This window comes from Paracoccus sp. P2 (assembly GCF_046335115.1).
GTDB classification, from domain to species: domain Bacteria; phylum Pseudomonadota; class Alphaproteobacteria; order Rhodobacterales; family Rhodobacteraceae; genus Paracoccus; species Paracoccus pantotrophus.
This window is the reverse complement of sequence record NZ_JBGOSN010000020.1, coordinates 1-54,313: the sequence shown is the minus strand read 5'-3', so window position 1 is coordinate 54,313 and position 54,313 is coordinate 1. Positions and strand designations below refer to the sequence as shown.

Below are 54,313 nucleotides of genomic sequence, written 5' to 3'. Positions count from 1 at the left end.
CCTGCACCCCGCGCAACAGCCCCAGCCCAATCACCTGCATCGCATCCGTCAGCTGAAACAGCCCGGCATAGAACAGCAGTCCGGCCGCGATCCCGACGATGGCCGGGGTCTCGGGATCCGAGGCATCCAGGTAGAGCCCGACCAGCTGGCGCGGGAACAGCTCGAAAGCCGCCATGGCCAGCGCGGCGATCACCACCGAAACCGCGGTCACCGTCACGCCGGCGTCGCGCATCCAGCGGCCGTCGCCCCGGCCCTTGGCCTGGCCGATGCGCACGGTGGCGGCATTCGACATGCCCAGATGCAGCATGAAGGTCAGCGAGGCGAGCTGCAGCGCGATTCCGTGCGCGGCCAGCTCGCGCGTGCCGATCCAGCCCATCATCACGTTCGAGCCGACGAAAAGCCCGCCCTCGGCCACCATGGTCAGCCCGATGGGCAGGCCCAGCACGAAGACCGCCCGCATCCCCGCCCAGTCGGGGCGCCAGAAGCGCCGGAACAGCTGGTATTTGCGCGCCGCCGGCAGCCAGGCCGCATAGGCGGCGATCGCCAGAAGCTGCGAAAACTGCACGGCGATGGCGGCGATGGCGGCGCCCCGCACCCCCAGTTCCGGCGCGCCCAGATTGCCGAAGATCAGCAGCCAGTTCAGCACGATCACCAGCGGCAGACCCGCCAGCGTGATCCACAGCACCACCTGCGGCCGCTCCATCGCCGCCAGGTAGCTGTTGAGCGTCAGCTGGCACAGCATCGCGATCAGGCCGAAGCCGGCGATGCGCAGGTAGTCCTGCGCCAGCCGCGCCACCACCGGCTCCTGGCCGATGGCCAGCAGGATCGGCTCGGAATGCCACATGGCCGGGATCACCGCCACGGCGAAACCCAGCGACAGCCACAGCGCCATCCGGGCCGAGCGGCGCACCTCGACCTCGTCGCCCCGCGCGATGGCGGTGGCGATCAGCCCCATGACGCCGATACCGAAGCCCATGCCCAGGAAGAACAGGATGTTGAAGAAGGACACGGCGATAACCAGCGCCGCCAGCTCCTCGACCCCGTACCAGCCGACCATGACGGTATCGGCGACATGGATGGCCATGCGCGCCAGGTGGCTGCCGACCAGCGGCAGCCCGAGCGCGAGCGTCGCGCGCAGATGCGGGGCGTAGCGGTGAAACGTCATGCCCCTGCCTTATCCTTGGGCAAGGGCTGCGGCAAGGCGTCGCGCCGCGTCACGGCTCAGGGCCGGATCTCGACCTCGGTGCCGATGCGGGCATGGGCGAAGATCTCCTCGATCTCGGCATTGTCGACGGCGATGCAGCCGGCGGTCCAGTCGCCCTTGACGCGAAAGCCGTCGGGCAGCTGGTTCGGCTGACCGTGGATCATGATGTCGCCGCCGGGGCTGACGCCTAGCCGGCGCGCCGCCTCGCGGTGGCGGGGCTGCGGATAGTCGATGCCCAGCGACAGGTGATAGGCGCTTTGCCGGTTCAGCCGGTCGATGCGGAAAATGCCCTCGGGCGTGCGGCCATCGCCCTCGCGGCTCTTGTCGCCCTCGGGCGCGAAGCCCAGGGCGATGCGGAAGGTCCGGGGCGGGCCGCTTTCCTGATACACCGTCATGCGGCGGGCGGATTTCTCGACCAGGATGCGCTGGACCGGCGAGGCGATGGGCGCCTCCGGCCTTGCCGGCGGGCGCTGGAAGACCGGCGGCAGGGTGATGCGCGGCAGCCGGAACTCGGGCAGGCGCAGATCGGGCAGGCGCGGCCAGTGCCAGCCGGCCGCCGGCGGCTGCGGCACCGGGACGGGCGCGGGCTGCGGCGCCCAGATCAGCCACAGCCCCCAGAGCACCGCCGCCAGGCACAGCACCGAGAAGAGCCCGCCCAGCCGTCTCATTGCAGGTCGCGGAACGCCTCTTGCAGCCGCGCCACGGCCTCGGCCACCCGGGCGCGGGGCGTGGCGATGTTGAAGCGCAGGAAGTCCTCGCCGCCGGTGCCGAAACTGCCGCCGTGGTTGACGGCGATGCGGGCGCCATGCTCGACCCGGCGGGTGAACTCGGCGCGCTCCATGCCGGTGCCCGAGAAGTCGAGCCAGGCGAGGTAGGTCGCCTGCAAGGGCATCGAGCGCAGGCCGGGAATGATGTTCACGCCCTCGTCGAACAACCGCCGGTTGCCGTCCAGATAGGCCACCAGCGCATCGACCCAGGCCGCGCCCTCGGGCGAATAGGCAGCGGCGACCATGCCCGGCCCGAACAGGCCGGGCGAGATGCCCAGGGCCATCAACCGGGTTTGCAGGCGCTTGCGCAGCCCCTCGTCGGCCACGATCAGGTTGCCGATATGGGCGCCGGCGATGTTGAAGGTCTTGGTGGCGGCGGTCAGCGTCACCAGCCGCGGCGCGGCCTCGGGCGCGACGGTCGCCAGCACCGAATGGCGCGGGCTGCCGGGCAGGACCAGGTCGTGGTGGATCTCGTCCGAGACCAGGATCAGGTCATGGGCGGCGCAGAAATCGGCGACCTCGCGCAGTTCCTCGGCGCTCCAGACCCTGCCGCCGGGATTGTGGGGCGAGCACAGGATCAGCATCCGCTCGCGCCCGGTCAGCAGCTTCCGCCAGCCCTCCCAGTCCATGCGATACTGCCCATCCCGGATGGCCAGCGGGAACTCGGCCACCTCGCGGCCTGACGCGCGGATGACGCGGGCGAAGGCGTGATAGACCGGGGTCATGACGATCACCCGGTCGCCCGGCCGGGTGAAGGCATCGACGCAGACCGCCGTGCCGTTGACCAGCCCATGCGCCGAGAGGATCCAGTCCGGCTCGATCTGCCAGCCGTGGCGTGTCTCCATCCACCAGCGGATCGCCTCGAGATAGGCCGGGTTGGCGCCGGGATAGCCATAGACGCCATGCGCCGCCATCGCCTCGACCGCGCGCTGCACCGAGGCCGGCGGGCGGAAATCCATGTCCGCGACCCACATCGCGATCCCGTCCTGGGGCGAAACGCCGTAGATCGCCTGCATGTCGTCCCATTTCGAGCAATGGGTGCCGGTGCGGTCGATGATCTCGTCGAAATCGGGCTGGACCATGGTTTCCCCTCGTTTTCCGTTCGGGCGCTTTCTGTTCGGGGGCAGCATAGCGGCTTGTTGCGCAAGGCCAAGGCTTGCCCTAGATCACGGTCATGACATTGCGCAGCATCATCCTCCACCCCGATCCGCGGCTGAAGAAGCCCTGCGAGCCCGTGGCCCGCATCACCCCCGAGATCGAGACCCTGGCCGCCGACATGCTGGCCACCATGTATGACGCGCCGGGCGTGGGTCTGGCCGCGCCGCAAGTGGGCGTGCTGTCGCGGCTTTACGTCATGGATTGCGAAAAGGATCCCGAGGCGCCGCGCAACCCCATCGTCATGGTCAACCCCGAGATCACCTGGCGCTCGGAGGCGCTGAACACCTACGAGGAAGGCTGCCTGTCGATCCCCGAGCAATATGCCGACGTGACGCGGCCGGCCGAGGTCAAGGTGCGCTGGCTCGGCCTGGACGGCAAGACGCATGAGCGGGATTTCGAGGGGCTCTGGGCCACCTGCGCCCAGCACGAGATCGACCATCTCGACGGCAAGCTGTTCATCGACTACCTCAGCCCGATCAAGCGCCAGATGATCACCCGCAAGATGGTCAAGCTTAAGCGCGAGCGCGGCCGTGCCTGAGCCCCTGTCGGGCCAGGATGCCGCGCAGGCGTCCAGGGGGCCCGACCCCGCCGCGCTGGCCGCCCGCGGGCGCATCCGCCCGATCCTGGTCCATCCCCACCCGGCGCTGCGCCAGGTCTGCGCGCCGGTGGGGCGGCTGGGCTGGGACGCGCTTTCGCAGCTTGCGGCCGACCTGCTGGCGACCATGTATGACGCCGGCGGCCGCGGCCTGGCCGCGCCGCAGATCGGCGAGTGCTGGCGCATCTTCGTCATGGATCACGGCTGGAAGGCCGGCGCGCCCCTGCCCCGCGTGGTTCTCGACCCCGAAATCCTGCCCCTGGGCGGCATGGTCGAGACCCTGGAGGAAGCCTGCCTCTCGATCCCCGGCCGGCCGGCTGCGGTAAGCCGGCCGGTGACGGTCTCGATGCGCTGCTTCGACCTGATGGGGACGCTGCAATTGCTGACCCTGGCCGGCATCGAGGCCCGCATCGCCCAGCACGAGGCCGACCATCTGGACGGCCGGCTGATCCTCGATGCGCTGGACGGCCGGGATTCCACCGTGCGTTAAGCCGGCCTTAACCGTTTCGCGATAGACCGGGGGAGCAGATGCCGCCGCCGGAGTCGCCGCTTGTTCCCGCTGTCCCAGATTCTCTGCTTTCTCGCCGGCCTCTGGCTCGGCCGGCGGCTGGCCCGCCGCCGCGAAGGATGCCAGCCGTCCCACGACGAATGGCGTGCCTATGGGCAGGGCGCCTTCCATGTCCGGCGCGATTCGCGGCGGGTGGACAGTCCGGGCCGGATTTACCTTCATTCCCCGCCGTGGTAGCCGGGCGGCCATCCCTGACAAGGCCGCCCCGATGACCGTCCGCCCCTTCCTGCCCTATGCCGACCGCCGCCTGCACATGCCGGCCGAGCCGGTTCCCGCGATCACCGAGACCGTGCGGATGATCTGGGACGACATGATCGACACGATGGAGGCGATGCCCGGCGTCGGCCTTGCCGCGCCGCAGATCGGCATCATGCAGCGTCTGGCGGTGGTGGACGCATCCGACAAGCGCGGCCAGGCCCTGCGCATGGCCAATCCCGAGATCCTGCACGCCAGCGTGCAGCTGCGCGCCCATGAGGAGGCCAGTCCGAACCTGCCCGGCGTCTCGGCCCGGATCGAGCGGCCGCGCGCCGTCACCGTGCGTTTCCTCAATGCCGATGGCGAGATCGAGGAGCGGGATTTCGTCGGCCTCTGGGCGACCTCGGTGCAGCACCAGATCGACCACCTGAACGGGCGGCTTTATGTCGATCACCTTTCGCCCCTGCGCCGCAAGATGCTGGTGGCGAAATCGGCCAAGCTGGCCCGCCGCTGACCGGATCGCGCGCCACGCACAGCGCGGGTCTAGCTGGAACCGCTGTCGCCCCATTTGGGCGCGCTGGGGAGAGTGCAAGGCCGCAGGGGTATTTGGAAAACGGTGAAAGGGCTTTCTGCGCAAGCGGCCGGGGCAGTTGCCCGCCGGCGCGGCGCTGGAGGACGAGGGTTTTCTGCGCGCGGTGAGCGGGGGTGGGAACCTGTCACGATCTGCCTGGCGCAGCAGGACCGCATGGGCATCCCCGACGCCAATGGTATCCAGGCGCGGCGGGAAATCGCGCTGGAAACGAAAATGACGGCCGGGGTGATCCGACCGTCGCGCGGAGGGCTATCTGGACACATCACCTGTCTGGCTCGCCCACGCCACGAATATCGCGCTGAAACGGGGGATTTTCAATGACGGGCATCAGCGTCAGGACCGAGCGCGACACGACCGAAGCCCAGACCCGCCTTCACCAGCGGGTGAAGCTCGGGCTTTCTGCACGCAAGGAGCCGGGTGCGGCGCGGGGCGCGGGAAGGGGACCGCGACGGCAAGCGCTTTTCTTTGCCGCCCCGCCCCCTTAACCTCGGGGGCGAACGGGCGGAGGGAACGCGCCCTCCGACAGGCCCCGCCCCCTGTGCATCCTGGGGCCGGAGCCCTTTCCCGCTGCCACCTGCCCGCCGCCCGTGCGGGCATAGCCCGAGGGACGCCAGGCCAGAGATGTTTTCCGTGCTGCCCCTTCTTGCCGGTCTGCTGTTCTTCGCCGCCTCGCTCACGCCTTCGCTGATCCCGAGGGACTGGCTGATGCAGGGCGTGCTGGCCGGTGTCTCGATGGCGGCGGGCTATGTGATGACCCAGTTCCTGCTGGCGCTGTGGCGGGCGCTGGAACTGCCGGTGCTGCGGGGCCGGCCGGCGCGCATCGCCCATGCGGTCCTGGCGGTGCCGGTGCTGGTCCTGCTGGGCCGCGGGGTGATCCTGTCGGGCGAATGGCAGAACAGCATCCGCGCCCGCATGGGCATGCCGGACCTGGAGGTGAACAATACCGCCAAGATGCTGGCCCTGGCGCTGGCGGTGTTCCTGGCGCTGTTCGTGATCGGCAAGGCGATCCAGGCGCTGTTCGACCTGCTGCGGCTGCGGCTGGCGCGCTATATCCCGGTGCGCAGCGCCAATGTGCTGGGCCTGCTGCTGGCGGCGCTGATCGTGGTGACGCTGACCCGCGACGGGGTGGTGAACGGGGCGATGCGCATCGCCGACAGTTCCTATGCCGCGGCCCAGCACCTGACCGATCCCAGCGTGCCAGCACCCGCCGAATCCTGGCAGCCCGGCTCGGCCGCGTCCGGCATCGACTGGGAGCTGATGGGCAAGCCGGGGCGCGACTTCGTGCTGGGCGGGCCGCGCGCCCGCGCCATCTCGGGCTTCACCGGCCACCCGGCCAAGGAGCCGCTGCGCATCTATGTCGGCCTGGCCCAGGACAAGAGCCCCGAGGCCCGCGCCCGGCTGGCGCTGGACGAGATGCTGCGGGTGGGCGCCTTCGAGCGCAAGGTGCTGGTGCTGGCCAGCCCCACCGGCACCGGCTGGATGGACCCGGCCAGCTATGACGCGCTGGAATACATGCATGGCGGCGACGTGGCGACGGTAGCGGTGCAATATTCCTATCTGCAAAGCCCGCTGGCGCTGATCTTCGAGACCGAATCCGGCCTCGAGCAGACCACGGCGCTGATGCGCGCGGTCTACGAGCATTGGCGCCACCAGCCCCCGGACCGGCGGCCGCGCCTGTATCTGCACGGCATCTCGCTGGGCGCCTGGTCGTCCATGTATGCCTTCAACCCGTTCCAGATGATGAACGAGCCGGTCGCCGGCGCCTTCTGGGTAGGCCCGCCCTTTACCTCGACCCTGTGGCGGCAGGCCAACGGCGCGCGCCAGCCCGGCAGCCGCTTCGTCCTGCCCGAGCTGGATGAGGGCGAGGTGATCCGCTATGCCAGCCAATACGCGCCGCCCGACCGCATCGGCCGGCCCTGGGGGCGGCTGCGCATCCTGTTCCTGCAATATGCCAGCGATCCGATCGTGTTCTACGATCCGGCCTCGCTGTGGCGGGCGCCGGAATGGATGCGCGAGGCGCCGGCGCCCGATGTCTCGCCCCGGCTGCGCTTTACCCCGGTGGTGACGCAGCTGCAGCTGGCGGTGGACATGCTGGTCTCGACCTCGGCGCCGCCGGGCTTCGGCCATAGCTATCACGCCCGCGACTATATCGACGGCTGGGTGGCGGTCACCGCGCCCGCGGGCTGGACGGCGGCCGATACCGAACGGCTCAAGGCGATCTGCGGCCAGGAAGGGCGACTCGGATGCGCAAACGGCTGATCCTTGCGGCGGCGCTGCTGGGGCTGGTGGCCCTGGCGCTGGCGCTGAACACGGCGCGCAACTATGCCGGCTGGCAGCCCGCGACCGAGACCCCGGCCGAGCGGCTGGCCCGGCTGGAACCGCATTGGCGCATCCTGCGGCCGGACAGTCCCGGCCCGCATCCCGCCGCGGTGCTGCTGTCGGGCTGCGACGGCGTGCATGACAACATGGACTATTGGGCGCAGCAATTCGTGGCCATGGGCCGGGCGGCGCTGATCCTGGACAGCCATGCGCCGCGGCTGCTGGACAAGGCGCAGGCCTGGCGGGCGCTCTGCGCCGGGCAGGTGCTGCCGGGGGCCGAGCGCGCCGGAGACCTGGCCGTGGCGCTGGCGGCGCTGCGGCGGATGCCGGGCATCGACGCCTCGGATGTGGCGCTGCTCGGCGCCTCGCATGGCGGCTGGACGGTGATGGAACTGCTGCGCGCGCTCGGCGAGGACGAGCCGCCGCCCGGCCTGACCGCCTGGCCCGCGCCGCGCGGCAGCCTGGCCGCGCCGCTTGGCCCGGTGGTGCTGCTTTATCCCTATTGCGGCCTCTTGAACGGCGCGGCCAAGGGACCGTGGCCCGGCCATGTGCAGGGGCTGATGCTGCTGGCCGAGCTGGATTCGATCACCGATTCCGCCGATTGCCAGAGGATGGGCGAGGATCTGGTCGCGCAGGGCGCGCATCTGGCCGTCATCACCTATCCCGGCATCAATCACGGCTTCGACCAGCGCGAACGCTCGTCGCTCTCGCCGCTGGAGTTCGACCCGGCAGCACGGGCGCAGGCCACCCGCGACATCCGCGCCTTCATGCAGGGTTTTGCCGCGCCCGCGACCGGGATATGAGGCGGCAAGGACAACGGAGGGCAGCGATGCGCGTCATCTTCATGGGCACACCCGATTTCTCGGTCCCGGCGCTGCGGGCCATCGCCGCGCGGCACCAGGTCGTCGCGGTCTATTCCCAGCCGCCGCGCGCGGCCGGGCGCGGACAGAAGCCCCGCCCCTCGCCCGTGCATCGCGCCGCCGAGGAACTGGGCCTGCCGGTCCGCACGCCCGAGCGGCTGAAAGCGCCGCAGGACCAGGCGGATTTCGCCGCGCTCGCCGCCGATGTGGCGGTGGTGGTGGCCTACGGGCTGATCCTGCCGCCGGCGGTGCTAGAGGCGCCGCGGCTGGGCTGCCTGAACATCCACGCCTCGCTTCTGCCGCGCTGGCGGGGGGCGGCGCCGATCCATCGGGCGATCATGGCCGGCGATGCCGAGACCGGCGTCGCCATCATGCAGATGGAGGCGGGGCTGGATACCGGCCCGGTGCTGGCCGAGGCGCGCACCGCCATCGGCCCCGAGGACACCACCGCCGACCTGCACGACCGGCTGGCCGAGATGGGTGCGGCGCTGATCGTCGAGACCCTGCACCGCCTGCCCCTGCCCGCCCGGCCGCAGCCGGCCGAGGGCGTGACCTATGCGCAAAAGATCGACAAGGCCGAGGCGCGGATCGACTGGACGCGGCCGGCCGCGCAGGTCGACCGGCAGATCCGCGGCCTCTCGCCCTTTCCCGGCGCCTGGTGCCTGATCGGGGGCGAGCGGGTGAAGCTCTTGCGTTCGCGCCTCGCCGCCGGTCCGGGCGCGCCGGGCCGGGTGCTGTCGGGCTTCACCATCGCCTGCAGCGAGGGCGCCATCGAGGTGCTGGAGGCGCAGCGCGAAGGGAAGCGCCCGATGCCCGCGGCCGAGATCCTGCGCGGCATGACCCTGCCCGAGCGGTTGGGCTAGCCCTGCCGGGCAACCTTGCGGGCAGCCCGTTCGGCGACCTTTTCCGCCGCCTTGCAGCCCTGGCGGATGCCCAGGCCCAGTCCGATGCGGGCGACCGGCACCAAGAACAGCGCCGCCCCCGCCAGCACGACCCAAAGCATCTCGCGCCCGGATTGCGATAGCCGGCCAAAGGCCGGAAATTGCGGGATACGGGCCGGGATCGCCACGATCACCGCGGCGTGAAAGATCGCCAAGAACAGCATGCAGAGCAGCGCGGCCCGCAACATCCGCCCCGGCGCGGGAACGGCGTTTTCGCGGCGATACCAGAGATGACCCGAGGTCAGGCTCGCGATGAAGACCAGGATCAGGCCCGCCGCGTCGTTCCGCAACTCGATGCCATGACCCGCCGCCATGAAGGCCAGCAGCCCGAACAGGACCATCCCCCCAAACCAGACCCCGAAGAAATGGATCACCAGCCGCATCGCGGAAACCGGCCTCGCGGTATTGCCTGCGCCCATTGCTACCCTCTTTCCCCGGACCATGGCTCCCGGTGCGGGAACAGGGCAAGGACAAAACGGACAAATTTGTGCCGCATGCCCCCGCCTCGCCAGGCATTTGTACCCTGCACGGGTATGCGGTCTAATCGCGCGCATGGTATGATCCAAGAGGTGCGGCGATGGAAAACCTGATCCGGGTGATGGCCGATCACTGGTGGATGCCGCTCTTGCGCGGCATCGCGGCGATCCTGTTCGGCCTGATGGCGCTGATCTGGCCGGGGCTGACCGTCTATGCCCTGCTGCTGGTCTTTGGCGCCTATGCGATCTTCGACGGGGTGATGGCGATCGTCACGGCCTTCCGGCGCAAGGCGGAGGACGACCGCTGGTGGGCCTGGGGGCTGGACGGCGTCCTGTCGATCATCATCGGCCTAATGGCGCTGTTCTGGCCGGCGGCGACGGCGCTGGCCTTCATCATCTGGATGGCCGCCTGGGGCGTGGTCGCCGGCGTCTTGCGCATCATCGCCGCCCTCCGGCTGCGGGACGAGATCGAGGGCGAATGGGCGCTGGGGCTCAGCGGCTTGCTGCTGGTCGTCTGGGGCGTGCTGATGGCGCTGGTGCCGGCCGCGGGGCTCTTGGGCATCGCCTGGCTGATCGGCCTGTTCGCGCTGCTGATCGGCGTGGCGATGATCGTGCTGGCCTTCCGGTTGAAGGGGCTGAAGCCGGTCTAGGTTGCGCGGTTGCCGGAGTATTTGGGAAACGGTGAAATGATCAGGTTCCGCGCGGCTTGGCGCGAGTGGTCGGGTCGGCTTCCAGCGGGTTTTCCGGCCAGGGATGGCGCGGATAGCGGCCGCGCATGTCCTTACGGACATCGCCGTAACCCCCGGCCCAGAAACCCGGCAGGTCCGTGGTCACCGCGACGGGCTTGCCGCCGGGCGACAGCAGGGTGATGCGCAAGGGCCGGTTGCCGACCACCGGATGGCGCGACAGGCCGAACAGTTCCTGCAGCTTCAGCTCGACCGAGGGTGTCTCGTGGTCGTAGTCGATGGGCACCCTGCGGCCCAGCGGCGTGACGAAATGCGCCGGCGCCGCCTGATCCAGCCGGCGCTGGCCGTCCCAGCCGATGCGCGCCTTCAGCGCCTCGCTCAGGTCCAGCCCGCGCAGGTCGGCCAGGGTCCGCACCTTGCCCAGCCAGGGCAGCAGCCAGTCGGGATCGGCAAGCAGGCTTTCGTCATCGACCGGGCCGAGTTCCGGGATCAGCGCGACCCGTGCCCGCAGCCGCGCGGCGCCGGGGCTCCAGGTCAGCCCGGTCGCGCGCAGCCCCTCGAAGGCGGCGCGGGCCAGCGCCTGCGGGTCGGGATCGTCCAGCGCCCGGTCGGCCAGCACCAGCGCGCCAAGGCGTTCCTGCCGGCGGGCAAGGACGCGGCTGTCGCGGCGGGACCATTCCACCAGCTCGACGGTCTCGATGCGGTCGGGGAACAGGGCGCGGATCTCGTCCTCATCCACCGCCACCGCCATGCGGATGCGGGCCTCGCGCGCATCGCCGTCAAGGTCGGTCGCGACAATCAGGCGCTGTGCGGCCAGCGCGTCGCCCTCGGGCAGCACCGCGCCCTTGCCGCCCGACAGCACATAGCGCGGCTGCTCGCCCTTGCGGCGCAGCCCGATGCGGTCGGGATAGGCCAGCGCGGCCATGGCGCCCGGCGACAGGCCGGCGCCCTCGCCCGCCATGCGGCGCAGGCGTTTCGCCTCGTCGCGGATGCGGTGCAGCGTGCCGGGGTTGGCCGGCCAGGGGTGGCGGTCCTGATAGGCGCGCAGGTCGCGGATCGCCGCCAGCCGCAGGGTCAGGTCGGCGGGTGCGCCGGTCAGCGGGTCGCGCTCGGCCATCAGCGCGGCGAGGTCGGCGGCCTCGCGCCCGGCCGTGACCAGCATATGCGCCAGTCGCGGATGCAGCGGCAGCGGCGCCAGACGCCGGCCGTGCGGGGTGATGCGGTTGTCCCCGTCCAGCGCGCCGAGGTCGCGCAAGAGCGCCCGCGCCTCGGAGAGCGCCGCCTCGGGCGGCGGCGTCAGGAAGGCGAGGTCGCGCCCGTCCGAGCCCCAGATCGCCAGTTCCAGCGCCAGCCCGGCCAGGTCGGCCACGGCGATCTCGGGCGGGGCGAAGGCGGGCAGCGCGCCTTCTTCGGCCCGCGCNCAGGAAGGCGAGGTCGCGCCCGTCCGAGCCCCAGATCGCCAGTTCCAGCGCCAGCCCGGCCAGGTCGGCCACGGCGATCTCGGGCGGGGCGAAGGCGGGCAGCGCGCCTTCTTCGGCCCGCGCCCACATCCGATAGCAGATGCCCGGCGCGACGCGGCCGGCACGGCCGCGGCGCTGCTCGGCCTCGGCGCGGCTGACGCGCTCGGTCACCAGCCGCGACATGCCCGAGCCGGGATCGAAGCGCGCCCGCCGCGCCCGGCCGGCATCGACCACCACCTTCACGTCGGGAATGGTCAGCGAGGTTTCCGCGATCGCGGTCGCCAGCACGATCCGCCGCCGCCCGCCCGGGGGTTGCAGGGCGGCGCGCTGCGCCTTGAAATCCATGGCGCCGTAAAGCGGCAGCACTTCGGCATCGACGTCCAGCATGGCCTGGACGCGGCGGATCTCGCCCTCGCCCGGCAGGAAGGCCAGGATGGTGCCGCCGGTGTCGCGCGTCGCCGCCTCGGCCTGGGTAATCAGCCGCGCCGCCTCGGAGACCAGCCGGGCGCCCGCGGGCAGGGGGCGGTCCAGCCAGCGCGTCTCGACCGGAAAGGCGCGACCTTCCGAGCGGATGACCGGCGCGCCCTCCATCAGCGCCGCGACCGGCTCTGCATCCAGCGTCGCCGACATCACCAGCAGCGCCAGGTCGGGCCGCAGCGCCCCCCGCGCCTCCCAGGCCAGGGCCAGGCCAAGGTCGGCGTTCAGGCTGCGCTCGTGGAATTCGTCAAAGATCACGCAGCCGATGCCGGAAAGCTCGGGGTCGGACTGGATCATCCGGGTCAGGATGCCCTCGGTCACCACCTCGATGCGGGTGCCCGCCACCGCCTCGCCGCGGATGCGATAGCCGACGGTGCGGCCCAAGGGCTCGCCCAGCGTCTCGGCCATGCGCTCGGCCGCGGCGCGGGCGGCAAGGCGGCGCGGCTCCAGCATCAGGATGCGGCCGGAAATCGCGGGCAGCAGCGCCAGGGGGACGCGGGTGGTCTTGCCGGCGCCGGGCGGCGCCATCAGCACGGCACGGCCATGCGCGGCCAGCGCGGCGGTCAGGTCGGGCAATACGGCGTCGATGGGCAGCTGCATCCCCGCCTTATGGCAAAGCGCCGTCGGGGCGAAAAGAGGTGCCCCTACACATCCGCCGCCGGCCTGCCTATCTTGACCCGGCCAAAGCGAGGGACGGAATGGGTATCGCCGACGATCTGATGCAGGGCCTGGGCATCTCGGACCCGGTGATCCGGCTGGGGGTGACGGGGCTGTCGCGGGCCGGCAAGACCGTGTTCATCACCTCGCTGGTGGCGAATCTGCTGGATCGCGGGCGCATGGCGGCGCTGCGGGCCGCGGCCGACGGTTCGCTGAAGGCGGCGTGGTTGCAGCCGCAGCCCGACGACACCGTGCCGCGCTTCGATTACGAGCGGCATCTGGCGGCGATGACCGGCCCCGACCCGCATTGGCCCGAGGGCACCCGCCATGTCAGCCAGCTGCGTCTGTCGCTGCGCATCCAGCCGCGCGGGCTGATCGCCGGCTGGCGCGGCCAGCAGGTGCTGCATCTTGACATCGTGGACTATCCGGGCGAGTGGCTCTTGGACCTGCGGCTGATAGAGAAGGATTTCGACCAATGGTCGCAAGAGGTTCTGGAGCGCATGGCCGCTCGTCCCGGTGCCGGGGATTTCCGCGCCGCGCTGGCGGCGACCGAGCCGGGCCGCTTTGACGAGACCGCCGCGCAGGCGCTGGCCGCGGCCTATACGAGGCACCTGCACCTGGCGCGCGAGGCGGGCTGGTCGGACTGCACCCCCGGCCGTTTCCTGATGCCGGGGGAGCTGGACGGCTCGCCGGCGCTGACCTTCACCCCCCTGCCGCACGAGATGCAGGCGACGTCCCTGGGGCGCGAGTTCGCGCGCCGTTTCGGCGCCTACAAGGCGCGGGTGGTGAAGCCGTTCTTCCGCGACCATTTCGCCCGCATCGACCGGCAGGTGGTGCTGATGGACGTGCTGGGCGCCATCCATGCCGGGCCGCAGGCGGTCGAGGACATGCGCCGCGCCATGGCCGACATCCTGACCGCCTTCCGCCCCGGCCGCGCCGGCTGGCTGGCGCAGCTTCTGGGCTCGCGCCGGGTGGGGCGGATCCTGTTCGCCGCGACCAAGGCCGACCACCTGCACCACATCCAGCATCCGCGCCTGACCGCGATCACCGCCGCCATGCTGCGCGAGGCCCGCGACCGCGCCGATTTCTCGGGCGCGCGGACCGAGGCCATGTCCATTGCCTCGCTGCGCACCACCACCGAAGAGATGATCCGAGAGGCAGGCGAGGAGCTGCCCGCGGTGCGCGGCACGCTGATGGACGGGCGGCAGGCGGCCTTCTATCCGGGCGAGCTGCCGGCCAATCCGGCCGAGCTCTTGGTGCCGGCAAGCCAGGGCGCGACCCGCTGGCTGGAGGGCGATTACGCGATCATGGATTTCGCCCCGGCGCCCGGCACGCTGCGGCCGGGCGACGGGCCGCCGCATATCCGGCTGGACCGCGCGGCCGAGTTCCTGATCGGCGACAGGCTATAGGAGAGCGCCATGGCTGAACCTCCGAAACGGCGCGGGCCGGTGCTGAAGGAGATGGGCGAGGCGCAGGGCGAACAGGCCGCGGCCGCCAGCCCCGCGCAGGCGACGGGCGCCGCCCCGAGTCCTGGTGCCGGACCGGAGCGGCCCGGTCCCCTGGCCGTGGCTCCGACCCGCCCCGACCAGCGCGACCGCAAGGCGCCGCGGGCCGAGTGGCGCGAGGGCGAACCCGCGCCCTCGCCCGCCGATGCGCCGATGATCGACGACGGGCTGGCCCCGCCCCTGCCGCAGCCGCGCACCATGCAGCTTGTCGCCCGGCTGGTCGGGCGCGGGCCGTCGCGGCTGACGCGCTTCTTCATCAATACCGGGGTGGCGCTGTTCACCTTCCTTTTGTCCGTGGCGGCGCTGCGCTACCTGACCGACCTGCTGAACAGCTATCCGCTGCTGGGCTGGATCGGCATCGCGCTGATGGTGCTGTTCTGCCTCGCGGCGCTGGGGATGGCGTTTCGCGAATACCGCGCCTGGTCGCGCTTTGCCGCCATCGACGGCATCAACCGCGAGGCGGGGGCGGCGCTGGCCTCGGGCGACCTGAAGGCCGCGCAGCATGTGGTGGCGCGGATGGAGGGCCTGTATCGCGCCCGGCCGGAGCTGGAATGGGGGCTGACCCGGCTCAAGGAGCGCAAGCCCGACGCCTATGATGCCGAGACGCTGATCGCGCTGGCCGAAACCGAGTTGCTGGCCGCCCTGGACCTTGAGGCCCGGCGCGAGATCGAGGCCGCCGCCCGCACCGTCGCCGCCGCCACCGCGCTGATCCCGCTGGCGCTGGCCGACGTGATCGCGGCGCTGGCGGCGAACCTGCGCATGATCCGCCGCATGGCCGAGATCTATGGCGGCCGCGCCGGCGCTGTCGGCGGCTGGCGGCTGGCGCGCACGGTGATGACGCATCTGATCGCCACCGGCGCCGTCGCCGCCGGCGACGACCTGATCCATACCGTGGCCGGCGGCGGCTTGCTCGCCAAGGTCTCGAAACGCTTCGGCGAGGGGGTGGTGAACGGCGCCCTGACCGCCCGCGTCGGCATCGCCGCGATGGAGGTCTGCCGGCCGCTGCCCTTCATCCACCAGCCGAGGCCGCGGGTCGGCAACCTGATCGCGCGCGGGCTGAAGGGGCTGTTCGGCGAGGATGAGCCGCGCTAGGCGCCCCGTTGCTGGGGTATTTGAGAAACGGTGAAACGCGCAGGGCCTGCTCGTCTTCTTTGCTCCCCCAATACCCATCCGGCCGCGCGCATCTGCACCGCCGGCCGGGTATTTTCAGAGCAAAGAAGCAACCGTTTCCTGTCGGGGCGTGCTGGCGTATAAATCCGGCATGAGAGCGCGCCGTGCCGCCCTGTTGCTGATGTCTTTCGTGCTGCTGCTTGGGCTGGGCGCCGGGCTTCGCGACCGGCTGGATGTCTGGGTCGATGCGACCGCGCTGCCCCGGCTCGATGTGCCCGTCGGCGTCGAGGTGGTGGCGCGGGACGGCAGCTTGCTGCGGCCCTTCCAGGTGGCCGACGGGCGCTGGCGGCTGGATGCAGGGCCGGTCGATCCATTGTTCTTGGACATGCTTTTGCTGTGGGAGGATCAGCGGTTCCAGCGCCATGCCGGGGTCGACGGACGGGCGCTGTTGCGCGCGGGCTGGCAGGCGCTGCGGCAGGGGCGGGTGGTTTCGGGCGGATCCACGCTGACCATGCAGGTGGCGCGATTGATCGAGGAGGGGCCGACCGGGCAATGGGCCGGCAAGGCGCGGCAGATGCGGCTGGCCCTGGCCCTGGAGCGGCGGCTGGAGAAGCGCGGGATCCTGGAGCTTTACCTGCGCCTTGCCCCCTATGGCGCCAATGTCGAGGGCATCCGGGCGGCATCCCTGCAATGGTTCGGCAAGGAGCCGCGGCGGCTCTCGCCCGCCCAGGCGGCGCTGCTGGTGGCGCTGCCGCAATCGCCCGAGACGCGACGGCCGGACCGTTTCCCCGCAGCCGCCAAGGCGGCGCGGGACCGGGTTCTGGCGCGGGCGGCGCGGGCCGGGCTGATCTCCGATGCCGATGCGCGGGCGGCGATGGCCGAGCCGGTGCCGCGGATGCGCCGCGCCTTTCCGGCGCTGGCGCCCCTGCTGGCCGCGCGGCTGGTGCGGGAAAACCCCGGCGCGGCACGGATCGAGACCACCATCGACGTGCGCCTGCAGCGCCGGGCCGAGGAGCTGGCCTCGCGCGCCGTGCGCGGCGCCGGGCGGCGGCTCTCGGCGGCCGTGGTGCTGGCCGATCACCGGACGGGCGAGATCCTGGCCGAGGTCGGCGCGGCGGACTGGACGGATGGCGCCTCGGCCGGTTTCGTGGACATGGCGCGGGCCTGGCGCTCTCCGGGCTCGACGCTGAAACCCTTCGTCTACGGGCTGGCCTTCGACGACGGGCTGGCGCATCCCGAGACGCTGATCGAGGACCGGCCCACCGCCTTCGGCCGCTGGCAGCCGCAGAATTTCGACCATCATTTCCGCGGCACCGTCAGCCTGAAGAACGCGCTGGTCTGGTCGCTGAACATCCCGGTGGTGAAGCTGGCCGAGGCGGTGGGGCCGAACCGCATCACCCAGGCGCTGCGCCGCGGCGGGGTCGAGCTGCGCCTGCCGGGCGAGGCGCCGGGGCTGGCCATCGTGCTGGGCGGTGCGGGCGTGACGCTGGAGGGGCTGGCCGAGGGCTATACGGCGCTGGCGCGCGGCGGCCGGGGCATCACGCTGTCGCCGCTGCCGGGCGGCAGCCGGGAACTGGCCGCGCCGATGTTCGGCCCGGTCGCGGCCTGGCAGGTCGGCCATATCCTGAGCCAGAACCCCGCCCCGCGGGGTGCGCGGCAGCGCGCGCTGGCCTACAAGACCGGCACCTCCTATGGGCATCGCGACGCGCTGGCAATCGGCTTCGATGGGGCGCGGGTCGGCGCGGTCTGGCTGGGGCGGCCGGACGGCACACCGGTGCCCGGCGCCTTTGGCGGCGAGCTGGCGGCGCCGGTGCTGTTCGACCTGTTCGACGCCCTGCCCGCGGTGGCGCTGCCGCCGCCTCCGCCGCAGGCGCTGACCCTGCCGAACAGCGCCCTGCCACTGCCCCTGCGCCGCTTTGCCCCGCCGGGCGAGGCCAGCGCCATGGCGGCGGGCCCCGCCGCCCCTGATGCGCTGCGCCTGACCTATCCACCCGACGGGGCCGAGATCGACGCAGCAGGACCGCTGACTGCCAAGGCGCGGGGCGGGCGCGGGCCCTGGACCTTCCTGCTGAACGGCGCGCCCGCCGCCATCGCCCGGCCGCAGCCCACGGCCAGCCTGCCCAATCCCGGCCCCGGCTTTGCCGAATTGACGGTGGTGGATGCCGATGGCGCCTCGGCCAGTGCGGCAATCCGGCTGCACTGACATAATTTGCGCGCTTCGCGATTCGCTTGGCCTTTTCTTAACCGGGATTTGCGACATATTCGCACCATGCTTCGCATCACCGACCAGATCGCCATCGAGGAATGGGAACTGTCCGAACAGTTCACCCGGTCCCAGGGACCGGGCGGGCAGAACGTGAACAAGGTCGAGACCGCGGTGGAACTGCGCTTCGAGGCCGAGCGGTCGCCGCATCTGGCCCCACCGGTCAAGGCGCGGCTGAAGCGGCTGGCCGGGCGGCGCTGGACCCAGGACGGCGCCCTGCTGATCCGGGCCGAGGAGACCCGCAGCCAGGCCCGCAACCGCGAGCTTGCGCGCGAGCGGCTGGCCGAGCTGATCCGCCAGGCGCTGGTCGCGCCGCGCAAGCGCATCGCCACCCGGCCGACGCTGGGCAGCCAGCGCCGCCGGCTGGCCGCCAAGACCCAGCGCGGCGCGGTCAAGGCGATGCGCGGCCGCATCCGCGACGCGGAGGATCCGGCATGATCGTCGAGTTCCGCGAAAGGCTGGCGCGGCTGATCGGCCGCCGCCCGCCCGACATGCAGGTCGCGGCGCTGTGCCTGAACGAGGCGAGCGGCGACGTGCTGCTGGTCACCAGCCGCGGCACCGGGCGCTGGATCGTGCCCAAGGGCTGGCCCATGGCCGGCCGCAGCCTGGCCGATGCCGCCCGGCAGGAGGCCTGGGAGGAAGCCGGCGTCAAGGGCCGCGTCGGCGAGGTCGAGATCGGCCGCTATCACTATGACAAGGACCAGGACCGCGGCTTTGCCATCCCGGTCGAGGTGCGGGTCTTTCCGCTGTATGTCGAGGCGCTGGAAACGCAGTTCCCCGAGGCGCAGGAGCGTCAGCGCCGCTGGTTCGCGCCCCAGGACGCCGCCCGCATGGTGGCCGAGACCGGGCTGCAGCAGATCCTGCGCCGCCTGCCCGCCGAGCGGCGGCATCCTCCGGAATGAGGCGCGAACCCCGCGAATACCGCACGCTCGACAAGGATCTGAGCCGCGTCACCAATACCGAGCGGGCGGTGCTGCATTCGGCGCGGCCCTTGCTGCGGCTGGGGCTGGCGCTGATCTTCATCGCCGCCGCCAGCTATGTCGGCACCGGCCTTTTCACCGGCCAGCCGGCCATCGGCATCCTGGCGGCCAGCCTGGCGGTCGCCGCCTATCTGGCTCTGTCGATCGGCGGCAACGACGTGGCCAACGCCCTGGGGCCGGCGGTGGGCGCGGGCGCCATCGGCATGACCGCCGGCCTCATCCTGGTCGCGGCGATGGAGGTCATGGGCGCGGTCATCGCCGGCAGCGCCGTCACCGCCACGCTGACCGAGGGGCTGGTCGGCAATACGCTGGGCGAAGGCGAGGCGACGGCGCGGATGATGCTGGCGGCGCTGCTGGCGGCGGGCAGCTGGATCAGCCTTGCCACCTGGCTCGGCGCACCGGTCAGCACCACGCATTCGGTGGTCGGCGCCATCGCCGGGGCGGGGATGGCGACCTTTGGCCTGGAGGCGGTAAACTGGCCGGCCATGGGCATGATCGCCTTTGGCTGGATCGTCTCGCCGCTGGTCTCGGGCCTGGCGGCGGCGGGGCTGATGGCGCTGCTGCGTGTGCTGGTGCTGGACCGCGAGGATCGCGTCGCCGCCGCCCGCACCTGGATGCCGGTGGTGGTCGGGCTGGCCTCGGCCATGCTGGCGGGGGTGGCGGAGCTGGCCTGGCATGGCACGGGGCTGGCGGCGAATGCGGTCTTGGCGCTGGCTTGCGGCGCGCTCGGCTGGGCCTATACCCGGCGACGCATCGACCGGCAGTCGCGCGGCGAGGCCGGCGGCCGGCTGGCGATGAAGCAGTTGCTGGCGGTGCCGCTGATCGCCGCGGCGCTGGTCATGGGCTTTGCCCATGGCGCCAACGACACATCGAACGTGGCCGCGCCGCTGACCATCATCCTCGACAGCCTGTCGGCCGGGGGGGACGATGCCCTGCGCGGCCGGCTGGTACTGCTGCTGGGCGGCCTGGGCATTGCGCTGGGGATCCTGCTGTTCGGGCGCCGGCTGGTGCATATGGTCGGCAGCCGCATCACCCGGCTGAACGCATCGCGCGCGCTTTGCGTGTCGCTGGCGACGGCGGCGACGGTGCTGGGCGCCTCGCTTCTGGGCCTGCCGCTCTCGACCACGCATGTCGCGGTGGGGGGCGTGTTCGGGGTCGGCTTCTACCGCGAATGGCGTGACCGGCGGCTGGCCGCCAGCCAGCCACCCCTGCCCGCCGAAGAGCGCCGTCGCCGCCACCTGGTGCGCCGCTCCTACATGCGGATGATCCTCGGTGCCTGGCTGATCACGGTGCCGGCGGCAGCGGTTTTGGCCGCGGCGCTGGTCTGGATCGGCGGGTTCTAGGGCCGAGCTTTCCGGGGAAACCTCATGTCCGGGGGCTCTGGCCGGGCCGGCATGCGCCCGGCTGCCCGGCTTCGGCCTGCACGCGGCAGCCGGCGCCCGATCCGGACCGCGAGGCTTGATGCCGCCGCCTGCGGCCCCTCGGCCGCGCTTGCCGCCCGTCAGGCGCGGCGCAACGCCGCCTCGCCCGCGGCACGGGTTTCCGAGAGCGTGGCCCCGGTGCTCAGCGCCTCGGGGTCCAGCGCCAGATCCAGAACCGCCAGGGTACCGGCGGCCTGGGCGCGGGCGAAGGCCTCGGCGAAATCCTCCTGCCTCTCGACCCGTTCGCCATGGCCGCCATAGGCGCGGGCCAGCGCCGCGAAATCGGGATTGGCCAGCGCCGTGCCCGAGACGCGGCCGGGATAGCTGCGCTCCTGATGCATGCGGATGGTGCCGTAATGGCCGTTGTTCGCCACGATGACGATGACGGCGGCACCGTGCTGGGCGGCGGTAGAAAGCTCGTTCACCGTCATCTGCAGACAGCCGTCGCCGGCCATGCAGACCACGATGCGATCAGGATGCTGCAGCTTGGCGGCGATGGCGGCGGGCAGGCCATAGCCCATTGAGCCCGAGGTCGGCGCCAGTTGCGTGCCCCAGCGGCGAAAGCGGTAATAGCGATGGATGAAGGCGGCGTAGTTCCCGGCGCCGTTGGCGATGATCGCATCGGGCGGCAGATGGTCGGACAGCCAGCGCATCACCGCCTCCATCCGCACCGCGCCGGGGGTGGGCCGAGGCTGCTGCCAAGCCTCGTAACCCGCGCGCAGCCCGGCGGTCCAGCCGTCCCAGCGCCGCGGCGCCGGCAAGGCGGCCAGCGCCGCCACCACCGCGCGCGGATCGGCCACCAGCCCCGGATCGGGCCGCCAGAGATGTCCCAGCTCATCGGGCGAGGGGTGGACATGGATCACCCGCGCATGCGGGCGCACCGGGTCCATCAGCTCGTAGCCGCGGGTCAGCGTGTCGCCCAGCCGCGAGCCCAGGGACAACAGGCAATCCGCCTGCGACAGCGCCTGCCCCAGCACCGGATTCATGCCGACGCCCAGGTCGCCGACATAGTTCGGATGCGCATTGTCCATATGGCTCTGCCGGCGGAAGGGCACGGCGACCGGCAGGCCCCAGCCTGCGGCAAAGCGCGCCAGGTCGTCGGCGGCCGCCTGCGACCACAGCGTGCCGCCAGGCACGACCAGCGGCCGCTCGGCCCCGGCCAGCGCCTGGGCGACGGCCTTGATCGATTCCCCGGCGACAGCGGAAAGCGGCGCGGCCGGCGGGGCGATGTCGGGCACCTCGGCGCGGGCCGAGATCATGTCCTCGGGCAGCGCCAGCACCACCGGGCCGGCCCGGCCCGACATGGCCAGGTGAAAGGCGCGCGAGACATATTCCGGGATACGCTCGGTCTGGTCGATCTCGGCCACCCATTTCGCCAACGGGCCGAACATGGCGCGATAATCGACCTCCTGGAAGGCGTCGCGGTCGCGGTCGGCGCGGGCGATCTGGCCGACGAACAGGATCATCGGCGTCGAATCCTGCCGCGCCACATGCACCCCGGCGCTGGCATTGCTGGCGCCGGGACCGCGGGTGACGAAAGCCACGCCCGGCCGCCCGGTCAGCTTGCCCTGCGCCTCGGCCATCATCGCGGCGGCGCCCTCGTGCCGGCAGACGACGTTCTGGATGCCCGAGGCGTAAAGCCCGTCCAGCACCGCCAGGAAGCTTTCGCCGGGAACCGAGAACACCCGCCCGACCCCGTTCGCCTTCAGCGCATCAACCAGAATCTGCCCGCCATGCCGCATCGCCGCCGCCTCCCTGTCCTCGCACCCATCGGTCCTCAAGGACCGCCGGCAGCTTAGCCCGCCAGCCCCGCAGGCGGAAGAATCATTGATAATCACGGAGATGTGATTACGCTTTCCCAAGTTTTTCAAACCTTTGGAGAATGAAATGCGCAAGCTGATCTGTCTTTTCGTTCCGTTGGTCCTGGCGGGATGCGAACCTGTCCTGGAGCCGCCGCCCGGCTATCCCGATTGCGTCGCCTTCCAGCGGATGGCGGTCGGCACGCATGAGCCCGGATATGTCGACGGCTTCATGGTCAGCGGGTTGCTGGGCCCCTACGAGATCGCCAGGATCGACGGCAAGAACACGCTGCAGGCGGATATCTACCCCCCGCTGGTCATGGCGATCGACGAGACCACAAGCCAATGGCGGCCCTATGGCGCACTGCATTTGACGTTGCGCGCGTCGGGCGAGACGCAGGCGACGGTCTATCTGTGGGAACCCCGAGGCGGCGCGCCGATCGCCACCAGCGAGGTCCGGTTCGAAAAAGCAGGCGAGCGGATCGTGCAGTTCCCCGCGGAGCTTGCGCTGAACATCGGCGTGGTCGGGGTCAGCGGAGAGGATGTCGGCACCCAGGCGGCCTGCTTCGGCACCCCTGCCGGAACGACGCGCGGCCTGTCCCCGGCGCAGCTCGACCGCTTCCGCACCGGCGTCCCGCGCTGATCCCGCAGGGTGGCCGGCCGGCGCAGGCGGGTCCGCCGCGGCCCGCCTGGCCGAAACAGTCCGGCCTTTACAGCCACGGCCCCCCGCCCTATCTCTGCCCGATCATGGCCACGAAATCCGACCCGAACTACAAGATCATCGCCGAGAACCGCCGGGCGCGCTTCGACTACTTCATCGAAAGCGATCTCGAGGTCGGCATCATGCTGACCGGGTCCGAGGTGAAAAGCCTGCGCACCGGCCAGTCCAACATCGCCGAAAGCTATGCCTCGGTGGAACAGGGCGAGCTGTGGCTGATCAACGCCTATATCGCCGCCTACAAGCAGGCCGGCGTCTTTGGCCACGAGGAACGGCGCCGCCGCAAGCTCTTGGTGTCGAAAAAGGAACTCAGCCGCCTCTGGCAGGCCATCGGCCGCGAGGGCATGACGCTGGTGCCGCTGGTGATGTATTTCAACGACCGCGGCAAGGTGAAGCTGAAGATCGGCGTCGCCAAGGGCAAGAAGGTCGCCGACAAGCGCGAAACCGCCGCCAAGCGCGACTGGAACCGGCAGAAACAGCGTTTGCTGAAGCAGGGTTAAGCCTTGCCGCCCCGCGCGGCTGCGGTTACATCGGTGTCGTTTCTGCGCGCGCGGGGGGAAGGCCGATGTCCACCGATTCCGACGATCCGAAAGTGCTGGTCTCGACCGGCTGGCTCGCGGCCCATCTGAACGATCCCGACCTGCGCATCATCGACGCCAGCTGGTTCCTGGAGCCGGGCCGCGACGCGCGGGCCGAATACATGGCCGCGCATATCCCCGGCGCCCGCTTCTTCGACATCGACGAGATCGCCGACAAGCGCAGCGAGCTGCCGCACATGGCGCCGCAGCCCGAGATGTTCATCAGCCGCATGCGCGCCATGGGCATCGGCGACGGCCACCAGGTCGTGGTCTACGACAACTCGCCTGTGCGTTCGGCGGCGCGGGTCTGGTGGACCTTCAAGCTGATGGGCAAACAGGACGTGGCGGTGCTGGACGGCGGTTTCGGCAAGTGGCTGGCCGAGGGCCGCGAGACCGAGGACATGCCGCCGATCCTGCGCGACCGCCACATCACCGTGCAGCGTCAGGCGGCGCTGGTGCGCGACGTGACCCAGGTCGCCGCCGCCAGCAAGCTTGCCGATCACGAGATCGTCGACGCCCGCTCGGCCGAACGCTTCCGCGGCGAGGCGCCCGAGCCGCGCCCCGGCCTGCGCTCGGGCCATATCCCCGGCTCGAAAAGCCTGCCCTTCGGCCGGCTCTACAACGCGGACGGCACGCTGAAGCCGGCCGCGGCACTCCGGGCCGAGTTCGAAACCGCCGGCGTGGACCTGTCGAAACCCGTGATCACCACCTGCGGCTCGGGGGTGACGGCGGCCTCGCTGTTCCTGGCGCTCGAACGGATCGGGCACCGGGACCATTCGCTTTATGACGGAAGCTGGGCCGAATGGGGCAGCTTCCCCGACCTTAAAATCGCAACCGGAGACGCGTGATGCTGGGCAATCTGAAACCGCAGGCCCCCGACAAGATCCTGGCCCTGATGGGCGAATTCAGGACCGATCCCCGCCAGGGCAAGATCGACCTGGGCGTGGGGGTCTACAAGGACGCGACCGGCCACACCCCGATCATGCGCGCCGTCCATGCCGCCGAACAGCGCATGCTGGAGACCGAGACCACCAAGACCTATGCCGGCCTGTCGGGCGAGCCCGAATTCCACAAGGCCATGGGCGAGCTGATCCTGGGCGAGGGGCTCAAGCCCGAGACCACCGCGACGCTGGCCACCGTCGGCGGCACCGGCGCCATCCGGCAGGCGCTGGAACTGGCGCGCATGGCGAACCCCGACCTGCGGGTCTTCGTCAGCGACCCGACCTGGCCCAACCATGTCTCGATCATGAATTTCATGGGCCTGCCGGTCCAGACCTATCGCTATTTCGACGCCGAGACCCGCGGCGTCGATTTCGAGGGCATGAAGGCCGACATCGCCCAGGCGAAAAAGGGCGACGTGGTGCTGCTGCACGGCTGCTGCCACAACCCGACCGGCGCCAACCTGACGCTGGAGCAATGGGCCGAGGTCGCCGCGATCCTGGAAAAGACCGGGGCGCTGCCGCTGATCGACCTGGCCTATCAGGGCTTCGGCGACGGGCTGGAAGAAGACGCGGCCGGCACCCGGCTGATCGCCTCGCGCATCCCCGAGGTGCTGATCGCGGCCTCCTGCAGCAAGAACTTCGGCATCTACCGCGAACGCACCGGCTGCCTCTTGGCGCTTTGCCCCGATGCCGCGACCCGCGAGCTGGCCCAGGGCGCCATGGCCTTCCTGAACCGCCAGACCTATTCCTTCCCGCCCTTCCACGGCGCCAAGATCGTCTCGACCGTGCTGACCACGCCGGAACTCCGCGCCGACTGGATGGCCGAACTGGAAGCGGTGCGCGGCGGCATGCTCAAGCTGCGCGAGCAGCTGGCGGGCGAGCTGCGCGACCTCAGCGGTTCGGACCGTTTCGGCTTCGTGGCCCAGCATCGCGGCATGTTCTCGCGCCTCGGCGCCACGCCCGAACAGGTCAAGCGCATCAAGGAAGAATTCGGCATCTACATGGTGGGCGATTCGCGCATCAATATCGCCGGGCTGAACCAGGACACCATCCCGATCCTGGCCCGCGCCATCATCGAGGCCGGGGTCTGACCTGACCGCCCGAAAACCGAAACCGCCGGCCTGGCCCGGCGGTTCTGCATTTCCGGCAACGCGCCGAAAGCCCCGCCTTTCTCCGTTTTCCAAATACCCCGGGGTCCGGGGCAGAGCCCCGGCCCGGCAGCCCCGTCACGCGCCCGCTTAGCCCTTGCGACCCAGCTTGCGGTCGATATAGTCGCGCAATTCCTCGACCTCGGTCAGGCTTTCGCGCAGCTGCGCCTGCCTGGCGCGCAGCTCGGCCTCGGTGCGGGACAGTCGGGCGACCAGGTCGGCCTCGCGCGTCTCCAGCGCGTCCACGGCGCGGTCGCGCTGCTCCTCGGCCTCGTGCAGCTGCTGGGCCATGCTCTCCAGCTCGCCCATCTCGGCGCGGGTGACGCGGGACAGGCGGTGGACCAGCCAGCTTGCGAACCAGCCCAGCATGAAGGCGGCGAACAGGATGATCGCTGTGGCGATGATGAATTCGGTGCGGTTCATGCAGGGGACTTCAGGGCAAGGGGTTGCGGATCACGGCGCCGAGGCCGGTTCGGGGCGCGGCAGCGGGCGGTTCACATGCAAGGCATCGCGCGCGGGCATGGTCGCCGCCTCGGTGGCGGCGCCGACCAGCGCCTCGCGCACCGGCCGGGTGGCGGCCTCGGCGGGCTCGACCGGCTCGGCGGGCGGGGGCAGCAGGCTGGCCGCGGGCAGCGTCGCGGCCCGCAGCGCCGGCAGTTCCGGCAGCGCGGCCTCTTGCGCCGGCTGGGTGGCGACGCGCGACGGATCGACCCCCGACAGCAGCAGCCGCACCGGCTCGGTCGCGGCGAACAGCGCCGCCTCGGGGTCGGTGGGCACGCCCAGCGCCGGGCCGAGGGCGGCGGTCGCGGCATGGCGCGCGGCCTGTTCGGCCCGCGCCGCCACGGTTTCGGGACTGTCGGTGACACCCTTGACCAGTTCGGCCGGGGCCGGGGCCTCGGTGACGACGGGATCGTCGGCCAGCAGCAGGAACTCGATGCGGCGGTTCGCCTCGCGCCCGGCATCGGTGTCGTTGTCGGCGATGGGCCGGCTTTCGCCATAGCCCCTGGCGGTCATGTTGCGGGTATCCATCCCCGCCTCGGTCATCGCCGCCAGCACCGCCTGGGAACGGGCGCGCGAGAGTTCGGCGTTGAAGCCTTCGGACCCCTGCGAATCGGTATGGCCGCCAATCTCGATGCGGAAATCCGCGCAAAGCTTCATCGTCTCGGCCAGCAGCGCCAGCGTCGGACCCGGATCGCCGGCGATGACGGATTTGTTCGGCTCGAAGCCGATCTCGGATTGCTGCATCGCCGCGTTCAGCCGGTCCACGCATTCGATGCCCGAGGGCAGGCCCAGAAGCGGATCCATGCGCCGGTCGTAGCGGATCGCCAGCTCATAGCGCGCGCCCGCACCCAGCCGCTGCGCCAGCCGCGCCGCCGCCAGGTCCGATGCGGTCTGGTTGCCCGAGACGCCGCTGATGCGCACCAGCTCGGGCGTCACCCTGGCCTCGCCGCGCGCAAGCCCGTCCAGCGCCTCGAGCGCGGCGATGGCGCGCAGCGTCCAGCCCTCGGGGACCGAGGCATCGCTGCGCAGCGCGCTGTCCACCTGGCCGAAGCGCGCCCGCGCCAGGCTTTCCACCGCGTCGCGCATCCGCTCGTCGGTGATGCGGCCGCGCAGGCTGACGCCGCCCGCATCGACCATGGCCGAGAACTCGGCCGGTCCCGCCTGGACCTCGCCGGGCTTTTCGTGCCGGGCGCTCAGCGTGAAGGCCGGGGGCAGCGCGGCCTCCAGCCGGCCGACCGCCTCGTCGAAGGTCGCTGCTGCGACATCGGCGGGGGCAATCAGGGCCACATCGGTATCCGAGATGGTGACGGAACCCGCCCCCAGCGCCTCGACGGCGCGGATGGAAGGGACGGCGGCATCGGCCCAGCGGGGCGAGGGCACGCCCAGGCCCAGGGTGCATGGCGGCTGGTCCGGCACGCCGGCTGCGCGCCCGGCCTCCAGGATGCGGTCGCGCGCGGTTTCGGTATCGGCGGCGCAGGCGTCGAAGCGGGCACCCGCCGCATCCTTGACGAAGCGCAGGGTAAAGGGCGCGATCACCGGCCGCGGCGCGGTGATGTCGGCGGTCAGCGTCACGGTGGCCGGCCTGGCGCGGTTCAGCGCCATCTCCAGGTCGCGCTTTTCGCGCGGGCTGTCGGCGATGGCGCGGACCGAGACCTCGCCGGCCGCGATCGAGACCTTGGCGCGCTTGGCCAGCTGCGCGGCCCTGAGGCCGAAGGCAAAGGCATCCTCCCAATCCTCGGGAACCGGGTAATCGGCGCTTTCCATCAGGTCCGAGACCTGGGCCACGCCGGTCTGGCGCTTCAGCCGGTCGACCAGCGAAGCGCGGTCCAGCGTGGCGGGCACCAGGCCGATGATCGAAACGCCCTGGTCGTTGCGCAAAAGCTCGATCTCGAAGGCGGGGGTGGCCAGTTCGGCGGCGGCGGCGACCTGCATCCGGTCGATCACGCGGCCCGCATCGACCACGGTTTCGGCGCTGGCACGGGCACGGAAACGCTGCACCTCGTCGGGCGCGATGCCTTCCAGCCGCACCTGCAGGCCGTCGGTGGTGAACTCGACCCAGTCGTAATCGGCCAGGGCGGCACGCAGATCCTGGGCCGAGCGGGTCTGGATGAAATCCGCGGCCGCGCGGGCGCCCAGGAACGACAGGCCGGCGGCCGCCGCAAGGGCGATCAGGCTGGCGACAAGAACAGGACCACGACGCGCTTGCCGCTGGGGATTGGCCATCCGGGGAACCTTGGGACTGTTACCGACCCGCCGCATGTAAACCCTGCGCCGGGTTTTCGCAATCAGACCAGCCCCGCCAAGGCAAGAAACAGCGCAACCACCAGCCCGGCGTCGCGATTGCTGCGAAACAGCCGCAGGCAGCCGGCGCTGTCGGTCATGTCGAAGCGCCACAGCTGCCAGGCCAGATGCGCGGCGAAACCGGCGACGCCCAGCAGGCCCAGGGTCAGGCCCAGCCCCGCGGGCGCCGCCGCCATCACCGCCAGGCCCAGAAGCAGCACCGAGGCGGCGGCGAAGCCCGCCAGCCAGCGCGGCGTGTCGCGGCCGAACAGCCGGGCGGTGGACTTGACGCCGATCAGCGCGTCGTCCTCGGCATCCTGATGGGCATAGATGGTGTCGTAGAAGATCGTCCAGGCGATGCCAGACAGGTAGGCCAGCACCGGCGCCGGGGCCAGGTTGCCCATATGCGCCGCCCAGGCCAGCAGCACGCCCCAGTTGAAGGCCAGGCCCAGAAAGACCTGCGGCCACCAGGTGAAGCGCTTGGCAAAGGGATAGATCGCCACCAGCGCCAGCGAGGCCACGCCCAGCGCGATGGCCGCGCCGCCCAGCGTCAGCAGGATGGCGAAGCCGGCCAGCGACTGCGCCACCAGCCAGACCAGCGCGCCCCGGACCGTCACCTGCCCCGAGGGGATGGGGCGCGAGCGCGTGCGCGCCACCTTGTCGTCGATGTCGCGGTCGGTGATGTCGTTCCAGGTGCAGCCGGCGCCGCGCATCAGCACCGCGCCCACGCCGCAGGCCACCGCGATCCACAGGTCGCGCCATTCCGGCCCGTCGGCGATCATCGCCAGCCCGATGCCCCACCAGCAGGGCAGCAGCAGAAGCCAGGTGCCGATCGGCCGGTCGGCGCGCGACAGGCGCAGCCACGGCCTCCAGTCCGGCGGTGCGTGGCGGTCCACCCAGTTGTCGGGCGGCGCGTCGGCGACGGTGCTTGGGCCCTCTGGCGTCGGCCCCTCTGGCGTCCGGTGGTCGGTCTGCATTAGGCTGCGCCCCATCATGGCGAAAATCAGACTGTTCATAGATCACCCGCTGGCCGAGGGACAAGGCGTCGAGCTGAATCCCGACCAGGCGCATTACCTGTCCTCGGTCATGCGGCAGGGTGCCGGGGACGAGATCCTGGTCTTCAACGGCCGCGACGGCGAATGGCTGGCGCGGATCGAGCGCATCGCCAAGCGGAACGGCGCGCTGGCGGCGCTGCGCCGGACCGCGCCGCAACTCAACCCGCCCGACCTGTGGCTGGTCTTTGCCCCGATCAAGAAGGCGCGCACCGATTTCATCGTGGAAAAGGCTGCCGAAATGGGCGCCGCCCGCATCCTGCCGGTGCAGACCGACCACACCAATTCCGAACGCATCCGCCAGGACCGCCTGCAGGCCCATGCCGTCGAGGCCGCCGAGCAATGCGGCGGCACCTTCGTCCCCGAGGTCGGCGACCTGGTGCCGCTGTCGCGGCTGCTGGACGGCTGGGACGCCGGGCGGCGCATCCTCTGGGCCGACGAGGCGCTGGCCGGGCCGGCGCAGGTGCTGTCCGGCCTGCCGCGCGGCCCCTGGGCGATTCTGATCGGTCCCGAGGGCGGCTGGTCCGAATCGGAACGCAAGCGGCTTGCGGCGATGGATTGCGTCACGCCCGTCGCCCTGGGCCCGCGAATCCTGCGCGCCGACACCGCTGCCGTGGCGTCACTGGCGCTTTGGCAGGCGGCCCTGGGCGACTGGCGCTGAACGATCCGGTCTGAAACGCGCAATCTTCCCGCTGGAAACCGCCTGCGCGCGGGAGAATATTGCACCGCAGCATGCATTCCGGGCACCTAGCGCAAAAAGTCAGGAATTTCGGCGCCTTATGCACAAGCTGCATGGCAGAGATGCCGGTTTGTCCGTGGTTTTCGCGAACTGCCCGGCCTATATGCTGTTGCATCAACGAAGCGCCCGATGAGCGGGCAATGATCTCAAGGTGAAAAACTATGTCGGCGATTGACACGAACCGCATCCATGGCGGGACGGGCTCTCTCGGTATTGGCTCGAAAATCTGGGCGGCCCTGTCGGCCTGGAACGATGCGCGCATGACCCGCAATGCGCTGAGCCGTCTTACGGATCGCGAGCTGGACGATATCGGTCTGTGCCGCGGCGATATCGAGCGGATTGCGCGCGCCCGCTAAGCAGCGGTTGAAGACGCGAGATCGGCTGCGCGGGAAACCCGCAGACCCGTTTCCGGCCCGGAGGGGCAAGACGACCAGGCGGCCCCGCAAGGCCGCCTTCAGTATTTCTGGCGGGGCGTTTGCCCTGATCAGCCGCGCCTGACGACCAGGGTGGACCATTCGCCCAGGTCGTCGCGCCGTTCCAGCGCCAGCCCGCCTGCCGCATAGGCCGCGATCACCTCCTGGGCCTGGGTGACGAGGATGCCCGACAGGATCGCCCTGCCCCCCGGCGCCAGATGGCGCGCCATGTCCGGCACCAGGTCGATCAGCGGCTGTTTCAGGATATTGGCAAAGACCAGGTCGAAGGGCGCCGCGTTCTCGATCAGCGGATGGTCGAAGCCCACCGCCTCGACGCATTCGACGCGCCCGTCCAGCCCGTTGGCGATGACATTGGCGCGCGCCACGTCCGCCGCCTGCGGATCGATGTCCCCGGCCAGCACGATCACCGGGAAGGACCGCGCCGCCGCCATGGCCAGGACCGCGGTGCCGCAGCCGATATCGACGATGCGCTGCGGCGCCACGCCTTCGGCGATCAGCCGGTCCAGCGCCAGCAGGCAGCCCTTGGTCGTGGCGTGATGGCCGGTGCCAAAGGCCATGGCCGCCTCGATCAGCAGCGCCTCGGCGCCCTCGGGCACCTTGTCGGCGTCATGGCCGCCATGCACGAAGAAGCGCCCGGCCTCGACCGGCGAAAGCTCGCGCCGGACATGGGCCACCCAATCCACCTCGGGCAGTTCCGAGACCGCGAAGGGCTCGGCGTCCCAGGCCGCGGCCAGCAGCGCCAGGCCCACCTCGTCCGGGGCCTCGGTGAAGTAAAGCCCCACCTCCCAGCGGTCCGAGCCGTCCTCGATCTCGAAGACGCCGCTGCCGACGGGCTCGGGGGTCAGATCCTCGCCCGCCTCGGCAAGCGCCTCGGCCGCCTCGCGTCCGGTTGTATGGGTCAGCGCGGTCCAGGTCGGCATTCAATATCCCTCGGCTGTATCGGTCAGGGGGGCTTTGACACCCGTGCCGCGCAAGCCGCAATAGCCATTCGGATAGCGGTCCAGATATTGCTGGTGATCGTCCTCGGCCCGCCAGAAGGGCCCGGCGGGGATGATCTGCGTGGTGATGTCGGGATAGCCCTGCACCGCCAGCCGGTTGCCGTAATCGGCCTTGGAAAGTTCCGCCGCCGCCTTCTGGCTGTCGTTGAACACCATGATGAGCGAGCGGTATTGCGAGCCCACGTCATTACCCTGGCGGTTGCCCTGGGTCGGGTCGTGGTTTTCCCAGAAGATCTGCAACAGCCGCTCATAGCTGACGCGCGAGCTGTCATAGACCACGCGCACCACCTCGGCATGGCCGGTGCCGCCGGCGCAGACCTGCTTGTAGCTCGGGTTCTCGGCGGTGCCGCCGGCAAAGCCGACTTCGGTCAGCCAGACGCCCTCCTGCTGCCAGAACAGCCGCTCGACGCCCCAGTAACAGCCCATGCCGAAGATCGCCTGATCGTAGCCTTTCGGCATTTCGGCATCCAGCGGGCGGCCGAAGATCCTGTGAATGGGGGCATTCATGGTTGCGTCCTTTCGCATGTCCTGCCGCATTAGGTAGGCGCGGCGGCCCGACCGTGCAACGCCGGAATGCGGGCGCGGGTTGCGGCCGGGGGCCCGCGTCGTGCAGATTGCGGCCTGACCCCGCGCAGGAGGCCCCGATGCGACCCGGACCGCGAAACCTGATCACCGATGTTTCCGGCCTGCGGGTCGGCAATGCCCGCGACGACGCGCTGCGCTCGGGCAGCACGGTGCTGCTGGGCGAGGCAGCCTTCGCCTGCGGCGTCAATGTCATGGGCGGCGCCCCCGGCACGCGCGAGACCGAGCTGCTGGCCCCAGACAAGCTGGTCGGCGGGGTGGATGCGCTGGTGCTGTCGGGCGGCTCGGCCTTTGGCCTGGCTGCCTGCGACGGCGTCTCGGACGGGTTGCGCGCCATGGGCCGGGGCTTTCAGGTCGGCCCGGTGCGCGTGCCCATCGTGCCCGGCGCCATCGTCTTCGACCTGCTGAACGGCGGCGACAAGGATTGGCCCGCGAACCCCTATCCCGCGCTTGGGCGCAGGGCGCTGGAGGCTGCGTCGGCGGATTTCGCGCTAGGCAGCGAGGGCGCCGGCACCGGCGCGATGACCCATCGCTGGAAGGGCGGGCTGGGTTCGGCCTCGGCGGTGCTGGTGGGCGGCATCACCGTCGGCGCGCTGGTGGTGGTGAACGCGCTGGGATCGGTGACGGCGGGCGAGACCCGGCAGTTCTGGGCCGCGCCATGGGAGTTGGGGAACGAGTTCGGCGGGCTGGGCCTGTCCGGCCCCTACCCCGCCGCGGATGAACCCAGCCCGGCGAAACGGCTGGGCGAGGCCACGACCATCGCCATCGTCGCGACCGACGCGGCGCTCGACAAGGCCGGGCTGACGCGGCTGGCGACGGCGGCGCAGGACGGCATGGCCCGCGCCATCGTACCCAGCCACACGCCCTTCGACGGCGACCTGGTCTTTGCCGTCTCGACCGGGGCCAGGCCCCTGCCCGATCCGGCACTGACGCCGTTTCTGCTGGGCCATGCCGCCGCCTGCACGCTGGCCCGCGCCATCGCGCGCGGCGTCCACGCGGCAAGCCCGCGGCCGGGCGACCTGCAACCCTGCTGGCACGAAGGCTAGGCGATCCGGCAGCAGGCCGCGCACCGAATCGGCGGCGTCAATCCGCCGGACGCATCGGCATCGCGCCTGTCAGAACCAGATGCGGTCGCTGAAGACGTATTGCACGATCCGGTCGCGGGTCAGGCCCATGCGGGCCAGCTCGGCGTCGGATTTCGCCCTCAGAATCTCGATCTCGGCGCGGCGCGACTGCTGGCGGATATAGGCCTCGGTCCCGCGGGCCAGCCAGTCGCGAAAGCCGGAATACAGCGCCGCAAGGCCGGTCTGAGGACGATTGCTTGCAATGATAGCCATGGGAAACCCTTTCGGTCTTGGCGAATGGTTTCCTCCCCTGCCATTCAATCTAGGGCGGTTTCGCCCAGGCCGCCATGGCATCTTTTGCAACGCTGCATTGCAGCACGGGCGTAGCCGGCGCAGGGCCTGCGCCAGGCCCACGGCGGCGCGGACGAATCCGGCAGCCGAACGGAATGCGCTTTCCCCCAAAGGCTTCGGCCATTATACGGTTCGCGGCATTCATGACCGCAAGGGGAAAGCACTATGGCCAATGTGGTGGTCGTCGGCGCGCAATGGGGCGACGAAGGCAAGGGCAAGATCGTCGACTGGCTGTCGGAACGCGCCGATGTGATCGCGCGCTTCCAGGGCGGCCACAATGCCGGCCACACGCTGGTCATCGGCAACCAGGTCTTCAAGCTGTCGCTCTTGCCCTCGGGCATCGTGCGCAAGGGCAAGATGGCGGTCATCGGCAATGGCGTGGTGCTGGACCCTTGGTCGCTGTTCGCCGAGATCGACAAACTGGCCGCGCAGGGGGTCGAGATCAGCCCGGAAAACCTGATGATCGCGGAAAATACCCCGCTGATCCTGCCGCTGCACCAGGATCTCGACAAGCTGCGCGAGGAAGCCGCGGGCGCCAGCAAGATCGGCACCACCGGCCGCGGCATCGGCCCGGCCTATGAGGACAAGGTCGGCCGCCGCAGCATCCGCGTCGCCGACCTGGGCGACGAGGAGACGCTGGATTCGCGCCTCGACCGCCTGCTCGCCCATCACGACGCCCTGCGCCAGGGCCTCGGCGCCGCGCCCATCGACCGGGCGGAACTGCGCGCCAGGCTGCTGGAGATCGCCCCGAAGCTGCTGCAATACGCCCAGCCGGTCTGGAAGGTGATGAACGACGCCCGCAAATCCGGCAAGCGCATCCTGTTCGAGGGCGCGCAGGGCAGCCTGCTCGACATCGACTTCGGCACCTATCCCTACGTGACCAGCTCGACCACCATGTCGGGCATGGCGGCCAGCGGCACCGGGCTCGGCCCCTCGGCCATCGGCTTCGTGCTGGGCATCGTCAAGGCCTATACCACCCGCGTCGGCGAAGGCCCGTTCCCGACCGAGCTCGACGATGCCGATGGCCAGCGCCTGGGCGAGCGCGGCCATGAATTCGGCACCGTCACCGGCCGCAAGCGCCGCTGCGGCTGGTTCGATGCGGTGCTGGTGCGCCAGACCTGCGCCATCTCGGGGGTGGACGGCATCGCGCTGACCAAGCTCGACGTGCTGGACGGCTTCCAGACGCTCAAGATCTGCGTGGGCTACGAAGTGGACGGCCAGCATTACGACCACCTGCCCACCGCCGCGGCGCTGCAGGCCCGCGCGAAACCCGTCTACGAGGAGATGGAGGGCTGGCAGGATTCGACGCAAGGCGCGCGCAGCTGGGCCGACCTGCCGGCCAATGCGATCAAATACGTCCGCCGCATCGAGGAATTGATCCAGTGCCCCGTCGCGCTGCTCTCGACCTCGCCCGAGCGTGACGATACCATCCTCGTGACCGATCCCTTCGCGGACTGATACGGGCTGGCATGGACCTCAAGACGCGCAAACGCTGGTCGCTGGTGATCCTGCTGATCGGGCTGCCGCTCTATATCGTGGTGGCGGTGAGCCTGGTGAACTGGATGGACCGCATCTGGGGCCGCCCGCCGATCCTGGTCGAGCTTGCGGTCTATGTCGCCCTGGGCATCCTCTGGGCGCTGCCCTTCCGCAAGATCTTCACCGGCATCGGCAAGGGCGAATGAGGCTGACAAGCGCCCGCCCGGTCACGCTGATCGGCGGCGCGCCGGTCAGCCGCGCCGACCTGCAGCAGGCGCTGGCGCTCGCGCCGGTGGTGGCCGCCGCCGACAGCGGCGCCGATACCGCGCTGAGCCACGGGCTGATGCCGGCGGCGGTCTGGGGCGATTTCGACAGCATCTCGGCCCGCGCCCGCGCCGAGATCCCGGCCGAGCGCCAGCACCCCATCGCCGAGCAGGACAGCACCGATTTCGAGAAATGCCTGTCCAATCTCGATGCGCCCTTCGTCGTCGCGCTCGGCTTTTCCGGCGCGCGCCACGACCATTTCCTGTCGGTACTCAATGTGCTTGCCCGCCGCATCGGCCCGCCCTGCATCCTGATCGCGGGCGAGGACGTGATCGCCCTCGCGCCCCCGCGCCTCGCGCTGGACCTCGCGCCGGGCACACGGGTCTCGCTGTTCCCGATGAGCCCGGCCACCGGCCGGTCGCGGGGCCTGAAATGGCCCATCGACGGCCTGGCCTTCGCGCCGACCGGCCGCAGCGGCACCTCGAACGAGGCGACCGGCCCGGTCACGCTGGAATGCGACGGCCCGATGCTCGTGATCCTGCCGCGCTCGGAACTCCCGACGCTCGCCCGCGCGCTCTGACCGCTTTCACCGTTTCCCAAATACCCATGCGGCCGCGCCGCTCAGCGTCCCCGGATCCGCGGGTCCATGGCATCGCGCAACCCGTCGCCGATATAGTTCACCGACAGCACCGTCAGCGAGATCAGCAATCCCGGCAACACCACCCGCCAAGGATATATCTGCATCTGGTCCACCGCATCGTAAAGCAGCCGCCCCCAGGTCGGGAAATCCGGCGGAAAGCCCAGGCCCAGGAAGGACAGCGCGCTTTCGGTGATGATCGCCGTGGCGATGCCCAGCGTCGCCGCCACCACGATGGGCGAGATCACGTTGGGCAGCACATGGCGCAGGATCATCCGCGGCGCCGGTGTGCCGATGGATTGCGCCGCCAGGATGAACTCGCGCTCCTTGAGCCCCAGCACCTCGCCGCGCAGGATGCGCGCGGTCTGCATCCACGAGGTGATGCCGATGGCGCCGACGATCAGCAGGAAGGTGCCGCCCGCCGGCCCCATGGCCCGGCCCAGCGGCTCGCGGAACAGCGTCACCATCAGCAGCAGCAGCGGCAGCAGCGGCAGGGCCAGGAACAGCTCGGTCAGCCGCATCAGCGGCGCGTCGAGCCGGCGGAAATAGCCCGATCCGATGCCGATCAGGCTGCCCAGCGTCAGCGCGACGGCCATGGCGGTCAGCCCGACCGCCAGCGAGACCCGGCCGCCGGCCATCAGCCGCGCCAGCATGTCGCGACCCAGCTGGTCGGTGCCCAGCGGATGCGCCGCGCTGAAGCCCTGGTTGCGGGCGCGGATATCGACGAAACCCGGATCGATGGTCCAGACCAGCGGCCCGACGGCGACGAACAGCAGGATCGCCACGAACAGCACCAGCGCCAGCATGGCGCCGCGATGGCTGCGAAACTGCCGCCAGATGTCGCGCCACTGGCTGCGGGCGGGGGCCTGGGGCGGAGGATCGGCGGGCGGCAGCGCCTCGGCCCCCGGCGCGGCCGCGTTCACCGCGCTTTCCTCGATCAGCAGCCGATCAGTCATAGCGGATCCTCGGATCCAGCACGCCGTAAAGCAGGTCGGCGATCAGGGTGAAGCTGACGATCAGCACCGCGAAGATGAAGGTCAGCGTCATCACCATCGGCATGTCATTGGCATGGATCGCCAGGATCAAGAGCTGCCCCAGCCCGTTCACCTTGAACACCTGCTCGGTGATGATGGCGCCGCCGAAGACTGCCGGCAGCCCCAGCGCGATCACCGTCACCACCGGGATCAGGCTGTTCCTCAGCACATGCTTCAGCACCACGACGCGTTCGGACAGGCCCTTGGCGCGGGCGGTGCGCACGTAATCCTGGCGCAGGTTGTCCAGCATGGAGGCGCGCATGAAGCGGCTGATCTGCGCCGCGTTGTACAGCGCCAGCACCGCGACCGGCATCGCCATCTGCCGCAGCTGCACCAGGAAGCTGTCCCAATCCGTCACCCGATGCGTGGTGTCGTAGATCGACGGGAACCATTGCAGCTTGATGCCGAAGACGATGATGAACACCACCCCGGTAAAGAAGGTCGGCAGCGAGAAGCCGACCATCGAGACGAAGGTGCCGATCTGGTCGAACCAGGAATATTGCCGATAGGCCGAGACGATGCCGATCGGCAGCGCGATCATCACGCCGACCAGGTAGGACAGGCCGACGACGGTCAGCGTCTGCGGCAGCCGCTCGGCGATCACGTCGAAGACCGGGCTGCGGCTCTGGAAGCTGATGATGCGCTGCATACCCTGGCTGAAGCCGGTGCCGAAGACGCGGTCGAACCAGTAAAGCGGCTCGACCCAGAAGAACTGCTTCAGCCACAGCGCGTAGCGGACATACCAGGCCTGCCCGAGACCGAGCGCCTCGCGCATCCGCTCCTTGACCTCGGGCGGCACGGTCAGCGGCACGTCGCCCAAGGGATCGCCGGGCGAGGCCTCGAGCAGCAGGAAGATCACCAGCGAGATGAACAGCAGCGTCGGCACCGCCAGCAGCAGCCGGCGCAGGGCAAAGCTCAGCATCGCCGCGTCACTTCACGCGATGCCAGTCGGCGACGTTCCACAATTCGCTGTCCCAGGCGTTCAGCTTGACGCCGCCCAGCGCGTTCGACACGGCCGAGGTGGTGCCGCGATAGACCAGCGGGATGATGGCGTTGCTGTCGCGGGTCAGCATCTCGTTCAGGCGCCGGCCCATGGCGCCGCGCTCGGCCGGGTCGACGATCTGCGTCATCTCGCCGATCAGCCGGTCGTATTCCGGGTCGCAATAGCGGCTGGTGTTCTCGCCCTGCCACTGGTTTTCCGGCCCCGGCGCCTTGTCGCAGGTCTGACGCGCCAGATAGGGCTCGGGGTTCGAGCCTTCGAAGTTGTTGGCATACATCTCGACATCGGCATAGAATTTCTGGAACGTGTCGGGCGAGCCCGCGTCGCCGCCGAAAAAGACCGAGGGGTCCACCACCTTCAGCTCGGTCTCGACGCCGATCTCGGACCACCATTGCTTGATCAGCGCCTGGAAGTCCTGCCGCACCGCGTTGACCGAGGTCTGGAACAGCAGCGTAAGCCGCTTGCCGTCCTTTTCGCGGATGCCGCCGGCACCGACGGTCCAGCCCGCCTCGTCCAGCAGCGCCTTGGCCGCCTCGATGTCCTGGGTCAGGCATTCGGTATTCTCGGACGCCCAGGCGGCGGGCGCCGGCACCAGGTTGCAGGTCGGCTGCCCCGCCGGGCCATAGCCGATCTCGGTCAGCAATTGCCGGTCGATGGCCATGGACAGCGCCTTGCGCACCGCCGGGTCGGTCAGGATCGGATGCGGATGCTTGATTGTCGAACGCTCGCCCTCGGGCAGGCTGGACGAAGGATCGGTCAGGTTCACATGGATGCGCTCGACCAGACTGCCGAAGGCGGCGGCGTTCTTGCCCTTGCCGGCGGCCTCCATGCCGGCGATCACATCCGGCGAGAGCTGGGTGTTCCAGGCATAGTCGAACTCGCCCGTTTCCAGCACCGCGCGCGCCGCCGCCGCCGCATCGCCGCCGCCCTTCATCAGCAGCGTGGCGAAGGCGGGTTTCGCCGGGTCGCGATATTCGGGATTGGCGGCAAAGGAGATCACGTCATTGGTGCGGAACTCCCGGACCACGAAGGCGCCGGTGCCGATGGGGTTGAAGTTCTGCTCGGTGCAGGTCGGCGCCGCCTCGCCCAGACAGTTCTGAAACTGTGCCTTCTGCAGGATCGGCGATTGCGCCCCCACGAAGGCCGAGAAGGGATCGGGCCGGGGCGAGACGAAGGTCACGCGCACGGTCAGCTCGTCGACCGCCTCGACCTTCTCGACGCCTTCGAACTTGGCAAGCTGGGCGCAGCCGCCTTGCGGGTTCATGCAATATTCCGCCGTGAAGGCCACGTCATCGGCGGTGAAGGGCGTGCCGTCCGACCATTTTATGCCCGGCTGCAATTTCCAGATGACGGTCTTCAGATCCTCGGAAATGCCGCCATTCTCGACCGAGGGGATCTCGGCGGCCAGGCGCGGCACCACCTCGCCCTCGGGGGTGAAGCTGGCCAGCGGCTCCAGCACCACGCTGCCGGCGATGATGTCCTTGGTGCCGGCCGACAGATAGGGATTCATCGTCGAGGGCGCCTGCCACATGATGACATTGACCTGCCCGTCGCTGCCCCGCTCGGCGAATGCGGCCGGGGCCATGGCGGCGGCAAGGGCGGCTGTGGCCGCCGCGCCCGGCATCAGGGATCTCAGTTTCATCGCTTTCTCCTGTTGGTGGATCTGCGCGGGACTGCCGGTTCTGGTGGTGTCGTTGCGTCTCTGCCGTTTGCCTGGCCTTGTCGTCCCCCGAATGCGGCGAGTTTCGGACAGGTCTCGGAAGAAAAGCAAGAATCAAGTTCCGATCCGGGTTTGCGGTTGCAATATGGCCCGGCCGCACTAGCCTGAATGCCGCAGCAATGGTCAGGGGGCGCGGATGCTGGACGAAAAGCCGCTGGTCCGGGTCGAGGGTTTGCGGGTCGCGTTCCAGACCCATGACGGCCCGGTCACCGGCGTGCAGGATCTGTCCTTCGACATCCGGCCCGGCGAATGCCTTTGCGTGGTGGGCGAATCCGGTTCGGGCAAGTCGGTCAGCGCGCTGTCGCTGCTGCGGCTGGTCGAATTCGGCGGCGGCGAGATCGCCCAGGGCCGGCTGCTTTTCCAGCGCGCGCAGGGCGAGGTGGACCTGGCAAAGGCCCCGCCCGCCGCCATGCGCGACATCCGCGGCAACGAGATCGCGATGATCTTCCAGGAGCCGATGACGGCGCTGAACCCGGTCTTCACCGTCGGCGAGCAGCTTGCCGAGGGGCTGATCGTGCATCGCGGCCTGTCGCGCGCCCAGGCCCGCGCCCGCGCGCTGGACCTGCTGGGCGAGGTGCGCATCCCCGAGCCCGAGCGGCGGCTGCGCCAATACCCGCACGAGCTTTCGGGCGGCATGCGCCAGCGCGTCGTCATCGCCATGGCCATGGCCTGCCGCCCGCGCCTGCTGATCTGCGACGAGCCGACGACGGCGCTGGACGTGACCATCCAGGCCGAGATCCTGGCGCTGATCGACCGGCTGAAGCGCGAGACCGGCATGGCGGTTCTGTTCATCACCCATGACATGGCGGTGGTGGCGCAGATGGCCGACCGCGTCGTGGTCATGTTCCGCGGCAACAAGGTCGAGGAAGGCCCGGTCGGGCAGATCTTCCAATCCCCGCGCGAGAATTACACCAAGGCGCTGCTTGCCGCCGTGCCGCGCCTGGGCGAGATGGCCGGCCGCGACGCGCCCGAGCCGATGCGGCTGATGCGCGAGGGACAGGTGGCCCGGCCCGAGCCGGTCGTCCCGCGCGCGCCCGAGCCGCTGCTGGAGATCCGAAACCTCTGCACCCGCTTTCCGGTCAAGGGCGGCATCCTGCGCCGCACCGTGGCCCAGGTCCATGCGGTCGAGGACGTCTCCCTTACCGTCAATGCCGGCGAGACCCTGTCGCTGGTCGGCGAATCGGGCTGCGGCAAGTCCACCACCGGCCGTTCGATCCTGCGCCTGGTCGAGCCGACATCGGGGCAGGTCAGCCTGGGCGGGCGCGACATCCTGGCCCTGGATGCCCGCGGCCTGCGCAAGGCGCGGCGCGACATGCAGATGATCTTCCAGGATCCCTTTGCCAGCCTCGACCCGCAGATGCGCCTGCTCGACCAGATCGAGGAGCCGATGCTGAACTACGGCATCGGCAACCGGGCCGAGCGCCGCGACCGCATCGCCCAGCTTTTCGACCGGGTCGAGCTGCCGCGCGGCTTCATGCGCCGCTATCCGCACGAACTTTCGGGCGGCCAGCGCCAGCGCATCGCCATCGCACGGGCCCTGGCGCTGAACCCCAGGCTCATCATCGCCGACGAGGCGGTCTCGGCCCTCGATGTCTCGGTGCAGGCGCAGGTGCTGAACCTGCTGATGGAACTGCAGCGCGAACTGGGCATTTCCATGCTGTTCATCAGCCATGACATCGCGGTGGTCGAACGCGTCAGCCATCATGTCGGCGTCATGTACCTGGGCCGCATCGTCGAGATCGGCACCCGCAGGCAGGTCTTCGAGCACCCGCAGCATCCCTATACCCGCCAGCTGATGGCCGCGGTGCCGGTCGCCGATCCGCGCCGCCGCAAGACGGGCGAGGATCTGCGCTTTCGTCCCATCCCCTCGCCGATCCATCCCGTCGGCCATGCGCCCGCGCCCTCGACCTATCGCGAGGTGGCGCCGGGCCACCTGGTGCTGACCGAGCCGGCGACGCATGGCTGAACGCCGCGTTGCGGGATAGTCACAAGGCAACGCAAGCCTTTGCCGCTGACGACCCTGCCGGATCGCCGGCCCTCGCGACGGGAATGGCAGGCACGGCAGCCAGCCATGCGCCAGTCAAAAACCGAAACTGATCGGATGGCGTGCCATGACACACCGCCCTCCCCCGATTTCCTGCGCCGCGCGGGCGCGGCCGACCGCGGCACTTTTCGCCGGCATCCTGGCGCTGCTGGCCGGCTTGGCCATGGCACAGGAGGCCGAGGACCGTAACGACGGTGCCGTCCCCCTTGCTGGCCTATCCCAAGGGCGCGCGGGTGGAATCGGACGTGTCCGGGCATTGAACGAATTGGGCACGGTGCGCGGCCGGCTGGTCAGCGTGATCAACAGCCGCGACGGTTCGCTCGACCGCTACCACAAGGACAAATATGCCCTGTTCGGCACGCTGGAGGTCGATCTTGGCGACGACGCCACCCTGGGCACCGGTATCAGCGACCAGAAAACCGAGGCCGACAACGTGACCCGGGGCGGATTGCAGTCCTTCTATGCCGATGGCGGCCTGATCGACTGGCCATGAAATCCAGCATCGGGCAGGAGCTATGTCGATACCGAGCGGACCGCGATCTTCGGCGCGCTGGAGCATGTTTTCCAGGGCGGCTGGACCGGCCGCATCGCCACGACCCATGTCAAGACCGTCATGGATCCGAGGCGGGCCTGGATCCATCTGAGCCGGGATGCGGATGGCAACCATGTCTTCCCGCCCGACCGCGAAACCGGCGACGGGCCGGAAGGTTATGGCACCCGCTATGCCGGCAGTGACAGGCAGAGCAACCTGAATGCGGTACTGAACGGCGATCTCCGCGCCTTGGGACGCGACCATCGGCTCGTGCCGGGCGCAATGGCATCAAGGGGTGAGGGCCATTACTGCGGCTATGGCCGGGGCGAGAATGTCCCGGTCAACCCCTACAGGCTGAACGGCCGCTATCCTGCATCCGCGCCGCGCGCCGGACTGCTTCCCGGACAGCGCGCCCCGGCAATATGCCATCTGCGGTACCGGCCAGTTCAGCCTGACCGACCGGATCAAGGTGATCGCGAAGGCGCGGGTGAACTGGCGGGACGGGCAAGAACGCGGCGCAGTTTCTCGGGCATGGTGACGCCTTATTTGGGCTTCACCTATGGCATCGACCCGACCCATGCCGCCTATGGCAGCGTCACCTGCATCCACCAGCCGTAACTGGTGCAGGATGCCGACCGCCAGTATCCGCCGCCGGCCTATGGCTGGAACTGCGAACCGGGCGTCAAGGGCAACCCGATGGATGGCGCGCTTTACGCATCGGCAGCGAGTTTCCAGACCGACCAGAAGGCGACGGCCCGATACATCACCCGGATTCCCGAAGAGAACCGCAGCGTCTACGACAGCATCGAAGGCACCGCCACGCGCGGCTTCGAACGCGAGGCGTCAGGAGCGATCGACGACCCGCTGGAAGGTCTCGGCCGGCCATACCTTGCGCATCTCGAAGGACAAGGACGGCAACCGCTTCGCCGCCGACCAGCCCAGGCACATGCGGAAGCTGGCGGGCCTGTTCGACCGCGAGCTGACGGTGGACGAGGCGATGCGCTGGCAAAGCGGCACGGACAGCATGGGTTTCGACCCGGATGTCAACGCGAAGGTCCACCATGGCTCCCATGCCGTCTTCGAGACGCTCGGCGTGACCAACATCCACAACAGGAAATGCCACGCCACGACCGGCTGCTGCGACACCGTGGTCTATGGCGACGCCCGCAGCGCCGGGCTGACGCTGCGGGCGCCGCTCTGGACGGGGCGGCCCTGTCCGGCCCGCGCCCCGGATCCGGATAGGGCGGTCGCGGCGAAAACCCCGGCAACGGCCGGGGGTTTTCGCTTCCTTCCCGGTCCGGTGCGGGGCAAGCGCCCGCATGGCCTTGCGGCGCTTGGCGAAAGGCGTAACCTGCAGGCCGAAGGAGATCGTTCATGCCCGTCAAGAACCGCTTTGCCGAATTGCTGCCCGAGATCACCGCCTGGCGCCGTGACTTTCACCAGAACCCCGAACTGGACTACCAGGTCCACCGCACCGCCGGCCGCGTGGCCGAACTGCTGCGCAGCTTCGGCGTGGACGAGGTCACCGAGGGCGTCGGCCGCACCGGCGTCGTCGGCGTCATCCGGGGCCGCAGCAATGCCAGCGGCCGGGTGATCGGGCTGCGCGCCGACATGGACGCGCTGCCGATCAACGAGCAGACCGGGGCGGCATACGCCTCGAAGACGCCCGGCATCATGCATGCCTGCGGCCATGACGGCCATACCGCCATGCTGCTGGGCGCGGCGAAATACCTGGCCGAGACGCGCAATTTCGACGGCACCGCCGTAGTGATCTTCCAGCCCGCCGAAGAGGGGGGCGCGGGCGGCCTCGCCATGGTCCGCGACGGGCTGGTCGAGCGCTGGGGCATCCAGGAATTCTACGGCATGCACAACATGCCCGGCTATCCGGTGGGCAGCTTCGCCATCCGCGAGGGCGCGATGATGGCCGCCGCCGACCAGTTCGACATCGTCATCACCGGCAAGGGCGGCCATGCCGCCAAGCCGCATGAGGCGATCGACACCATGCTGGTCGCGGCGCAGGTCATCGTGGCGCTGCAATCCATCGTGGCGCGCAATGTCGATCCGCTGAAAAGCGGCGTCGTCTCGGTCTGCGTGGTGCAAAGCGATTCCACCGCGCATAACGTCATCCCCCAGGTGGTCAGGCTGAAGGGCACCGCCCGCAGCCTTGCCCCGGAGGTGCGCGACCAGCTGGAAGAGGGCATCAGGCGCGTCGTGGAGAATGTCGCCGCCGCCTTCGGCGCCGCGGCCGAGGTAGTCTATGACCGCGGCTATCCGGTGACGATGAACCACCCCGAGGCCACGGCCTTCGCGGCCGAGGTCGCCCGGCAGGTCGCGGGCGAGGTGGACATGGAGATGCAGCCGCTGATGGCCGGCGAGGATTTCAGCTACATGTTGAACGAACGCCCCGGCGCCTATATCTTCGTCGGCAATGGCGACACGGCGATGGTACACCATCCGGCCTATGATTTCGACGACAACGCGATTCCGGCCGGGTCGAGCTGGTATGCCGGCATGGTCGAGGCGCGGATGCCGATCCCGGCGTGACGGCCGGACCGGGGGCTGTCTGCCCCCGGACCCCCGAGAGTATTTGTGAAACGGAGAAATCGGGGGCCGCGAGGCCCCTTTGTCGTTCAGAAATGGATCGCGCGGCCATAGGCCGAGAGCGTGGCCTCGTGCAGCATTTCGGAAAGCGTCGGGTGCGGAAAGACCGTTTCCATCAGCTCGGCCTCGGTGGTTTCCAGCGTGCGGCCGACGACATAGCCCTGGATCAGTTCGGTGACTTCCGCGCCGACCATGTGGGCGCCCAGAAGCTCGCCGGTCCTGGCGTCGAAAATGGTCTTGATCAGGCCCTCGGGCTCGCCCAGGGCGATGGCCTTGCCGTTGCCGATGAAGGGGAAGCGGCCGACCTTGATCTCGTAGCCGGCGGCCTTGGCCTTTTCCTCGGTCAGGCCGACCGAGGCCACCTGCGGGTTGCAATAGGTGCAGCCGGGGATCGAGTTCGGCTTGATCGGATGCGGGTGCCCGCCGGCGATCAGCTCGGCCACCATGACGCCTTCGTGGCTGGCCTTGTGCGCGAGCCAGGGCGCGCCGGCCACGTCGCCGATGGCATAGAGCCCCTCGACGCCGGTGCGGCAGTATTCGTCGGTGACGACATGGGTGCGGTCGATCTTCACCCCCAGCTTTTCCAGCCCGAGGTTTTCCACGTTGCCGACAATGCCGACGGCCGAGATCACCGTGTCGAACTCATGCGTCTCGGTCTTGCCGCCGGTCTCGATATGGGCGGTGACCTTGCCCTTGGCGCGGTCGAGCTTCTTGACCGCGGCCTTTTCCAGGATCTTCATGCCCTGCTTGACGAATTGCTTCTTGGCCAGCGCCGAAATCTCGGCATCCTCGACCGGCAGCACGCGGTCCATGACCTCGACGACGGTGGTATCGGCGCCCAGCGTGTTGAAGAAGCTGGCGAATTCGATGCCGATGGCGCCCGAGCCGATGACCAGCAGCTTTTTCGGCATGCGCGGCGGCTGCAGGGCGTGCTTGTAGTTCCAGACCAGATCGCCGTCCGGCTCCAGCCCAGGCAATTCGCGGGCGCGGGCGCCGGTGGCCAGCACGATGGATTTCGCGGCGACTTCCTCGGTGCCCTTGTCGGTCTTGACGCTGATCTTGCCGGGGGCGGCCAGGCTGGCCTCGCCCATGATGACGGTGACCTTGTTCTTTTTCAGCAGGTGGCCGACGCCGCCGGCGAGCTGCTTGGCCACGCCGCGCGAGCGTTGCACCACGGCGCCGAGGTCGTAGCCGATCTTGTCGGCGGAAAGCCCGAATTCCTTGGCGCGGTGCATGAGGTGAAAGACCTCGGCCGAGCGCAAGAGCGCCTTGGTCGGGATGCAGCCCCAGTTCAGGCAGATGCCGCCCAGATGCTCGCGCTCGATACAGGCCACCTTCAGCCCCAGCTGCGCGCCGCGGATGGCACAGACATAGCCGCCAGGGCCGGAACCGATCACCACCATGTCGAAGCTCTGCGCCATGGGAATCCCCCTATCAGAAAAGATAGTTCAGCGTTAAACCATTTTTCAGAGCTCAGCAAGCGACAGCTTGCCCGAGACCAGCGCGCCATAGCCGCCGGCCTCCATGACGCGGATTTCCGCCGGCGTGGGCACGCGGTTCAGTGCCGCGTTGCGCCAGGGGAAGCGGCCGAACCTGGCGATGGTGTCGCGATGCAACTCGGCATGGCGCAGGTTCTCGCCCGGCATGAACTCGGCGAAAAGCGCAACGGCGCGTTCCTGGTCGGCCAGATCCTCGGAATGTTCGAAGGGCAGGTAGACGAATTGCCGGGACGGCGGCGCGATGCGCAGGTGCAGGCCGCTCTCGACCGCCTCGCGCGCGAGGCTGCGGGCCAGAGGATCGGTGGCGAAGGCGCGCGCATCCTCGCGGAACATGTTGCGCGGGAACTGGTCGGTCAGGATCAGCCCGGCCAGCATCCCCTCGGGCGTGGCGGCCCAGCCGGGCACCAGGTCGGCGGCGCGTTCCCAGGCGGGCTGGAAGCGCCGGCGGATGGTTTCGTCCACGGCGTCCGAGCGGATATACCAGCCCTTCTCGCCGACCTCGTCGAGCCAGAAGCGGTTGATCTCCTCGGGTGTCGTGGTGTCGGTCATGGCCTTGCCCTCCGTTTTGGCCGATGGTCGCAGAGCCGAAGGCCGGTCGCAAGCCGTTCAGGCGGGTTTGTCGGCATCGTCGGAACTGGCGGTTTCCAGCGCCGCCTCGACCGCGACGGGGGTGGCCGAGGGGGCGATGACGGCAAAGCTCTGGTCCAGGACCGGCGTGGGGCGGCGGGTGCGGCGCCAGCCGGCATAGAAGGCCAGCATCGCCAGCAGCAGGCCGATATAGGCCCAGAACCCGTCCGGGCCCAGCAGCGACATCAGCCAGCCGGTGATCAGCGGCCCGGCCATGGCGCCGACGCCGTTGATGAACAAGAGCCCTGCCGAGGCGGCGGCCATGTCGCTTTGATCCAGGAAGTCGTTGGTATAGGCCAGAAGCAGCGAATAGACCGGATTGGCCACGCCGCCGATCAGCGCCGCGGCCAGCAGCAGGCCCCAAATCCCCGGCTGCAGCGTTACCGTGGCCAGGCTGACCACCGCGCCCAGCACCGACAGCCCCAGCACGATGACGCGGCGGTCGCCATGGTCCGACAGCCAGCCGATCGGATATTGCAGCAAGAGCCCGCCGGCATAGATCGCCGCCACGAAGGCCGAGATCTCGCGCACCGAAAGCCCCTTGGTCGAGCCCCAGACCGAGGCCATGCCGAACAGCGCCGAGAACACCCCGCCCATCAGGAAGATGCCGATGCAGCCCAGCGGCGAGGCGCGGAACAGGCTGCCGAAGCTCATGCGTTTCAGGGTCGAGAACTGCGGCGCGGGCTGGGTCGAAAGCAGGATCGGCAGGAAGGACAAGCTGACCAGCACCGAGGGGATCACGAACAGCAGATAGCCCGCCGGGTCGGCCGTGTTCATCAGGAACTGGGCCGTGATGATGCCCAGCATCTGCATGATCATATAGGCCGACATGGCCTGGCCGCGGTTCTCGTTGGCGGTGCCGGCATTCAGCCAGCTTTCCGCGGTGATGTAGACCCCCGAGAAGCAGAAGCCGATCAGCAGCCGCATCAGCGCCCAGGCGATCCAATGCGGCGCCGCCGCATAGAGGATCAGCACCGAGGAGATCAACGAGCCAAGGGCCGCGAAGACCCGGACATGGCCGACCTGGCGGATCAGTTCCGGCACCACGCGCGAACCCAGGAGGAAGCCGCCGAAATAGGCGGCCATGACCACCGACATCTGCGTGGTCGAGATGTCCTCGATCTTGCCGCGGATGCCCAGAAGCGTGCCCTGCATCCCGTTCCCGACCATCAAGAGCAGGATGCCCAGAAGCAGCGGCCAGGTGGTGCGCAGGACGGTCAGCATCACGGATCCTTCGGAATCAGCAGGGAGGCGTCGCCATAGCTGAAGAAGCGATAGCCCGATTCGACCGCATGATGATAGATGCCGCGGATGCGGTCCGGGCCCATCAGGGCACTGACCAGCATCAGCAGCGTCGATTTCGGCAGGTGGAAATTGGTCATCAGCGCATCCGTCACGCGGAAGCGATAGCCGGGATAGATGAAGATTTCCGTAACGCCCTGGAAGGGATGCACGGTGCCGTCCTCGGCGGCCGCCGATTCGATCAGCCGCAGCGCCGTGGTGCCGACCGGGATCACCCGCCCGCCCTGGGCGCGGGTGGCGTTGATGGCCGCCGCCGCCTCGGGCGTGACCTCGCCCCATTCGCCGTGCATCTTGTGGGTCGTCACGTCCTCGACCTTGACCGGCAGGAAGGTGCCGGCGCCGACATGCAGGGTGACATGGGCGAAGCCGACGCCTTTTGCCGCCAGCCGCTCCAGCAATGCATCGTCGAAATGCAGGCTGGCGGTCGGCGCGGCGACGGCGCCCGAGCGCCGCGCCCAGACGGTCTGGTAATCCTCGCGATCGGCCTCATCGGGCGCACGCAGCGCGGCGATATAGGGCGGCAGCGGCATGGCGCCGACCTGCGCCAGCGCGGCGTCGAACGCCTCGCCCGTGGCGTCGAAGCGCAGGGTCAGCTCGCCCCCGGAGATCCCGGCCACCTCGGCGGACAGCGCCGCGCCGAAGCGGATCACCTCGCCCGGCTTCAGCTTGCGCAGCGGCTTGGCCAGCGCCTTCCAGCCATCGGCCGCGGGTTCCAGCAGCGTCACCTCGACCTTCGCCACCGCCTCGCCCTGCGGGGTCTGGCGCGCGCGCGTGCCGTTCAGCCGCGCCGGGATGACCTTGGTGTCGTTCAGCACCAGCAGGTCGCCCGGCCCCAGCAGGTCGACAAGGTCGCGCACATGCAGGTCGCGAATCGAATCGCCCTGGGCCAGCAGCAGCCGCGCGGCGGTGCGCGGCCGCGCCGGGCGGGTGGCGATCAGCCCCTCGGGCAGGTGAAAGTCGAAATCGTCCAGCTTCATGGGCTTAGCTTCTGTCCGGGCCACCGGGGGCCGTCAAGGCGACGGTCATCACAAAGTGAAAAACTCAGGCTTTACTTATCCGACGAAATGGGTAAGTTTTGGCCAACCGAGGTGAGTAAATGATCGTCTGCCACTGCACCCAGATTTCCGACCACGACATCAAGGCCGCGATTGACTGGATGCGTGCCGCCGACCCCGAGACGATCATCACCCCCGGCAAGATCTACCACGCACTCGGCAAGCGCGCCGATTGCGGGGCCTGTATGCCTTTGTTTCTGGACACCATGCGCGGATGCGATAATCTGGCTGTGCCCCCCATCCTGCGGGGGCTGAAAGCCAACCGCACAGGGGTAAGCCATGAAGGGCGACGCAAAGGTCATCGAGTATCTCAACGCAGCGCTACGGTCTGAACTCACCGCGGTCAGCCAGTACTGGTTGCATTACCGGCTGCAAGAGGACTGGGGTTACGGCAAGATCGCCGACAAGTCCCGCGGCGAATCCATCGAGGAAATGCATCATGCGGACCGCCTGATCCAGCGAATCATCTTCCTGGAGGGCCATCCCAACCTGCAAAAGCTGGATCCGTTGCGGATCGGCCAGAACCTCAAGGAAACGCTGGAATCCGACCTGGCGGCCGAATACGACGCCCGCACGCTTTACATCGAGGCGCGGGAATATTGCGACAAGGTCGGCGACTACATCAGCAAGGGCCTGTTCGACGAACTTCTGGCCGATGAGGAAGGCCATATCGACTTCCTGGAGACCCAGCTGGGCCTTTACGAGGAAATCGGCGCGCAGAACTATGGCCTGCTCAACGCCAAATCCGCCGACGAGGCCGAATAGCGCCTGCGGCACATGCGTCATCGGGGGGGGCCTTCGCGGCCCCCTTTTCCTTTGCCCGGTCAGCCCAGCCAGGCGGCGGCCAGCCCCGGCAGGTCGTCGAAATGCGCCAGCATCGCCTCGGGCGCCAGGCGGCGCAGCGCCTCGCCCTCGGGGCCGAAGCCGACCAGCGCCACCCTGACCCCGGCGGCGGCGGCGGTCTTGCGGTCGGTCTCGGTATCGCCGACCAGGAAAGATCGCGCCACCGTGCCGCCCGCCGCCTCGACCGCGGCGGCATAAGGACGCGGATCGGGCTTGCGCACCGGCAGCGTGTCGGCGCCGATCATCGCCGCGAAACGGTCACGGATGCCCAGCTCGCGCAGCAGCGTCTCGGCCAGCGCGGAGGGCTTGTTGGTGCAGACCGCAAGCCGATGGCCCGCCGCCGCCAGCCGTTCCAGCGCCGCCTCGGCGCCGGGGTAAAGCCGGGTATGGACGGCGATCGCCTGGCCATAATGGTCCAGCAGGCGCGGGTAATCCTCGTCCTCGGCGCCGGGCGGCAGCAGATGGTTGCCGGGCATCCGGCCATAGCCGGCGCGCAGCATGGCCCGGCCGCCGTGAAAGGCGATCAGCGCGTCCGCGACCGGGTCCAGCAGCGCGCCGAGGCCGCGCGCGGCAAAGCAGGCATTGGCCGCCGCGATCAGATCGCCCGAGGTGTCGGCCAGCGTCCCGTCCAGATCGAAGACCACCGTTCCCGCCATGCTGTAACCTTCCGTCAAGATGTTTGATCTGCCGGGGCCTTTCCCGACCGTCGCCCTCTAGGTAGAACGCCCGGCAAGGATAAGGAACAGGCAAGAGGGCAGAGATGACCGAGAAACCCGTCGCGCTGATCGTGCTGGCCGCCGGACAGGGCAGCCGCATGCAGTCGGACCTGCCCAAGGTGCTGCACCGGCTGGGCGGCATGCCGCTGGTCGCCCATGCGCTTGCCGCCGGCCGGACGCTGGCGCCCGAGGCGGTGGTGGTGGTCGCCGGCCATGGCGCCGAGGCGGTGAAGAAGGCCGTGGCCAAGCTCGACCCCGAGGCGCAGATCGCCCTGCAGGACCAACAGCTTGGCACCGCCCATGCCGTCGGCCAGGCCCTGCCGCTGCTGGAGGGCTTCGAGGGCCGGGTGATCGTGCTTTACGGCGACACCCCCTTCATCGGGCAGGAAACGCTGGCAAGCCTTGCCGCCCACCCCGCCGATGTGGTGGTGCTGGGCTTCGAGGCTGCCGATCCCGGCCGCTACGGCCGCCTTGTCACCGGACCCAAGGGGCTGGAGCGGATCGTCGAATACAAGGATGCGGACGAGGCGACACGGGCGATCCGCCTGGTCAATTCCGGCGTGCTGGCGGCGGATGCGGCGCTTTTGCGCGAATGCCTGCCCCGGATCGGCAATCGCAACGCGGCGGGGGAATATTACCTGACCGACCTGCCCGCCCTGGCCCGCGAGGCCGGCTGCCGGGTCGAGGTCGTGACCTGCGACGAATCCGAGACGCTGGGCATCAACACCCGTGCGGAACTGGCCGCGGCCGAGGCCGCCTTTCAGGCCCGCGCCCGCGCACAGGCGCTGGAGGACGGCGTGACGCTGAGCGATCCGGCGACGGTCTGGTTCGCGCTCGACACCTGCATCGGCCGCGACGCGGTAATCGGGCAGAACGTGGTCTTCGGCCCCGGCGTGACCGTGGAAAGCGGCGCCGAGATCCTGCCCTTTTGCCACCTGGAAGGCTGCCATGTCAGCGCCGGCGCCACCGTCGGCCCCTTTGCCCGGCTGCGCCCCGGCGCAGAACTGGGCGGCGACGTGCATGTCGGCAATTTCGTCGAGATCAAGAACGCGGTGCTGGACGAGGGCGTCAAGGTCGGCCACCTGACCTATCTGGGCGACGCCCATATCGGCGAGGCCACGAATATCGGCGCCGGCACCGTGACCTGCAATTACGACGGTGTCAGCAAGCACCGGACCGAGATCGGCGCCCATGCCTTCATCGGCTCGGACACCATGCTGGTGGCGCCGGTCCGGGTGGGGGCGCGGGCGATGACGGGCTCGGGCTCGGTCATCACCCAGGACGTGCCGGACGACGCGCTGGCGCTGGGACGCGCCAAGCAGGTGGTCAAGCCGGGCCTTGCCGCGCGGCTGATGCAGGCCTTGCGCCAGAAAAAGGGGAACTGACATGTGCGGCATCATCGGAATCCTGGGCGATCACGAGGTCTCGCCGCAACTGGTCGAGGCGCTGAAGCGGCTGGAATACCGCGGCTATGACAGCGCCGGGGTGGCGACGGTGGACGGCAGCGGCCGGCTGGACCGCCGCCGCGCCGTGGGCAAGCTGGTGAACCTGTCGGACCGGCTGGTGCATGAGCCGCTGACCGGCCATGCCGGCATCGGCCATACCCGCTGGGCCACCCATGGCGCCGCGACCGAGGCCAATGCACACCCCCATCGCCGCGGCCCGGTGGCGGTGGTCCATAACGGCATCATCGAGAATTTCCGCGAATTGCGCGACGAGGTCACGCGGCTGGGGATGCAGCCGGAATCGCAGACCGATACCGAGACCGTGGCGCTGCTGACCGCCTGGCACATGGGCCAGGGCCTCGGCCCCGTCGCGGCGGCGCGGGCCACGCTGGCCCGCCTGCACGGCGCCTTTGCGCTGGCCTTCCTGTTCGAGGGCGAGCCCGACCTGATGATCGCCGCCCGCAAGGGCAGCCCGCTGGCCGTGGGCCATGGCACGGGCGAGATGTTCCTGGGCTCGGACGCGGTGGCGCTGGCGCCCTTCACCGACCGCATCACCTATCTGGAAGATGGCGACCACGCCATCATCCGCCGCGCGGGCGCCGAGATCTTCGACGCCGAGGGCCGCCCCGCCAACCGCGAGATCCAGCAGATCGACGTGGGCGCGACCCAGATCGACAAGGCCGGCTACCGGCATTTCATGGCCAAGGAGATCGCCGAACAGCCGGTGGTGCTGGGCGATGCGCTGAACCATTACATCAAGGGCGAGCGGATCGTGCTGCCCGAGGCGCTGGATTTCCGCGACGTGGACCGGCTGACCCTGGTCGGCTGCGGCACCGCCTTCTATGCCGCCCATGTCGCGCGCTACTGGTTCGAGGCGCTGGCCGGCCTGCCCTGCGACCTGGATGTAGCCTCCGAGTTCCGCTATCGCGAACCGCCGCTTTCGCCGCAGAGCTGGGCGATCTTCGTCAGCCAGTCGGGCGAGACGGCGGACACGCTGGCGGCGCTGCATTACGCCCGCGACAAGGTGGCGCGCACCGTGGGGGTGGTGAACGTGGGCACCTCGGCCATCGCGCGCGATGCCGACATCGCCCTGCCGACGCTGGCCGGGATCGAGGTGGGCGTCGCATCCTCCAAGGCCTTCACCTGCCAGCTTGCGGTGCTGGCGGTGCTGGCGCTGAAGGCGGCGCGGGACCGCGGGCGGCTAACGGATGCCGAACTGGCTGCGCACCTGGCCGACCTGCGCGCGCTGCCGGGGCTGCTGAACCAGGCGCTTGCGGTCAGCGACGAATGCCGCCGCCTGGCCGGCTGGCTTTCCGAGGCGCAGGACGTGCTGTATCTGGGCCGCGGCGCGCTTTACCCGGTGGCGCTGGAGGGGGCGCTGAAGCTCAAGGAGCTCAGCTATATCCATGCCGAGGGCTATGCCTCGGGCGAGCTGAAGCACGGGCCCATCGCGCTTATCGACCGGAACGTGCCGGTGGTGGTGCTGGCGCCGCGCGACGGGCTGTTCGAAAAGACCGTCTCGAACATGCAGGAGGTCATGGCGCGCCACGGCCAGGTGCTGCTGATCTCGGATGCCGAGGGGCTGGAGGCCGGCGGTCATGGCGTGCGGGCGGGGCTCGCGATGCCGGCGGGCGGCGGGTTGTTCCAGCCCATCCTTTACGCGGTGCCGATGCAATATCTGGCCTATCATACTGCGGTGGCCAAGGGCACCGACGTGGACCAGCCGCGCAACCTGGCGAAATCGGTGACGGTGGAATAGGGCCGGCCGGCAGCCGCGGGGCACTGGGGGCAATCAAGCTTGCCACGCATCATCGGGAAACCGGGGGGATGCTCGCCCGCCGGATTGCGGCAATATCCATGCTGCGCCCGGATCAATTCGCCATTCGTGATACGGCAAGGTCAAGCAGCCCCCACCAAGCCCTTCCGGTCCTTCCGAGAATGCGGCCATCCCTCGCGGAGAGCCTAAAGCCTGATCGTTTCAGGCTGGATCGGGCGCTCCCAGATCGGGGATGGTCTGCTTCGACATGGCTGCTGGGAAAGGAGGCCGGCATGCATGGCGAGACCTTTGTCCAGCGATCTTCGGACACGCGTTGTTGCGC

52 protein-coding genes and 1 pseudogene (1 of these 53 cut by a window edge) are annotated in these 54,313 nt (G+C 69.7%); 32 read left to right on the top strand and 21 right to left on the bottom strand.

Translation table 11 applies throughout. The features are described from left to right. The 3 genes in view from ACDP63_RS14005 to ACDP63_RS13995 are tightly spaced (at most 56 nt apart) and all read right to left on the bottom strand, a layout consistent with a single transcriptional unit that may run on beyond the window. Positions 1 to 1,165, bottom strand: the 5' portion of a protein-coding gene (locus ACDP63_RS14005) for an MATE family efflux transporter (protein ID WP_024843182.1). 212 nt of this gene lie to the left of the window's left edge; 1,165 of the gene's 1,377 nt are visible here — the first part of the coding sequence; it begins with the start codon at positions 1,163 to 1,165; its stop codon lies off the left edge, out of view. Between the two features lie 56 nt (positions 1,166 to 1,221). Next, the gene (locus ACDP63_RS14000; RefSeq protein WP_024843183.1) at positions 1,222 to 1,872 is read right to left on the bottom strand and encodes a murein L,D-transpeptidase family protein; all 651 of its coding nucleotides are present in this window, start codon (positions 1,870 to 1,872) and stop codon (positions 1,222 to 1,224) included. Then, on the bottom strand, positions 1,869 to 3,053 hold the full coding sequence (locus ACDP63_RS13995; RefSeq protein WP_024843184.1) for a MalY/PatB family protein: 1,185 nt from the start codon (positions 3,051 to 3,053) through the stop codon (positions 1,869 to 1,871). The genes ACDP63_RS14000 and ACDP63_RS13995 overlap by 4 nt, the downstream gene beginning before the upstream one ends. A gap of 92 nt (positions 3,054 to 3,145) precedes the next feature. Here ACDP63_RS13995 and def (ACDP63_RS13990) point away from each other — a divergent pair, with 92 nt between their 5' ends. The 7 genes from def (ACDP63_RS13990) (at position 3,146) to fmt (ending at position 9,121) form a co-directional block, all read left to right on the top strand. Beyond that, positions 3,146 to 3,667: a peptide deformylase gene (gene def / locus ACDP63_RS13990; protein ID WP_024843185.1), complete on the top strand. Its 522-nt coding sequence runs from the start codon at positions 3,146 to 3,148 to the stop codon at positions 3,665 to 3,667. Further along, complete coding sequence (locus ACDP63_RS13985) at positions 3,660 to 4,214, top strand: peptide deformylase (RefSeq protein ID WP_024843186.1); 555 nt, start codon at positions 3,660 to 3,662, stop codon at positions 4,212 to 4,214. The genes def (ACDP63_RS13990) and ACDP63_RS13985 overlap by 8 nt, the downstream gene beginning before the upstream one ends. 286 nt (positions 4,215 to 4,500) lie before the next feature. Continuing rightward, a complete protein-coding gene (gene def, locus ACDP63_RS13980) occupies positions 4,501 to 5,001 on the top strand; it encodes a peptide deformylase (protein WP_024843187.1) in 501 nt (166 codons plus the stop codon). A 231-nt stretch (positions 5,002 to 5,232) separates the two neighbouring features. Next, positions 5,233 to 5,400, top strand: coding sequence for a hypothetical protein (locus ACDP63_RS13975; RefSeq protein WP_155984336.1), 168 nt, complete (start codon positions 5,233 to 5,235; stop codon positions 5,398 to 5,400). Positions 5,401 to 5,700: 300 nt separating this feature from the next. Further along, positions 5,701 to 7,338 (top strand): alpha/beta hydrolase, encoded by a 1,638-nt coding sequence (locus tag ACDP63_RS13970; RefSeq protein ID WP_024843188.1) that lies wholly within the window; start codon positions 5,701 to 5,703, stop codon positions 7,336 to 7,338. Further along, a complete protein-coding gene (locus tag ACDP63_RS13965; RefSeq protein WP_024843189.1) occupies positions 7,323 to 8,201 on the top strand; it encodes a dienelactone hydrolase family protein in 879 nt (292 codons plus the stop codon). Before ACDP63_RS13970 ends, ACDP63_RS13965 begins: the two co-directional genes overlap by 16 nt. A gap of 26 nt (positions 8,202 to 8,227) precedes the next feature. Further along, the gene (gene fmt, locus ACDP63_RS13960) at positions 8,228 to 9,121 is read left to right on the top strand and encodes a methionyl-tRNA formyltransferase (RefSeq protein WP_024843190.1); all 894 of its coding nucleotides are present in this window, start codon (positions 8,228 to 8,230) and stop codon (positions 9,119 to 9,121) included. On the opposite strand, the gene ACDP63_RS13955 is transcribed toward fmt, so the two are convergent. Further along, positions 9,118 to 9,618, bottom strand: coding sequence for an ABZJ_00895 family protein (locus tag ACDP63_RS13955; RefSeq protein ID WP_036764680.1), 501 nt, complete (start codon positions 9,616 to 9,618; stop codon positions 9,118 to 9,120). The genes fmt and ACDP63_RS13955 overlap by 4 nt on opposite strands. A 158-nt stretch (positions 9,619 to 9,776) precedes the next feature. Here ACDP63_RS13955 and ACDP63_RS13950 point away from each other — a divergent pair, with 158 nt between their 5' ends. Further along, positions 9,777 to 10,325: an HdeD family acid-resistance protein gene (locus tag ACDP63_RS13950; protein ID WP_024843192.1), complete on the top strand. Its 549-nt coding sequence runs from the start codon at positions 9,777 to 9,779 to the stop codon at positions 10,323 to 10,325. Between the two features lie 40 nt (positions 10,326 to 10,365). On the opposite strand, the pseudogene ACDP63_RS13945 reads toward ACDP63_RS13950, so the two are convergent. After that, positions 10,366 to 12,898, bottom strand: a pseudogene (locus ACDP63_RS13945) (ATP-dependent RNA helicase). A 98-nt stretch (positions 12,899 to 12,996) separates the two neighbouring features. Here ACDP63_RS13945 and ACDP63_RS13940 point away from each other — a divergent pair. The 6 genes from ACDP63_RS13940 to ACDP63_RS13915 all read left to right on the top strand — a co-directional run bounded on the left by ACDP63_RS13940 (position 12,997) and on the right by ACDP63_RS13915 (position 20,156). Further along, the gene (locus ACDP63_RS13940) at positions 12,997 to 14,364 is read left to right on the top strand and encodes a YcjX family protein (protein ID WP_024843194.1); all 1,368 of its coding nucleotides are present in this window, start codon (positions 12,997 to 12,999) and stop codon (positions 14,362 to 14,364) included. Positions 14,365 to 14,373: 9 nt separating this feature from the next. After that, on the top strand, positions 14,374 to 15,552 hold the full coding sequence (locus ACDP63_RS13935; protein WP_024843195.1) for a YcjF family protein: 1,179 nt from the start codon (positions 14,374 to 14,376) through the stop codon (positions 15,550 to 15,552). Positions 15,553 to 15,721: 169 nt separating this feature from the next. Beyond that, a complete protein-coding gene (pbpC, locus tag ACDP63_RS13930; RefSeq protein WP_024843196.1) occupies positions 15,722 to 17,773 on the top strand; it encodes a penicillin-binding protein 1C in 2,052 nt (683 codons plus the stop codon). A gap of 66 nt (positions 17,774 to 17,839) precedes the next feature. Next, positions 17,840 to 18,271: an alternative ribosome rescue aminoacyl-tRNA hydrolase ArfB gene (arfB, locus tag ACDP63_RS13925; RefSeq protein WP_024843197.1), complete on the top strand. Its 432-nt coding sequence runs from the start codon at positions 17,840 to 17,842 to the stop codon at positions 18,269 to 18,271. After that, on the top strand, positions 18,268 to 18,735 hold the full coding sequence (locus ACDP63_RS13920; protein ID WP_024843198.1) for an NUDIX hydrolase: 468 nt from the start codon (positions 18,268 to 18,270) through the stop codon (positions 18,733 to 18,735). Before arfB ends, ACDP63_RS13920 begins: the two co-directional genes overlap by 4 nt. Beyond that, the gene (locus ACDP63_RS13915) at positions 18,732 to 20,156 is read left to right on the top strand and encodes an inorganic phosphate transporter (RefSeq protein WP_024843199.1); all 1,425 of its coding nucleotides are present in this window, start codon (positions 18,732 to 18,734) and stop codon (positions 20,154 to 20,156) included. The genes ACDP63_RS13920 and ACDP63_RS13915 overlap by 4 nt, the downstream gene beginning before the upstream one ends. 158 nt (positions 20,157 to 20,314) lie before the next feature. Here ACDP63_RS13915 and ACDP63_RS13910 read toward each other — a convergent pair whose 3' ends face one another. Beyond that, positions 20,315 to 21,976 carry a thiamine pyrophosphate-binding protein gene (locus tag ACDP63_RS13910; protein ID WP_024843200.1) on the bottom strand — a complete coding sequence of 554 codons (1,662 nt, stop codon included), beginning with the start codon at positions 21,974 to 21,976 and terminating at the stop codon, positions 20,315 to 20,317. Positions 21,977 to 22,121: 145 nt separating this feature from the next. Between ACDP63_RS13910 and ACDP63_RS13905 the strand changes: the two genes are divergently transcribed. The 4 genes from ACDP63_RS13905 (at position 22,122) to ACDP63_RS13890 (ending at position 25,361) form a co-directional block, all read left to right on the top strand. Beyond that, entirely contained in the window at positions 22,122 to 22,676 is a 555-nt protein-coding gene (locus tag ACDP63_RS13905) for a hypothetical protein (protein ID WP_024843201.1), read from the top strand. Positions 22,677 to 22,780: 104 nt separating this feature from the next. Next, a complete protein-coding gene (gene smpB / locus ACDP63_RS13900; protein ID WP_024843202.1) occupies positions 22,781 to 23,251 on the top strand; it encodes an SsrA-binding protein SmpB in 471 nt (156 codons plus the stop codon). A gap of 65 nt (positions 23,252 to 23,316) precedes the next feature. Then, the gene (gene sseA / locus ACDP63_RS13895; protein ID WP_028709931.1) at positions 23,317 to 24,177 is read left to right on the top strand and encodes a 3-mercaptopyruvate sulfurtransferase; all 861 of its coding nucleotides are present in this window, start codon (positions 23,317 to 23,319) and stop codon (positions 24,175 to 24,177) included. Next, entirely contained in the window at positions 24,177 to 25,361 is a 1,185-nt protein-coding gene (locus ACDP63_RS13890; RefSeq protein ID WP_024843204.1) for an aromatic amino acid transaminase, read from the top strand. Before sseA ends, ACDP63_RS13890 begins: the two co-directional genes overlap by 1 nt. Before the next feature lie 147 nt (positions 25,362 to 25,508). Here ACDP63_RS13890 and ACDP63_RS13885 read toward each other — a convergent pair whose 3' ends face one another. The 3 genes from ACDP63_RS13885 to ubiA all read right to left on the bottom strand — a co-directional run bounded on the left by ACDP63_RS13885 (position 25,509) and on the right by ubiA (position 29,176). Further along, positions 25,509 to 25,841, bottom strand: a complete 333-nt coding sequence (locus ACDP63_RS13885; RefSeq protein WP_024843205.1) for a hypothetical protein — start codon at positions 25,839 to 25,841, stop codon at positions 25,509 to 25,511. A 30-nt stretch (positions 25,842 to 25,871) separates the two neighbouring features. After that, positions 25,872 to 28,142 (bottom strand): OmpA family protein, encoded by a 2,271-nt coding sequence (locus tag ACDP63_RS13880; protein ID WP_036747198.1) that lies wholly within the window; start codon positions 28,140 to 28,142, stop codon positions 25,872 to 25,874. 62 nt (positions 28,143 to 28,204) lie between these two features. Beyond that, positions 28,205 to 29,176, bottom strand: coding sequence for a 4-hydroxybenzoate octaprenyltransferase (gene ubiA, locus ACDP63_RS13875; RefSeq protein ID WP_024843207.1), 972 nt, complete (start codon positions 29,174 to 29,176; stop codon positions 28,205 to 28,207). 16 nt (positions 29,177 to 29,192) lie between these two features. Here ubiA and ACDP63_RS13870 point away from each other — a divergent pair, with 16 nt between their 5' ends. Then, the gene (locus ACDP63_RS13870; protein WP_024843208.1) at positions 29,193 to 29,912 is read left to right on the top strand and encodes a 16S rRNA (uracil(1498)-N(3))-methyltransferase; all 720 of its coding nucleotides are present in this window, start codon (positions 29,193 to 29,195) and stop codon (positions 29,910 to 29,912) included. Positions 29,913 to 30,151: 239 nt separating this feature from the next. Further along, positions 30,152 to 30,346, top strand: a complete 195-nt coding sequence (locus tag ACDP63_RS13865; protein ID WP_024843209.1) for a DUF1127 domain-containing protein — start codon at positions 30,152 to 30,154, stop codon at positions 30,344 to 30,346. Positions 30,347 to 30,474: 128 nt separating this feature from the next. Here ACDP63_RS13865 and ACDP63_RS13860 read toward each other — a convergent pair whose 3' ends face one another. Further along, on the bottom strand, positions 30,475 to 31,344 hold the full coding sequence (locus ACDP63_RS13860; RefSeq protein WP_409928136.1) for a 50S ribosomal protein L11 methyltransferase: 870 nt from the start codon (positions 31,342 to 31,344) through the stop codon (positions 30,475 to 30,477). After that, positions 31,345 to 31,929: a peptide-methionine (S)-S-oxide reductase MsrA gene (msrA, locus tag ACDP63_RS13855; protein WP_074990404.1), complete on the bottom strand. Its 585-nt coding sequence runs from the start codon at positions 31,927 to 31,929 to the stop codon at positions 31,345 to 31,347. It lies immediately after the preceding gene. A gap of 137 nt (positions 31,930 to 32,066) precedes the next feature. Between msrA and ACDP63_RS13850 the strand changes: the two genes are divergently transcribed. Then, positions 32,067 to 33,050 carry a P1 family peptidase gene (locus ACDP63_RS13850; protein ID WP_024843212.1) on the top strand — a complete coding sequence of 328 codons (984 nt, stop codon included), beginning with the start codon at positions 32,067 to 32,069 and terminating at the stop codon, positions 33,048 to 33,050. A 69-nt stretch (positions 33,051 to 33,119) separates the two neighbouring features. Here ACDP63_RS13850 and ACDP63_RS13845 read toward each other — a convergent pair whose 3' ends face one another. Then, positions 33,120 to 33,341: a hypothetical protein gene (locus ACDP63_RS13845; RefSeq protein ID WP_024843213.1), complete on the bottom strand. Its 222-nt coding sequence runs from the start codon at positions 33,339 to 33,341 to the stop codon at positions 33,120 to 33,122. A gap of 243 nt (positions 33,342 to 33,584) precedes the next feature. On the opposite strand from ACDP63_RS13845, the gene ACDP63_RS13840 reads away from it, so the two are divergent. The 3 genes from ACDP63_RS13840 to ACDP63_RS13830 are packed head-to-tail and all read left to right on the top strand — an operon-like array spanning position 33,585 to position 35,739. Next, on the top strand, positions 33,585 to 34,877 hold the full coding sequence (locus tag ACDP63_RS13840) for an adenylosuccinate synthase (protein WP_024843214.1): 1,293 nt from the start codon (positions 33,585 to 33,587) through the stop codon (positions 34,875 to 34,877). A gap of 11 nt (positions 34,878 to 34,888) precedes the next feature. Continuing rightward, positions 34,889 to 35,101 (top strand): DUF2842 domain-containing protein, encoded by a 213-nt coding sequence (locus tag ACDP63_RS13835; protein ID WP_024843215.1) that lies wholly within the window; start codon positions 34,889 to 34,891, stop codon positions 35,099 to 35,101. Further along, a complete protein-coding gene (locus tag ACDP63_RS13830) occupies positions 35,098 to 35,739 on the top strand; it encodes a thiamine diphosphokinase (RefSeq protein WP_024843216.1) in 642 nt (213 codons plus the stop codon). The genes ACDP63_RS13835 and ACDP63_RS13830 overlap by 4 nt, the downstream gene beginning before the upstream one ends. 41 nt (positions 35,740 to 35,780) lie before the next feature. Here ACDP63_RS13830 and ACDP63_RS13825 read toward each other — a convergent pair whose 3' ends face one another. From ACDP63_RS13825 to ACDP63_RS13815, 3 genes are read right to left on the bottom strand one after another with little or no spacing between them, the layout of a single operon-like run. Beyond that, entirely contained in the window at positions 35,781 to 36,752 is a 972-nt protein-coding gene (locus tag ACDP63_RS13825; RefSeq protein ID WP_024843217.1) for an ABC transporter permease, read from the bottom strand. After that, positions 36,745 to 37,752 carry an ABC transporter permease gene (locus ACDP63_RS13820; protein ID WP_024843218.1) on the bottom strand — a complete coding sequence of 336 codons (1,008 nt, stop codon included), beginning with the start codon at positions 37,750 to 37,752 and terminating at the stop codon, positions 36,745 to 36,747. Before ACDP63_RS13820 ends, ACDP63_RS13825 begins: the two co-directional genes overlap by 8 nt. Before the next feature lie 7 nt (positions 37,753 to 37,759). After that, entirely contained in the window at positions 37,760 to 39,472 is a 1,713-nt protein-coding gene (locus ACDP63_RS13815) for a peptide ABC transporter substrate-binding protein (protein WP_024843219.1), read from the bottom strand. Between the two features lie 214 nt (positions 39,473 to 39,686). Between ACDP63_RS13815 and ACDP63_RS13810 the strand changes: the two genes are divergently transcribed. The 3 genes from ACDP63_RS13810 (at position 39,687) to ACDP63_RS13800 (ending at position 42,744) form a co-directional block, all read left to right on the top strand. After that, the gene (locus ACDP63_RS13810; protein WP_024843220.1) at positions 39,687 to 41,516 is read left to right on the top strand and encodes an ABC transporter ATP-binding protein; all 1,830 of its coding nucleotides are present in this window, start codon (positions 39,687 to 39,689) and stop codon (positions 41,514 to 41,516) included. Between the two features lie 145 nt (positions 41,517 to 41,661). Continuing rightward, a complete protein-coding gene (locus ACDP63_RS13805; protein ID WP_143091237.1) occupies positions 41,662 to 42,087 on the top strand; it encodes a hypothetical protein in 426 nt (141 codons plus the stop codon). Between the two features lie 120 nt (positions 42,088 to 42,207). Continuing rightward, positions 42,208 to 42,744 (top strand): hypothetical protein, encoded by a 537-nt coding sequence (locus ACDP63_RS13800; protein ID WP_028709932.1) that lies wholly within the window; start codon positions 42,208 to 42,210, stop codon positions 42,742 to 42,744. Positions 42,745 to 42,969: 225 nt separating this feature from the next. Here ACDP63_RS13800 and ACDP63_RS13795 read toward each other — a convergent pair whose 3' ends face one another. Beyond that, positions 42,970 to 43,254: a hypothetical protein gene (locus tag ACDP63_RS13795; protein ID WP_143091238.1), complete on the bottom strand. Its 285-nt coding sequence runs from the start codon at positions 43,252 to 43,254 to the stop codon at positions 42,970 to 42,972. A 246-nt stretch (positions 43,255 to 43,500) separates the two neighbouring features. Here ACDP63_RS13795 and ACDP63_RS13790 point away from each other — a divergent pair, with 246 nt between their 5' ends. Further along, positions 43,501 to 44,670 carry a M20 aminoacylase family protein gene (locus ACDP63_RS13790; RefSeq protein WP_024843223.1) on the top strand — a complete coding sequence of 390 codons (1,170 nt, stop codon included), beginning with the start codon at positions 43,501 to 43,503 and terminating at the stop codon, positions 44,668 to 44,670. A gap of 86 nt (positions 44,671 to 44,756) precedes the next feature. On the opposite strand, the gene lpdA is transcribed toward ACDP63_RS13790, so the two are convergent. The 4 genes from lpdA to queA are packed head-to-tail and all read right to left on the bottom strand — an operon-like array spanning position 44,757 to position 49,132. Beyond that, positions 44,757 to 46,148 carry a dihydrolipoyl dehydrogenase gene (gene lpdA, locus ACDP63_RS13785; RefSeq protein ID WP_024843224.1) on the bottom strand — a complete coding sequence of 464 codons (1,392 nt, stop codon included), beginning with the start codon at positions 46,146 to 46,148 and terminating at the stop codon, positions 44,757 to 44,759. A gap of 45 nt (positions 46,149 to 46,193) precedes the next feature. Next, positions 46,194 to 46,775, bottom strand: coding sequence for a DUF924 family protein (locus ACDP63_RS13780; RefSeq protein WP_024843225.1), 582 nt, complete (start codon positions 46,773 to 46,775; stop codon positions 46,194 to 46,196). A gap of 57 nt (positions 46,776 to 46,832) precedes the next feature. After that, positions 46,833 to 48,077, bottom strand: a complete 1,245-nt coding sequence (locus ACDP63_RS13775; protein ID WP_024843226.1) for an MFS transporter — start codon at positions 48,075 to 48,077, stop codon at positions 46,833 to 46,835. Next, a complete protein-coding gene (gene queA, locus ACDP63_RS13770; RefSeq protein ID WP_024843227.1) occupies positions 48,077 to 49,132 on the bottom strand; it encodes a tRNA preQ1(34) S-adenosylmethionine ribosyltransferase-isomerase QueA in 1,056 nt (351 codons plus the stop codon). Before queA ends, ACDP63_RS13775 begins: the two co-directional genes overlap by 1 nt. Before the next feature lie 119 nt (positions 49,133 to 49,251). On the opposite strand from queA, the gene ACDP63_RS13765 reads away from it, so the two are divergent. Next, on the top strand, positions 49,252 to 49,542 hold the full coding sequence (locus ACDP63_RS13765; RefSeq protein WP_028709933.1) for a bacterioferritin-associated ferredoxin: 291 nt from the start codon (positions 49,252 to 49,254) through the stop codon (positions 49,540 to 49,542). Then, complete coding sequence (gene bfr / locus ACDP63_RS13760) at positions 49,490 to 49,975, top strand: bacterioferritin (RefSeq protein WP_024843228.1); 486 nt, start codon at positions 49,490 to 49,492, stop codon at positions 49,973 to 49,975. Before ACDP63_RS13765 ends, bfr begins: the two co-directional genes overlap by 53 nt. A gap of 59 nt (positions 49,976 to 50,034) precedes the next feature. Here bfr and ACDP63_RS13755 read toward each other — a convergent pair whose 3' ends face one another. Continuing rightward, positions 50,035 to 50,709 (bottom strand): HAD-IA family hydrolase, encoded by a 675-nt coding sequence (locus ACDP63_RS13755; protein WP_028709934.1) that lies wholly within the window; start codon positions 50,707 to 50,709, stop codon positions 50,035 to 50,037. Between the two features lie 104 nt (positions 50,710 to 50,813). Between ACDP63_RS13755 and glmU the strand changes: the two genes are divergently transcribed. Further along, positions 50,814 to 52,154 (top strand): bifunctional UDP-N-acetylglucosamine diphosphorylase/glucosamine-1-phosphate N-acetyltransferase GlmU, encoded by a 1,341-nt coding sequence (glmU, locus tag ACDP63_RS13750; protein ID WP_024843230.1) that lies wholly within the window; start codon positions 50,814 to 50,816, stop codon positions 52,152 to 52,154. A gap of 1 nt (position 52,155) precedes the next feature. Then, on the top strand, positions 52,156 to 53,973 hold the full coding sequence (glmS, locus tag ACDP63_RS13745; RefSeq protein WP_024843231.1) for a glutamine--fructose-6-phosphate transaminase (isomerizing): 1,818 nt from the start codon (positions 52,156 to 52,158) through the stop codon (positions 53,971 to 53,973). Positions 53,974 to 54,313 lie beyond the last annotated feature (340 nt).

Excerpts from the sequence above, each read along its gene's own strand:
- ACDP63_RS13865 (WP_024843209.1), top strand. The coding sequence starts at position 30,152 with ATGTCGGCGATTGACACGAACCGCATCCATGGCGGGACGGGCTCTCTC.
- ACDP63_RS13885 (WP_024843205.1), bottom strand. The coding sequence starts at position 25,841 with ATGAACCGCACCGAATTCATCATCGCCACAGCGATCATCCTGTTCGCC.
- ACDP63_RS13915 (WP_024843199.1), top strand. The coding sequence starts at position 18,732 with ATGAGGCGCGAACCCCGCGAATACCGCACGCTCGACAAGGATCTGAGC.
- ACDP63_RS13810 (WP_024843220.1), top strand. The coding sequence starts at position 39,687 with ATGCTGGACGAAAAGCCGCTGGTCCGGGTCGAGGGTTTGCGGGTCGCG.
- def (WP_024843185.1), top strand. The coding sequence starts at position 3,146 with ATGACATTGCGCAGCATCATCCTCCACCCCGATCCGCGGCTGAAGAAG.
- ACDP63_RS13765 (WP_028709933.1), top strand. The coding sequence starts at position 49,252 with ATGATCGTCTGCCACTGCACCCAGATTTCCGACCACGACATCAAGGCC.
- ACDP63_RS13815 (WP_024843219.1), bottom strand. The coding sequence starts at position 39,472 with ATGAAACTGAGATCCCTGATGCCGGGCGCGGCGGCCACAGCCGCCCTT.
- ACDP63_RS13965 (WP_024843189.1), top strand. The coding sequence starts at position 7,323 with ATGCGCAAACGGCTGATCCTTGCGGCGGCGCTGCTGGGGCTGGTGGCC.
- ACDP63_RS13890 (WP_024843204.1), top strand. The coding sequence starts at position 24,177 with ATGCTGGGCAATCTGAAACCGCAGGCCCCCGACAAGATCCTGGCCCTG.
- ACDP63_RS13840 (WP_024843214.1), top strand. The coding sequence starts at position 33,585 with ATGGCCAATGTGGTGGTCGTCGGCGCGCAATGGGGCGACGAAGGCAAG.
- ACDP63_RS13955 (WP_036764680.1), bottom strand. The coding sequence starts at position 9,618 with ATGGGCGCAGGCAATACCGCGAGGCCGGTTTCCGCGATGCGGCTGGTG.
- ACDP63_RS13830 (WP_024843216.1), top strand. The coding sequence starts at position 35,098 with ATGAGGCTGACAAGCGCCCGCCCGGTCACGCTGATCGGCGGCGCGCCG.
- ACDP63_RS13975 (WP_155984336.1), top strand. The coding sequence starts at position 5,233 with ATGGGCATCCCCGACGCCAATGGTATCCAGGCGCGGCGGGAAATCGCG.
- ACDP63_RS13790 (WP_024843223.1), top strand. The coding sequence starts at position 43,501 with ATGCCCGTCAAGAACCGCTTTGCCGAATTGCTGCCCGAGATCACCGCC.
- ACDP63_RS13970 (WP_024843188.1), top strand. The coding sequence starts at position 5,701 with ATGTTTTCCGTGCTGCCCCTTCTTGCCGGTCTGCTGTTCTTCGCCGCC.
- ACDP63_RS13935 (WP_024843195.1), top strand. The coding sequence starts at position 14,374 with ATGGCTGAACCTCCGAAACGGCGCGGGCCGGTGCTGAAGGAGATGGGC.
- ACDP63_RS13920 (WP_024843198.1), top strand. The coding sequence starts at position 18,268 with ATGATCGTCGAGTTCCGCGAAAGGCTGGCGCGGCTGATCGGCCGCCGC.
- glmU (WP_024843230.1), top strand. The coding sequence starts at position 50,814 with ATGACCGAGAAACCCGTCGCGCTGATCGTGCTGGCCGCCGGACAGGGC.
- ACDP63_RS13940 (WP_024843194.1), top strand. The coding sequence starts at position 12,997 with ATGGGTATCGCCGACGATCTGATGCAGGGCCTGGGCATCTCGGACCCG.
- ACDP63_RS13905 (WP_024843201.1), top strand. The coding sequence starts at position 22,122 with ATGCGCAAGCTGATCTGTCTTTTCGTTCCGTTGGTCCTGGCGGGATGC.
- def (WP_024843187.1), top strand. The coding sequence starts at position 4,501 with ATGACCGTCCGCCCCTTCCTGCCCTATGCCGACCGCCGCCTGCACATG.
- ACDP63_RS13835 (WP_024843215.1), top strand. The coding sequence starts at position 34,889 with ATGGACCTCAAGACGCGCAAACGCTGGTCGCTGGTGATCCTGCTGATC.
- ACDP63_RS13800 (WP_028709932.1), top strand. The coding sequence starts at position 42,208 with ATGGATCCGAGGCGGGCCTGGATCCATCTGAGCCGGGATGCGGATGGC.
- ACDP63_RS13880 (WP_036747198.1), bottom strand. The coding sequence starts at position 28,142 with ATGGCCAATCCCCAGCGGCAAGCGCGTCGTGGTCCTGTTCTTGTCGCC.
- lpdA (WP_024843224.1), bottom strand. The coding sequence starts at position 46,148 with ATGGCGCAGAGCTTCGACATGGTGGTGATCGGTTCCGGCCCTGGCGGC.
- ACDP63_RS13995 (WP_024843184.1), bottom strand. The coding sequence starts at position 3,053 with ATGGTCCAGCCCGATTTCGACGAGATCATCGACCGCACCGGCACCCAT.
- ACDP63_RS13755 (WP_028709934.1), bottom strand. The coding sequence starts at position 50,709 with ATGGCGGGAACGGTGGTCTTCGATCTGGACGGGACGCTGGCCGACACC.
- ACDP63_RS13845 (WP_024843213.1), bottom strand. The coding sequence starts at position 33,341 with ATGGCTATCATTGCAAGCAATCGTCCTCAGACCGGCCTTGCGGCGCTG.
- msrA (WP_074990404.1), bottom strand. The coding sequence starts at position 31,929 with ATGAATGCCCCCATTCACAGGATCTTCGGCCGCCCGCTGGATGCCGAA.
- ACDP63_RS13820 (WP_024843218.1), bottom strand. The coding sequence starts at position 37,752 with ATGCTGAGCTTTGCCCTGCGCCGGCTGCTGCTGGCGGTGCCGACGCTG.
- bfr (WP_024843228.1), top strand. The coding sequence starts at position 49,490 with ATGAAGGGCGACGCAAAGGTCATCGAGTATCTCAACGCAGCGCTACGG.
- ACDP63_RS13910 (WP_024843200.1), bottom strand. The coding sequence starts at position 21,976 with ATGCGGCATGGCGGGCAGATTCTGGTTGATGCGCTGAAGGCGAACGGG.
- queA (WP_024843227.1), bottom strand. The coding sequence starts at position 49,132 with ATGAAGCTGGACGATTTCGACTTTCACCTGCCCGAGGGGCTGATCGCC.
- arfB (WP_024843197.1), top strand. The coding sequence starts at position 17,840 with ATGCTTCGCATCACCGACCAGATCGCCATCGAGGAATGGGAACTGTCC.
- ACDP63_RS13860 (WP_409928136.1), bottom strand. The coding sequence starts at position 31,344 with ATGCCGACCTGGACCGCGCTGACCCATACAACCGGACGCGAGGCGGCC.
- sseA (WP_028709931.1), top strand. The coding sequence starts at position 23,317 with ATGTCCACCGATTCCGACGATCCGAAAGTGCTGGTCTCGACCGGCTGG.
- ACDP63_RS13870 (WP_024843208.1), top strand. The coding sequence starts at position 29,193 with ATGGCGAAAATCAGACTGTTCATAGATCACCCGCTGGCCGAGGGACAA.
- ACDP63_RS14000 (WP_024843183.1), bottom strand. The coding sequence starts at position 1,872 with ATGAGACGGCTGGGCGGGCTCTTCTCGGTGCTGTGCCTGGCGGCGGTG.
- ACDP63_RS13775 (WP_024843226.1), bottom strand. The coding sequence starts at position 48,077 with ATGCTGACCGTCCTGCGCACCACCTGGCCGCTGCTTCTGGGCATCCTG.
- ACDP63_RS13805 (WP_143091237.1), top strand. The coding sequence starts at position 41,662 with ATGACACACCGCCCTCCCCCGATTTCCTGCGCCGCGCGGGCGCGGCCG.
- ubiA (WP_024843207.1), bottom strand. The coding sequence starts at position 29,176 with ATGCAGACCGACCACCGGACGCCAGAGGGGCCGACGCCAGAGGGCCCA.
- fmt (WP_024843190.1), top strand. The coding sequence starts at position 8,228 with ATGCGCGTCATCTTCATGGGCACACCCGATTTCTCGGTCCCGGCGCTG.
- glmS (WP_024843231.1), top strand. The coding sequence starts at position 52,156 with ATGTGCGGCATCATCGGAATCCTGGGCGATCACGAGGTCTCGCCGCAA.
- ACDP63_RS13825 (WP_024843217.1), bottom strand. The coding sequence starts at position 36,752 with ATGACTGATCGGCTGCTGATCGAGGAAAGCGCGGTGAACGCGGCCGCG.
- smpB (WP_024843202.1), top strand. The coding sequence starts at position 22,781 with ATGGCCACGAAATCCGACCCGAACTACAAGATCATCGCCGAGAACCGC.
- pbpC (WP_024843196.1), top strand. The coding sequence starts at position 15,722 with ATGAGAGCGCGCCGTGCCGCCCTGTTGCTGATGTCTTTCGTGCTGCTG.
- ACDP63_RS13850 (WP_024843212.1), top strand. The coding sequence starts at position 32,067 with ATGCGACCCGGACCGCGAAACCTGATCACCGATGTTTCCGGCCTGCGG.
- ACDP63_RS13950 (WP_024843192.1), top strand. The coding sequence starts at position 9,777 with ATGGAAAACCTGATCCGGGTGATGGCCGATCACTGGTGGATGCCGCTC.
- ACDP63_RS13780 (WP_024843225.1), bottom strand. The coding sequence starts at position 46,775 with ATGACCGACACCACGACACCCGAGGAGATCAACCGCTTCTGGCTCGAC.